31 protein-coding genes and 1 pseudogene (2 of these 32 only partly in view) are annotated in these 57,671 nt (G+C 69.8%); 16 read left to right on the plus strand and 16 right to left on the minus strand.

What is annotated here, in order from left to right; genetic code table 11:
• The 5 genes from OIB37_RS28245 to OIB37_RS28265 all read right to left on the minus strand — a co-directional run.
• Positions 1-353 carry the start of an EcsC family protein gene (locus OIB37_RS28245; protein WP_330460427.1) on the minus strand. 664 nt of this gene lie to the left of the window's left edge, so the window shows 353 of its 1,017 coding nt (coding positions 1-353); the start codon lies at positions 351-353; its stop codon lies beyond the left edge, outside the window.
• Positions 354-490: 137 nt separating this feature from the next.
• Complete coding sequence (locus tag OIB37_RS28250) at positions 491-4,573, minus strand: Eco57I restriction-modification methylase domain-containing protein (protein ID WP_330460428.1); 4,083 nt, start codon at positions 4,571-4,573, stop codon at positions 491-493.
• Complete coding sequence (locus OIB37_RS28255; protein ID WP_330460429.1) at positions 4,573-7,569, minus strand: DEAD/DEAH box helicase; 2,997 nt, start codon at positions 7,567-7,569, stop codon at positions 4,573-4,575. The genes OIB37_RS28250 and OIB37_RS28255 overlap by 1 nt, the downstream gene beginning before the upstream one ends.
• Positions 7,570-7,616: 47 nt before the next feature.
• Positions 7,617-14,030: a protein kinase domain-containing protein gene (locus OIB37_RS28260; RefSeq protein ID WP_330460430.1), complete on the minus strand. Its 6,414-nt coding sequence runs from the start codon at positions 14,028-14,030 to the stop codon at positions 7,617-7,619.
• 486 nt (positions 14,031-14,516) lie between these two features.
• The gene (locus OIB37_RS28265; protein WP_330460431.1) at positions 14,517-16,151 is read right to left on the minus strand and encodes a hypothetical protein; all 1,635 of its coding nucleotides are present in this window, start codon (positions 16,149-16,151) and stop codon (positions 14,517-14,519) included.
• A gap of 646 nt (positions 16,152-16,797) precedes the next feature.
• Here OIB37_RS28265 and OIB37_RS28270 point away from each other — a divergent pair.
• Both OIB37_RS28270 and OIB37_RS28275 read left to right on the plus strand, forming a co-directional pair.
• Positions 16,798-17,013 (plus strand): annotated as a pseudogene (locus tag OIB37_RS28270) (SDR family oxidoreductase); the annotation flags it as partial.
• A 16-nt stretch (positions 17,014-17,029) separates the two neighbouring features.
• Positions 17,030-17,347 (plus strand): hypothetical protein, encoded by a 318-nt coding sequence (locus OIB37_RS28275; protein ID WP_330460432.1) that lies wholly within the window; start codon positions 17,030-17,032, stop codon positions 17,345-17,347.
• Positions 17,348-17,986: 639 nt separating this feature from the next.
• Here the strand turns inward: OIB37_RS28275 and OIB37_RS28280 are convergent.
• Positions 17,987-19,516 carry a helix-turn-helix domain-containing protein gene (locus OIB37_RS28280; protein ID WP_330460433.1) on the minus strand — a complete coding sequence of 510 codons (1,530 nt, stop codon included), beginning with the start codon at positions 19,514-19,516 and terminating at the stop codon, positions 17,987-17,989.
• Positions 19,517-20,198: 682 nt separating this feature from the next.
• Here OIB37_RS28280 and acnA point away from each other — a divergent pair.
• Both acnA and OIB37_RS28290 read left to right on the plus strand, forming a co-directional pair.
• Complete coding sequence (acnA, locus tag OIB37_RS28285; protein WP_330460434.1) at positions 20,199-22,919, plus strand: aconitate hydratase AcnA; 2,721 nt, start codon at positions 20,199-20,201, stop codon at positions 22,917-22,919.
• Positions 22,920-23,519: 600 nt separating this feature from the next.
• Positions 23,520-26,786 (plus strand): GH92 family glycosyl hydrolase, encoded by a 3,267-nt coding sequence (locus OIB37_RS28290; RefSeq protein ID WP_330460435.1) that lies wholly within the window; start codon positions 23,520-23,522, stop codon positions 26,784-26,786.
• 107 nt (positions 26,787-26,893) lie between these two features.
• Here OIB37_RS28290 and OIB37_RS28295 read toward each other — a convergent pair whose 3' ends face one another.
• Positions 26,894-30,697: a GH92 family glycosyl hydrolase gene (locus tag OIB37_RS28295; protein ID WP_330460436.1), complete on the minus strand. Its 3,804-nt coding sequence runs from the start codon at positions 30,695-30,697 to the stop codon at positions 26,894-26,896.
• A 348-nt stretch (positions 30,698-31,045) separates the two neighbouring features.
• Between OIB37_RS28295 and ngcE the strand changes: the two genes are divergently transcribed.
• The 9 genes from ngcE to OIB37_RS28340 all read left to right on the plus strand — a co-directional run bounded on the left by ngcE (position 31,046) and on the right by OIB37_RS28340 (position 43,671).
• A complete protein-coding gene (ngcE, locus tag OIB37_RS28300; protein WP_330460437.1) occupies positions 31,046-32,491 on the plus strand; it encodes an N-acetylglucosamine/diacetylchitobiose ABC transporter substrate-binding protein in 1,446 nt (481 codons plus the stop codon).
• Positions 32,492-32,519: 28 nt separating this feature from the next.
• Entirely contained in the window at positions 32,520-33,446 is a 927-nt protein-coding gene (locus tag OIB37_RS28305) for a carbohydrate ABC transporter permease (RefSeq protein WP_330461993.1), read from the plus strand.
• A gap of 5 nt (positions 33,447-33,451) precedes the next feature.
• Positions 33,452-34,375, plus strand: coding sequence for a carbohydrate ABC transporter permease (locus OIB37_RS28310; protein ID WP_330460438.1), 924 nt, complete (start codon positions 33,452-33,454; stop codon positions 34,373-34,375).
• A 717-nt stretch (positions 34,376-35,092) separates the two neighbouring features.
• Positions 35,093-36,304: an ROK family transcriptional regulator gene (locus tag OIB37_RS28315; RefSeq protein WP_330460439.1), complete on the plus strand. Its 1,212-nt coding sequence runs from the start codon at positions 35,093-35,095 to the stop codon at positions 36,302-36,304.
• 133 nt (positions 36,305-36,437) lie between these two features.
• Positions 36,438-37,541, plus strand: coding sequence for a sugar ABC transporter substrate-binding protein (locus OIB37_RS28320; RefSeq protein ID WP_330461994.1), 1,104 nt, complete (start codon positions 36,438-36,440; stop codon positions 37,539-37,541).
• A gap of 185 nt (positions 37,542-37,726) precedes the next feature.
• Positions 37,727-38,518, plus strand: coding sequence for an ATP-binding cassette domain-containing protein (locus OIB37_RS28325; RefSeq protein WP_330460440.1), 792 nt, complete (start codon positions 37,727-37,729; stop codon positions 38,516-38,518).
• Positions 38,515-39,825 carry a sugar ABC transporter permease gene (locus OIB37_RS28330; RefSeq protein ID WP_330460441.1) on the plus strand — a complete coding sequence of 437 codons (1,311 nt, stop codon included), beginning with the start codon at positions 38,515-38,517 and terminating at the stop codon, positions 39,823-39,825. Before OIB37_RS28325 ends, OIB37_RS28330 begins: the two co-directional genes overlap by 4 nt.
• A 217-nt stretch (positions 39,826-40,042) precedes the next feature.
• Positions 40,043-41,983, plus strand: a complete 1,941-nt coding sequence (gene dxs / locus OIB37_RS28335; RefSeq protein ID WP_330460442.1) for a 1-deoxy-D-xylulose-5-phosphate synthase — start codon at positions 40,043-40,045, stop codon at positions 41,981-41,983.
• A gap of 152 nt (positions 41,984-42,135) precedes the next feature.
• Positions 42,136-43,671 carry an amino acid permease gene (locus OIB37_RS28340; RefSeq protein WP_330460443.1) on the plus strand — a complete coding sequence of 512 codons (1,536 nt, stop codon included), beginning with the start codon at positions 42,136-42,138 and terminating at the stop codon, positions 43,669-43,671.
• A 15-nt stretch (positions 43,672-43,686) separates the two neighbouring features.
• Here the strand turns inward: OIB37_RS28340 and OIB37_RS28345 are convergent, their stop codons facing one another.
• The 6 genes from OIB37_RS28345 to OIB37_RS28370 all read right to left on the minus strand — a co-directional run bounded on the left by OIB37_RS28345 (position 43,687) and on the right by OIB37_RS28370 (position 51,764).
• Positions 43,687-44,079 (minus strand): NTP pyrophosphohydrolase, encoded by a 393-nt coding sequence (locus OIB37_RS28345; protein WP_330460444.1) that lies wholly within the window; start codon positions 44,077-44,079, stop codon positions 43,687-43,689.
• Between the two features lie 113 nt (positions 44,080-44,192).
• Positions 44,193-46,322 carry a 3-hydroxyacyl-CoA dehydrogenase NAD-binding domain-containing protein gene (locus OIB37_RS28350; protein ID WP_330460445.1) on the minus strand — a complete coding sequence of 710 codons (2,130 nt, stop codon included), beginning with the start codon at positions 46,320-46,322 and terminating at the stop codon, positions 44,193-44,195.
• Complete coding sequence (locus tag OIB37_RS28355) at positions 46,319-47,536, minus strand: thiolase family protein (protein ID WP_330460446.1); 1,218 nt, start codon at positions 47,534-47,536, stop codon at positions 46,319-46,321. Before OIB37_RS28355 ends, OIB37_RS28350 begins: the two co-directional genes overlap by 4 nt.
• 1,037 nt (positions 47,537-48,573) lie before the next feature.
• On the minus strand, positions 48,574-49,854 hold the full coding sequence (locus tag OIB37_RS28360; RefSeq protein WP_330460447.1) for a ribonuclease D: 1,281 nt from the start codon (positions 49,852-49,854) through the stop codon (positions 48,574-48,576).
• 151 nt (positions 49,855-50,005) lie between these two features.
• Positions 50,006-50,665, minus strand: a complete 660-nt coding sequence (locus tag OIB37_RS28365; RefSeq protein ID WP_055540149.1) for a helix-turn-helix transcriptional regulator — start codon at positions 50,663-50,665, stop codon at positions 50,006-50,008.
• Between the two features lie 442 nt (positions 50,666-51,107).
• Positions 51,108-51,764: a DUF3000 domain-containing protein gene (locus tag OIB37_RS28370; protein ID WP_330460448.1), complete on the minus strand. Its 657-nt coding sequence runs from the start codon at positions 51,762-51,764 to the stop codon at positions 51,108-51,110.
• Positions 51,765-51,862: 98 nt separating this feature from the next.
• On the opposite strand from OIB37_RS28370, the gene hemE reads away from it, so the two are divergent.
• Positions 51,863-52,930, plus strand: coding sequence for a uroporphyrinogen decarboxylase (hemE, locus tag OIB37_RS28375; protein ID WP_330460449.1), 1,068 nt, complete (start codon positions 51,863-51,865; stop codon positions 52,928-52,930).
• A 10-nt stretch (positions 52,931-52,940) separates the two neighbouring features.
• Here hemE and OIB37_RS28380 read toward each other — a convergent pair whose 3' ends face one another.
• The gene (locus tag OIB37_RS28380) at positions 52,941-53,765 is read right to left on the minus strand and encodes a rhomboid family intramembrane serine protease (RefSeq protein ID WP_330460450.1); all 825 of its coding nucleotides are present in this window, start codon (positions 53,763-53,765) and stop codon (positions 52,941-52,943) included.
• Between the two features lie 100 nt (positions 53,766-53,865).
• Here OIB37_RS28380 and OIB37_RS28385 point away from each other — a divergent pair, with 100 nt between their 5' ends.
• Positions 53,866-54,162, plus strand: coding sequence for a hypothetical protein (locus tag OIB37_RS28385; RefSeq protein WP_330461995.1), 297 nt, complete (start codon positions 53,866-53,868; stop codon positions 54,160-54,162).
• Between the two features lie 92 nt (positions 54,163-54,254).
• Here the strand turns inward: OIB37_RS28385 and OIB37_RS28390 are convergent, their stop codons facing one another.
• On the minus strand, positions 54,255-55,655 hold the full coding sequence (locus OIB37_RS28390; RefSeq protein ID WP_330460451.1) for an FAD-dependent oxidoreductase: 1,401 nt from the start codon (positions 55,653-55,655) through the stop codon (positions 54,255-54,257).
• 37 nt (positions 55,656-55,692) lie between these two features.
• Complete coding sequence (locus OIB37_RS28395) at positions 55,693-56,778, minus strand: DUF4349 domain-containing protein (protein ID WP_330460452.1); 1,086 nt, start codon at positions 56,776-56,778, stop codon at positions 55,693-55,695.
• Positions 56,779-56,936: 158 nt separating this feature from the next.
• Here OIB37_RS28395 and hemG point away from each other — a divergent pair, with 158 nt between their 5' ends.
• A protein-coding gene (gene hemG / locus OIB37_RS28400; protein WP_330460453.1) for a protoporphyrinogen oxidase crosses the window boundary here: on the plus strand, positions 56,937-57,671 show its start. It continues 759 nt past the right edge of the window; 735 of the gene's 1,494 nt are visible here — the first part of the coding sequence; its start codon is at positions 56,937-56,939; its stop codon lies off the right edge, out of view.

Below are 57,671 nucleotides of genomic sequence, written 5' to 3' on the forward strand. Positions count from 1 at the left end.
TTGCGGGCGAGTTCCTCCACCTTCTTCGGGTCGTTGAGTTCCAGCGCGGCTTCGTTGGTCATCTCCAGCAGCGAGACCGCGGCTCCGATCGCCGGGCGCAGGGCACTCTCGGCGATCACGTCGCCTGTACGGCGGATCGGTTCCTTGATGCCGTCCGGTACGGCATCCCTGACCCGGCTCACGGCGCTTCCCGCGGCCTTGCCGGTGCGACTGAGCGCGGTGTTCGCCCAGTTCGGCAGACCGCGGCGGTTGCTACGGCGTTCCCAGTGCTCGTTGAGCGTCTTCCACACCTGCTCCTCGTACTCGCTCATCGAGCTTGCGCCGTCGAAGGGTGAGGCTATGTACGTGCTCACGGAGGTTCTCCATCTCGACTGTGATCGCTGGGCCCACGTCCTACGTGTCGATACGTGGGTGAAATCGCAGGGGGATACCCGAAGGCGACGTGACACTTCCTGGGGTGGCCGCAGTTGCAACCACCCCAGGGAGCGGATCAGCCGTGGCGGGGGCCTTGACCGGGCGGCGGCGTGAGGGTCGAGCGGTAGGTGCCGGACTCGCCCTCGGTCAGCGGGGTCTCCAGGCTCAGGCCGGCGGCGGCCATGCGGTCGTACTCGGCGAGGATCAGGTTCTTGGTGCGGTACTCGCCGTGTGCCTTCATGTCGTTGTCGCGGGTGACGTTGAAGGTGTCGAGGATGTAGGCGGTGTCGTCGCGGTCGATGCCGTAGAGGTGGAAGAAGAGGGCGTCCAGCTCGGCTCGGATTACGGCACGACGGGCGGGGTCCCAGCGGAAGGGGGTGCCTGTGTCGCCGAGGTCGCGGGCGAAGGGGGTCATGTCATATGAGGTGTATGTGAGTTCGAGGAGGCGGGGGGTGATGAAGGGGGCGTGGGGGGCGAGCGTATCGGGGGTGGGGACCGGCAGCTGGCGTACCACGAAGAAGCTCATCGATGTGCCGCCGATGGACTGCCGGGCTGAGTAGTCGAAGACGAAGGAGGCCCAAAGTGCGGACAGCAGCGCTGCATACGGAGAGAGGGCGAGAAGGAACTTGTGTCCGAAGCCGTGGGCAGGGGCGACGGAGCAGATCACCGTGCGCTCGTCGCTTGCGCGGCAGACGTCGCGCCAGCCCATCACCCACTCCCGGTCCCACCCCTTCGCCGCCAGGCGGCTGCGGACGCCCGGGGCCTTGATCTCCTGGCCGGACTTGTCGAACTCGCCTGTGGGGGTGTCCTGTTCAGGGACCCAGTAGCGGGGTAGCGGGACGGCCGTTGGGTCCTGGTGCTGTTCCATGGTGAAGCGGGGGAGGGTGCCGACGGCGAGCTGCTTCTCGGTTGCGTTCTCGTACGTCGAGAAGCGGTGGTCGTAGTGGTGAAGCATCTTCGCCTCGTACAGCGGGAGCATGTGCGCTCCAGCCTTGACAAAGGTGTTGCCTTCCAGGCGCCAGCCATCGGCGATGAGGTCTTCACGGGTGCGGAACTTGTCCGAATCCGTGTTCATCATGATCATGAGCTGGAACTTCACGCCCCACGGGTTGCCGTCCGTAGCGCCTTCCTTGAGTAGCACCGGGACGCGTCGGTAGATGCCCAGTGTGATCTCCATGTCGCGGCGGGAGCGGAAGACAGGGCAGGTGCCGGTGTTCGGGTTGAGGATCTGGATGTCGCGGCCGGTCAAGGTATAGGCGCGGTTGGTGATGTGCTCGACCTGGCGGACCCGGAAGGCGATAGAGATCGGGGCTTCGGTGGAGCCGGAGCCAGCCATGCAGAACAGGGCGAAGTTCACGCTGTGATGGACGCCGGGGAAGACCTTCTCCTCGTTCTCGAAGCCATACACCGCGACCAGATGGCCCTGGGTGACCAGGTCCTTGAAGAAGTATTGGTTGAAGGAGTCCGTGGCGATGCCCGAGGGCACAATCTGACCGCTACGCCCTCGAGTGGCCATGGCGGTGCGAGCATGTTCCGCGAAGAGTGAGTACGTATTGAGTCGCCCAAAGGCTGTCAGCGGGAACCGCTCAGAGGTGTGCGCGAAATGCTTGAACCCGTCGTTCTTGCGCTGTTCCTCCTTGAAACTTGCGTACAGCTCGGGGTCCTCTGTAGCCAGCAGGTTGATCTTCTTGTTGCGGACCGTCATGTTCGCTGCTTCAGCGATGTCCACTCGTTTTGCTGCAAAGAACTCGCGTGCGTCTACCTGAACTTGATCCCACGGAGGGTTGCCCACAACTGCGTCGAAGCCACCTGTCCAGCCCGTCCCCCGCTGAACCCCGACGCCCGACTCCGGAACGGAGAAGACCTCCGGAAACTCCAAGTGCCAGTGGAAGAAGCTGTATTGATCCCGAAGTCGCAGAATCTCCGCATGCGTGGCATCCGGAACAGCCGACTGGTCACGTCCACGCAGCGCCCGGAACACCTGGTCGGTCGGCGCCTCCGGTGCCCCCTCGTGCTTCGGCCAGACGAACGCCGCGCACCAGGCGTCGGCCGCGTGCAGGTCCTGGACGTAGGTGCTGGACCCGATGTGCTCGCGGTAGGCGCGTTCCTGGGCGTGGACGTCCCGCAGGGAGTCGGCGCGTGCGGTGGTGATGCGGGCCAGTTCGGTGGCGTAGGCGTCGTTGCCGGGCAGCGTGTCCGTATCGAACAGCAGCTCGTCCTGGCCGCCGCGCTGGGCCTTGTTCCGCTTGACGAGGGCCGAGGCGTACTTCTTGTCGTCGCCCTCGATCGGCTTGAACGCGTCGTCCGGAACGCCGTCGGCCAGCAGCTTCGGGGTCGCGCCGATCAGGCCGTTGCCGCGCTTGACATGGGCGTCGAGGAAGCCGAGGGGCTTGCCCGGTTCCATGGCCTCCAGCCATAGGGAGACCTTGGCCAGCTCCACGGCCATCGGGTTGAGGTCGACGCCGTAGATGCAGCGGGCGACGACCTCGTGCAGGGCGTGACGCACGGCGTCGACCGTCGGCTCCGGGTTGCGCTCACGCACCGACGCCACGCGCTTGGCGATGCGGCGGGCCGAGGCGACGAGGAAGTGGCCGGAGCCACAGGCGGGGTCGCACACCGTCAGGGACAGCAGCTCGTCGACGATGTCCTCGGCCGGGTCGGGGTGGCCGGCCTCGGTGGCGCGCTGTTCGCCACGCTTGACGGCATCGTCTATCACCGGGTCGAGAGTCGTGTCCAGCAGGCACTCGATGAGCGAGGACGGGGTGTAGTAACTGCCCGTCGTCTTGCGGGTGTTGCCCGCGACCTCGATCAGCTCGAAGCTGCGGTCGGTCGCGGAGTGCTTCGGCTCCAGCTCCAGCAGCGACTCGTAGACCGAGCCCAGTTCCTCGGCGTCGAGGTGGCGGTAGTCGACGGGGCGCCAGCGGCGGGCGCCCGGGTCGCGGACCTGGGCGAGGTGGCGTACGGCGGCGAGCAGGGACTCGTTGGACAGCTTCAGGCCATCCAGCGGGGTGTCCGTGTCCGTGTGGGAGAACAGGCCGCCGAGGCCGGGCAGGCCGAGCTCGGGGCGACCGCCCTCCGTGCCGAGGGCGGCGAGGACGAGACGCAGTGCCTCGTACTGGTCGCCGTGCGCCGTGCCCTGCCGGCGGCGGGCGCGCTCGCGCAGCCGGGTCGACGAGAAGTACCATTCGTACGCGGTCCGTTGCTGCTCACCGACCTGCGGGTCGAGCAGGGCTTCACGGTCCTCGGCGACGAACACGAACAGCAGGCGGTAGACGAGGCGCAGCAGGGCGTCCCGGAGCGCCTTCGGGTCGGTGTTCTCGCGCAGCCGGGCGTTGTCCGGGTGGCGCAGGAAGCCGGTGCCGAGGACGGTAAGGGCGTTCTGCACGCCTAGGCGGAGCTGGTCCAAGGCGCGCGCCCCCGAAGTGACCGCCTCCGCACGCCACCTCTCCAGCCAGCACCCCGAAGCCGCCGCCCCCTCCGCCACCGTGAACCGTGACGCGTGGAGCAGGCAGTACAGCAGGACGAACTCGCTGAACAGTTCGCCGTCGAAGATGGCTTCCAGGTCGAACTCGACGTACGCGGCCGTAGCGAAGGACGAGGAGTCGCGGAGCAGGCGCAGGGTGCGGCCGTTGGTGAGGACAGCCCACAGGTGGGCCTCGGTGCGGTTGAGGCAGTCCTGGAGCATGGACTGCGCGGGGACCTGGCCGGGGGCCGGGCGCTTGTCGAGTTCCTGGTTCCAGGGGATCTGATGGATCAGGGCCGGGCCGTGGCGGTGGGAGACGAGGAACCGCTTCTCCGGGTCCGAGTCGGCCGGGATGCCCGCCGTGCCGACCTCTGTCAGCGCGCCGAAGTCCAGCTTGCGGAAGAGCTGGGCGAGCCAGTCGTTGCCGGCGCGGCCGGTGGGGTCGGCGGCGGGGGCTCCGGTCGCCGGGTCTGCGGGCAGGGCGGTACGCAGGTCGCGCCAGAGCGGCTTGAGGTACTCCCAGGCGCGTTCGGCCTCGTCGCGTACGGGGACGGAGGCGGGAAGGCCGTAGTCGGCGGGCTTGGTGCCCGGCAGGTTCCGCGCCTCGGCGATGCGCAGCAGCATGTCGGCGGGGAGCAGTCCGCCGACCGTGGTGACGGCGGTGAAGGCCAGGGCGGTGCGGGTGGCGGCGGACATCAGGCTTCGGCTCCGGACGCGGCGGGGGCGGCAGTGGCGGCGGAGGTCGCGGGGGAGACGGCGGGAGCCGCCTGCTGCGGCAGGTAGACGTACACGCCGAGGACGTCGGCAGGCTCCTGCGGGACGACCTTCAGACCGCGGACGATCTCCTCGTTGGCCTTGCGGACGCGGCGGTGCGAGGCGTCGAGTTCGGCGGCCAGGCGGGTGCCGTGCTCGGTGAGGTGCCCGGTGAGGTCCGGCAGGCCGTCCAGGACACGGGAGATGGCGTTGTGGGCGGCCTGCTCGTGGGTGTTGGCGCTCGCCTGGGCCGCGAGGAGGGCCGCGGCCGCGTCGTCGTCCAGCCAGCGGGCGCGTGCCGGCATGCCCTCGAAGGCGAGCAGGCGGGCGTCCTCGGCGACGAGCTGCCGCTCGCCGGTGCGGGAGGGCAGGGTGAGGTGGAAGCGGTAGCGGACCAGGAGGAGCGTGGTGCGGGTGGTGACCGCGTCCGTGGTGACCACACCGCAGCGGCGGGCCGGGCGGGGGCCGGGGGTGTTCGCGTCCAGCGCCGAGTCCAGGACGTACGAGGCGACGGCGCCGATCACCGGGTCGGTGCGGACCAGGGCGGCTTCGCCGCGGGCGATCGCCGGAGTGGCGCGGAACGGGATCTCGCGGTCCTCCTCGACGAGCCGGTTGCCGAGTGTGGTGGCCAGCGCGTCACGCAGGCCGGCCGGGGTGCCGCCGACCTGGGCGGTGAAGTCACCGCCGTCGCGCCCAGTGAATGTCGCAGTGCGGACCATCGCGTCCAGGTCGCGCAGCGCCTCCAGGGCGAAACCGCGGACCTCCTCGGCGCCGCCGAGCGCGGCCCGTACGGCGGCGACCTCGCGGGCCACCTCCTCCGGGTGGATGGCGCGCTGGGCGTACTTGGAGCGGGAGGTCTTCTCCCGCTCGGCGGCCGAGTTCCACTCGCGCTCGATACGGTCGAAGGACTCCTGGTGTCCGTCGAATTCGAACAGGCTGTCCTGGCTGCCCTGCCGGCCGTGCAGCAGCAGCCACTCCACGACGGCGTCGGTGACACCGGAGGTGGTCTCGTCGGGGACGGAGACGGAGATGCCCAGGTCCTTCTTGATCTGCCGGTGCTTCTTGAACAGCACCTCCAGGACCTTGCCGTCGATGCCGTTGTCCTCACCGAACATGGTGATGACCCGCACCTGGTCGCGCTTCTGCCCGTAGCGGTCGACGCGGCCCTCGCGCTGGTCGTGGCGGGTCGGGTTCCACGCCAGGTCGTAATGGACGACGGCGTCGAAGTGGTGCTGGAGGTTGACGCCTTCGGAGAGGCAGTCGGTGGCGATCAGGACGCGGCGGACGGCCGGGTCGTCGGCCTCTTCGGCCGCCTCGGCGGCAAGTTGCTCGATACGTTCCAGACGCTGCTGCGGGGAGAGCGTGCCGGTGACGGCGGCGATCTTCGTCTTCTTGCCGAGCTTGCCTTCCAACTGCTCGGCCAGGTACTCGGCCGTGGGGATGTAGCGGCAGAAGACGATCGGGTGGTAGCCCTCGGCGATCAGGCTCTTCAGGTGCCGGGTCAGCGCCTTCAGCTTTGCGTCGTCGGCCGGACCGGCCAACTGCCCTGCCCGCTCGGCGAGTTCGAGCAGCCTCGCTCCGGCGGCCTCCGTCTCGGCGGCGCCCGGAGCGACGTCGATGCCCTCCAGCCGACTGTCCTCCGCGGAGTCGGATGCCACCGTGCGGCCGAGGGCGTCCGCCTCCTGCGCGGTGCGGGCGGCGGCGGACTCGGAACGCGTCTTCAGGGTCTGCGCGGCGGCGGCGGGCGAGGAGACCATCGAGCGCAGCAGCGCGATCACCGACCACCAGGCGACACGGGCCTCCCGCTTGCCCTGCTCGCCGGCCGCCTCGACGCGGTCCCTGGCATAGGCGATCGCGTCGTCCAGCAGAGCCCGGTAGGCGGGAGCCAGCTTGTACGGCTCGTCCTTCGTCTTGCGGTCGGACGGGAAGGCAGTCCGCTCGGCCAGGGAATCGTCGGCGAGGCCGTCCTCCTTGGTGAGGTACTCGCGGACGTCGGCGCGCTTACGGGCCACGAAGTGATCGGCGAGCTTCGCGCGGCCCGCCGGCGAGTCCAGGTCCAGGGTCGCCAACTCGAGCCGTACCAGGCCGAGAAGATTCCGGAACGCGGACTCCTTGCCGGAGTGCGGGGTCGCGGTCAGCAGCAGCAGGTGGCGGTCCGGGTCGGCGGAGACCTTCCGCAGCAGTTCGTAGCGGAGCTGGTTCGAGGCGGAGGACGTGGAACCCTGGGAGGGGTCGTCGGCGGCGACACAGGAGTGCGCCTCGTCGACGATCACCAGGTCGGGGCAGTGCCGTACGAAGTCCTCGCGGTGGCGGGTGGACTTGATGAAGTCCGTCGAGATGATCGTGAACGGGTGCTTGTCGAACAGGGACTGGCCCAGCTCCAGGCCGCGCTCCAGGCGCGACACGGTGGAGGCCAGGACCAGTTCGGCGTCGATGCCGAACTTCTCCCGCAGTTCGCCCTGCCACTGTTCGGCCAGCGCCGGCGAGCACAGCACGGCCAGCCGCCGCGCCTCGCCCTGCGCGAGCAGCTCCTTGGCGATCAGGCCCGCCTCCACCGTCTTGCCGATGCCGACGTCGTCCGAGATCAGCAGCCGCACAGTGCGCTGACGCAGCGCCATCAGCAGCGGCACCAGCTGGTAGGCGCGGGGCTCCACGGCGATCGAGGCCAGCGAGCGGAACGGGCCCGCGCCCGAGCGGAACCCGATGCGCAGCGCGGTACGCAGCAGGCCGGCCGCGCGCTGGTCGCCGAGGTCGGCCGCGTTCGGCGCCGCGAACTCGGCGGGACGCACCTCCTCGAACGCCGGGAAGACGGCCGCGACGTCGTCCTCGCTCCCGCCCAGCGGCCGCAGGACCAGCATGTCCGGGGCGCTCTCGGGCAGCACCACCCATTCGCGACCGCGGGCGGCCACCAGCGAACCGGCCGTGTACGTCAGGCTCATGAAGTGTCTCGGTTCCTTGAGGTCGGGAAGGAAGGGCGGGCGGGCCTTCAACGGGTATGGAAGTAGGCGGCGTTGTGGTCTGCGATGGCGTCCCAGTCCGCGTCCGTGGGGAAGCGCAGGACGTCCCAGCCGGCGTCTTCCAGGCGGTACCCCGCCTCGACGTCACGGGTGGAGTCGGCCGGCTTGCCGGGAAGGTCGACGAACACGGCGAGGTTGGCGCCGTCCAGGCGGAAGACCAGGTCGGGACAGGCACCGGCTTCCGGGACGAGGACGGCGACCTCGTCGGGGAGCCGGTAGCCCTTCGCCCTCAGCCAGCCGAGCAGGTCACCGCTCGCCACCAGGGCCGCCAGATCCGCCTCCAGCGGCGACGGCAGGATCACCGGGGTAACGCCGGGCGCGGGCGCCTCATGGGCGTCCTGCGCAGCGCTTCCGCTTCCGGCCGCCGGCGCGAGGCGGTGGAAGAGCTCGCTGCGGGACTCGCCGCGGTCCTCCCGCTCGGTACGGGCGTCGGCCAGCCGCATCAGCAGCGGGTGGGCGGCGTGCCGGCTCAGCTTGCGGTGGTGCCCCTGGTTCCCGTACGTCAGCAGGCAGGCGTAGCAGCCGCGGGCGCACTTCTCGCAGGCGCACTTCTCGTGGGCGCAATTCTCGTCGTAAGTCGGTCCGCCCAGGTCCTTGCCCGTCTTGGGATCGAAGTGGCAGATCTCCAGGGCCGTGCGGGCGGCCTTGGCCAGGGCGCCCTTGTCATGCTGGATCCGGCGCAGCACACCGGCGCCGCCCTCGGCGGCCTCCGTGAACAGAATGCGGCGGCGCGGGCCGTCGTCCGGCGGCAGCAGTTCCGCCGTCAGCTCGGAGTCCTCCAGCTCGAACGCCGCCTCGATGCCCCGCTCCAGCGCGTACAGGAACGACAGGGCCACCGGCTCGGGCTGCGGCTCGTCAAGGGTCACCACCAGGATGTTGCGGCGGTCCTGCACATACGGCAGGACCCGCTTCTTGCGGCGCTTCTCGTTCCCGTCCTCGTCGACCACCGGCATGCCGGTGCCCTCGATGGCGTCCGCGGCGGCCCGGTCGTTGAGCCAGCGGCCGTCGCCGAGGTCCAGCCAGTAGCCGTCCTGCTCGCCCTGCTTGTCACGGACCCGGCCGAGGTTGGTGATGCGTACGGTCGCCGAGTCGCCGTAGTCCAGGTCCATCACGGGGGCACCCTCGGCGTCCGTGACGTGCGAGGTGAGACGTCCCTTGCGGGCACCGTGGTCCTGGAAGGCGTACGACGTCTCCAGCCGGAACCCGGCCCTGCGGCGCTCCTCCTCGTCGGAGGAGATCCGCTCACGCGGCGTGGTGTACACGGTGTGCAGGTGGAGCAGGCCGGTCCGCTTGCTGCTCAGAGGCTCCCCGCACATCTTGCAGATGTCGGTGCCCACCTTGACGTCGTAGTGGTAGCCGCAGCCGTCGCAGCGCCGGGCCTCCGCGGTCGCCAGGTCGCCCGAGGCGTCCGGCGGCAGCTGGACCCGGGTCACCTGGTAGCGGGCGCCCTCGTGATAGATGAGCGCACCCGGGCCGAACTCGCGGATCGCGAGGAAGCGGGGCCGCTGCAGGTAGTCGCCGTCGGCGTTGCGGCGATTGCCGGAGCGCGGGATGTACGCCGCGAGGGGGAGTCGGGGGAAGCTGTAGCCGGGCAGGAACCCCTCGGAGGCCAGGTAGCGGTACGGGTTGAAGTCGCTCATCACCGACTTGCTGTCGGCGGAGCGGTTCAGCAGCAGGTTCGTCTGCGTCTCGGCCTCACGGCGTCTGGTGCGCGCCCGGCTCTGCTCGCCCGGGGTGAGGGTGTGGTCGACGACGCGCTTGTTCTGCTCGTACTGGTCGATCACGGATGCGCGGAACAGGTCCCGCCAGCGGTCGAAGGCGGCGTCGAACTTGCGGGGCGCCTTCTCGATCCGGTCCTCGATCCACTCGTCGAACCACCACGTGGTCGACTCGAAGTCCGTGATCAGCGGGGCGAGGACGGCACGGGCCGTGGCGATCGCGCGCCGCCGGGCGGCCTCGTCCAGGGACAGGTCACGGATGTCGGGCAGCAGAGGCAGCGACATCTGCGGGTCGGGCCGGTCGCCGCCTTCGGGGTCGTAGGCGACGTCGACGATGTGCGGGATCGCGGTGCCCAGCTTCATGCCCGTCTCCGCCAGCCAGATGCCCTGCACATGAGAGCGGACCAGGTCCTCGTTGGCGAGGTCCAGACGCGGCGGGGCCACCTGCCCGGACACCATGTCCTGGGAGCGGCGGAAGTAGTACTGGTCGTGGCTGTTGCCCGTCGCGCAGTACGTGGTCACCAGCGCGGGCTGACCGGAACGCCCCGCCCGGCCGGAGCGCTGCGCGTAGTTCGCCGGCGTCGGTGGCACGTTGCGCATCAGCACGGCGTTCAGCGAGGAGATGTCCACGCCCAGTTCCATTGTCGGCGAGCAGTAGAGCAGGGGGAGCTCCGCCGAACGGAAGTCCCGCTCGCGCTCCAGCCGGTCTTCGGGAGTGACCTGGGCGGTGTGCTCACGCGCGAACAGACCGGCCAGCTCGGCCGCCGCGTTGCGGTACAGGTCGCGGAAGAAGGGGTTGACCCGCGGTCCCTCACCGCTGTTGTACGTACGCGCCAGCGGGTCGACGGTGCCCCGTTCGCCGGTCCCGGCCCGCCAGATCAGGGCGGAGGCCGCCACCCGGTAGCCGGTGCGCTTCTCCGCCGCACGGCGGCGGAAGGCCGGACCGGAACGCTCGGGGGTCGCCTCCACCTCACGCACCAGGTCCGCGCCCTTGAGTACCTTCAGCAGGTCCTCGATGACGCACTGGACGTCATTCAAGGACATGTCCGGGGCGCGCAGTTCGGGCATGTTCCGCAGGAGGTACTTGCCGAACTTGCCGCGGGCCGAGAGGAACAGCGCGGAGCGCTCCATGCCCGGCTTCGAACCGTACGGATAGGCGGTTCCGACGGTCGGCCGGTCGCTCTCGCTCAGCACCCATGGCCCGGTCAGCCGCTCCTCGCTCGCCCGCTGCAGGGTGTCGAAGTCGTCACGGAAGTACTGCACGTCGATGGCGAGGGCGCGCCGCATGAAGTCCAGCAGCGTACGGGCGATCTCCTCACGCAGCGCAGGGTCGGCGTCGCGCAGCACGGCGTGCGCGGACTCCCAGCGGTCGGTCCGGGCGGCGACCCACTCCAGGTCCTCGTAGTCGATGCGCAGCAGACCCGTCTGCTCCAGGTTCGGCATCGTGATGCGCCAGCCGCGCTCCAGGTCGCGGTAGAGGCGGTAGCCGACGACGTCGCGGAACGCCTTCGTGGCCCGGCGCTCCATCGACGGAGGCAGGTCCGTGCCGCCCGCGTACTCGCGCGGCGCCAGCCCCATCACCTCGGTGACGGCCTCGGCGAGGTCGTCGTGGCGCAGCCCGTCCTCACCCGTGCGCAGTGCCGCCTGGTAGAGGGCGCCGCGCAACTGGGTCACCTGCGCGAAGTCGTTGAAGTGGCCCGCCTGCAGCGAGGCGTCCTGCCGGTTGTCGACGAAGGTGAGGAGCTTGCGCGCCTCCTTGCCGAGGCTGTCCTTGGGAACGGCCCGCAGGGACTTCACGATCGACGCCGAGATCAGGGAGGTCGCCGACGAACGCCCCTCCTGGTCCAGGGTCGCCAGCTTGGCGAAGTCCCGGCCACGGGTCTGCTCGTAGGAGACCTGGCAGTGCACACAGAACAGGAACGGCGCCGGGACGAACGCCGCCACCAGCCCCTCGCCGGACTCCTCCCCGTACGCGTCCACGACGACGCGTTTGGGCAGCCGGACCCGGTAGGACTTCTTGACGACCATCACGCCCTGCGCGTCGGGCTCCAGCCACGACTCGGGCAGCCGCCGGTCGTCGACCGCCTTCTGCGGATCGGCCGGCCACTCGTAGTCCTCGCCGGGCATGCCCAGGTACAGGTACCCCTCACCGGCGCGGCCCCCGGAGGCGGAGGTGTCCCGGCGCGGCTCGTACCGGAAGGTGCCCTGCTCCTCGGTGCGCCAGACGGTCAGGTACTCCTGCCCGCACTCGCGGCAGAACGCCAGCGGGAACAGCGGCTTGCCGTCGCTGTCCGGCTGCTCCAGCTGATAGGTACGCGTCAGCGGCCGGGTGAGCGGGTCCTCCAGCGTCGTGAAGACGGTGTCGCCCTTGGAGAGGAACTGGTGCAGCCGGAACGCGAACAGCGGACGCTCGGTCACCGGATGCTTGGCCTGCGCCCCCGCCTCCAGGGTCGTACGGATCGCCTCACGCACGCTCTCCTCGGCCACCCCGCACTGCGCGGAGAGCTCGGCCGCGGCCGCCTCGACCGTACCCGGAGCACAGCGGCGCAACCGGCCAGTGCCCGGCTCACGCTCCAGGCCGAACCGGGACTCCACCCAGCGGGCCAGCGGGTCCCTGGTCAGCGCCTCGTACGAGCGGGGCGCCGCCGGCACCCGCAGCCGCTCGGCGGCCACGGTCTCAGGGGCCTCGTCGGTGGCCCGGACCAGCGTCTCGCCGATGACCCGCTTCGGCAGCACGGCCGTACCGAACAACCGCCCCGCGACCTTGGCCACTTCGCGCTGCTGGTCCTCCCAGGTGCCCTCCGTCGACATGGTCGCCGACGTGCCGATGCACTGCAGGGTCGCCGAGGCACGGCAGGCCTCACGGACCCGGCGGATCAGGAACGCCACGTCGGCGCCCTGCCGGCCGCGGTAGGTGTGCAGTTCGTCGAAGACGAGGAACTGCAGACCCTCGGCCATGCGGATCAGGCTGGACCGGTCGTCCGGCCGGGTCAGCATCAGCTCCAGCATCACGTAGTTGGTCAGGAGGATGTCCGGAGGGTTCTTGCGCAGTTCCCTGCGCTGCTCCTCCGACTCCTGGCCGGTGTAACGGGCGAAGGTGACCGGCTCGTTGCCCGCTCCGAAGCCATGGCGCAGGTACTTCTCCAACTCCATGAGCTGTGAGTTGGCCAGCGCGTTCATCGGGTAGACGACGATCGCCCGCACCCGGCGCTCCGCGCCCGGCGCCGCCTGACGCTCCTTCAGTACCTGGTTCACGATGGGGACGATGTACGACAGCGACTTGCCGGAACCGGTGCCTGTGGTGAGCACGTACGAGTCGCCCGCCTGCGCGGCCTCGATCGCCTCCCGCTGGTGCAGATGGAAGGTCAGCGGCCGGCCGTCGGGACGGACGGAACTCTCCTTCTTCCCGGCCTGGAAGATCTCCGCGCACCTGGGGTGCAGCATCCCGTCCCGTACGAGATCGGTGACCTGACCGCCATCGGCGAAGAAGGGGTTCAGCGACAGCCACGGGTCGGGCCACTGCGACTTGGCCGCCAGATCGTCCTCGACGAAGCCGGCGATCCTGGCGTCCCGGATCACTGTCGCGCTTTTGGTGAAGCTCTCGTACTCGTCGATCAGGTCGGAGTGGATACCGAAGACGTCCATCGCCTCCGGCAGCCGCGGCTCCCTGCGCGGCACAGGTGCGGGCGCCGCCGCAGCACGCTCGGGCAACAGGGCGCGCAGCCGTGCCACCGGGTCCATCACCTGCCAGTGCGGAGCGAGCAGAGTGGCTGTGTCGTCGGGCGCGAGCGCGAGCGGGACCAGCACCTCACGGACGAGGGCGGCGTTCTCCGGCCTCAGCTCGGCGTCCTTCTCCAGCAGACGCTCCACGAGCCGGACCAGCTTCGGGGGCAGGTCAGGTCGTACGAGGGTCAGCTGCGGCGGCTGCTCGTGCTGGTGCTGCTCGGAGAGCTCGTAGGGGGTCTTCGCGGAGAACGGCGGGCGCCCGATCAGGAGCTCGTACAGAACGCAGCCGAGCGCGTAGAGGTCGGCCGCAGCGGACACGCGCTCGGCGCGGAACTGCTCGGGTGCCATGTAACGGGCCGTGCCGACACTGACACCCGTACTGGTCAGACGCGTCTGGTCGGGATCGTCGACGATCGAGCCCATGCCGAAGTCGAGGATCTTGACCGTGCCGTCGCGGGTGAGCATCACGTTGGCCGGCTTCAGGTCCCGGTGGACGACCCCGGCGGTGTGTGCGGCGGCGAGACCGGTGGCGATCTGAGCGCCGACGGCGGCGGCCCAGGAGACCGGGAGCTGGGGCTCCTCGTCGATGAGGTCCGCGAGCGGATTCCCGTCCAGCAGTTCCATGGCGAGGTAGGGCAGACCGCTGCCGTCCGATGCCTGGTCCACGCCGCCGTCGATCAGCAGGGTGAGGTTCGGGTGGCCCTTGGAGAGCATGCGCATGATCCGCACCTCGCGGCGGAACCGGGCGATCTCCTTGCCCGATTCGGAGGCGTCCACCGCGATGCCGGTACGGCCGCGCAGCACGGTCTTGACGGCGACCTCGCGATGCGCGGAGTCTGGGGCGGCCTGAAGGTCCTCGGCCCGGTGGACCTCGCCCATGTTCCCGCGCCCCAGAATCCCCGTGATCCTGAACCGTTCGTCGACCGTCTCCAGGCCCACTGGCCGTCCCCCGTTTCGCCTGTCACATCCAGGATTGGTGTATCCCGCAGGAGTGTACACCAAAGGCTGCAAGTAACAATGAAGTCATCGCGTTGACATCGTCAACAGCTATCTGTGAGCTTGTGTGCGATTAATGCGCCGCCCGAGTGAGCGGCAGACGCGAGCCTGTCACGCGCCGGAAAGTGCACGCACGGCTTGAACACCATCGGATGAAAGGCCTCTCTCGTCGCGCAGGACGGCAAACCGATCGGCCCGGTTCAGGTGCCGGGGACGGCGGCCGGCCCCGGGGCGCGGTGATGCTGGGCCGTACGGCAGCATGACTGTCCGCACGGGGCACGGTGAGGATTTCGGCGACGGGGGCCGCCACGGCGCGCTGGGAGCCGTGGTCGACCAGCCGGATGAGGACTTCGTCCGGCCCTCGCGGCGGACCTTGAGGGCCTGAGAGGTGCGTGTGGTTCGTGGCGGCGGTCCGAGCCCGGACTGCCGTCAGGTCAGGGTGTTGCGCAGATGCGGGCCGAGGTAGCCGACGTAGACCTTTGCCGATCGGGGGCCGTCCTCGTGGAAGTGCAGACGCGGGGCGACGGTGTTGCCGCCGCCGATCTTCAAATGTGCCTGCATGAAGGCTCTTCCCGTCGGATCGACGCTCTTCGGAACGGGCAGCATGCGCTCTTGGCGTAGTTTCGCGTTGCGGGCCACCGTGTCCGACTCGCGCATCGCCACCTTGGCCGCGGGGAACGGATTAGCGCTGGACGCCTCCGAGTTGCACCAGGCCCGGAAGTCGCTTGCCGCCGTCCCCTCCGCCGATGCCTGGGCGAAATGGTTCAGGGCGAGCAGGCCGTCCCAGGCGACGTGGAGCCAGTTGTCGACCGACTGACTGTCCAGGCCGGCGGTGATCTTGCGGTTCCCGGTGAATTCGAGGTGGGGCAGTTCGCCCAGACACTCCAGAAGGTCGGCGAAGGAGTCCGGGTAGACGATCTTCTGGACCGGCTCTGTCAGGTGCGCGGCGGCGTGTGCTCCGGCGGCCTTGAGTTCTTCCCGCAAGAAGCGGATCAGGCGCTGCGACTCCTGTGCCTTCTCGTACAGCTCCTGGTTCTCGCCCCGGAGTTCGTCGCCGCCGTGCTCGGCCTTGTCCAGTTCCGCGTAGAGGTCGTTGACTTCCTGGACACGCCGGGACTCCGCCTGCTCAGCCTCGTCGAGCAGCGTGCGCAAAGTGACGTTCTCCTCGCGCAGCCGGCCGGCACCGGAGGAGGGGAGAGGGCGGGAGCGCTGGAGCGGCAGGCGGTTCAGAGCGGCGGGCAAGGGCTGGCGCAGTGCGAGCCGCTGGGGAAGGGTCGCGAGGATGCGTGCGGCATGTTGCCTGTCGTTCTCGATGGTGCGCCGGGACATCACCGGGTGGCGCTGACCGTCCGCCTTCCAGGCGGGATCAAGGCCCGGCAGGTAGGTGCGCACACCGCCGCCGAACACCGGGTGGAACTCCATAGCCGCATTGAACGCGGCCTGAGCCTCCGGGGCGAGAACGTAGAGGATCGCGAGTCCGGTCAGGTATTGGAACAGCGGCTCGACAGTGGACTCGGCCCAGGCATCGGCGTCGGTGCCGTAAGGAACGGTGGCCACGACCACAGGCATCCTGCGCTGCGGATCGCACAGCTCTTCCAGCACCTCGTTGACGTCGGCAGCCTCGATGAAGAAGGGTTTCGCCCTGACCTCGGCGAGGCCGTCACGGGCTTCGAGGGAGTCGAGCAGGAGTTGCACGATGTTCGGCTTCTTCGTCCACTTCGGCAACGCGCCGACGCCCGTGGGGAGGTGCTCCACTTCGACCTGGACCCAGGTGAGCCCCTGGTCCGGCTGCGGCTCCGAGCGGACGACGAGGGTGGACTGCCACGGGCCGGCGGGGTCACCGGTTTCTCGCATCCGCCATCGGCTGTAGGCCCCGCGCTGACCGGAGGCGAAGTCCCGGTCGAGGGTGACTCCGGGCGCGATCTCCGTACGCCCTTCTTCGAATGCCGAGGTGTCGTACCGTTTGCTCCGCAACCACGCAACCAGCTGCTGCTCCACCACCGCGCAAGCGGCGACGTAGTCCTGTTCCGTCGATATGACCATGCGGTAGCCGCGTGGCTCCATGGCATCCCCCTTCGTGCGCGAGCGAGCGGTTCCGGGTTCGCCGCCCGAGGTCCTGCCGGCGCATCGACTCACAGCAAACCGCTGTTGCATGGCCAGTTGGTGGCGATGCCGTTCGAAGCGGCCGCTCCTCACGGAGTCGATGCCGGTGCAGGTGAATCCGCCGGATTCTTGCTGGGCACATGGGGGCGCCATGTTTTGCCCCCTTGATCCCTTGGTGTGTCAAGACTCAACTTAAGTAGACCTGTTGGTGGTGTCTACACATTGGCGACAGGCAGCTTGCTTCTTGATGGGGCGCCATCGCTGCTGGGGGATGTGGGGCAGGCCGGTCGCGTTCGGGCATCGACGTTCTTCGAATGGCCAATGGGCACGCGGGGCGCGCGGGCGGTGCGTGGTGTGGAGTCCTCCTGGCGGTAGCCCGAGGAGTCGACGCTCGCGGCCGCGACGGAAGGGCTGAAGGGCTGAATCGACCAAGTTCGGCGCCGCACGACGTCCGTGCGACCGGGCTGGACCGCGAGAAGCTGCTGGCCGCGTTCACGGCGAAGGCGGTCGGTCCGATGCTTGTGGCCAAGCACTTCGCGTCGATCCTGCGGCCGACCGGGTCGATGGTGCTGTTCTCCGGCGTGGTCGGCTGGCGACCTGGGCCGGGATCGCTCGTCAAGGGCGTCACGAACGGGCGGTCGAGTACGCCGCGCGCCACCTGGCGGCGGATCTGGCGTCGGTATGGGTCAATGCCGTCTCGCCCGGTGTCGTGGACTCGGGCGCATGGGATCGCCTGGGTGACAAGAAGGCCGCCCTGCTGAGCAAGAGCGCGCATCGGACCTTCGCCGGACGCCACGGCGAGGCCGATGACGTCGTCGACGCGGTGATGTGGCTCCTGGGTGCGGGCTTCGTCTCCGGCGAGACGATCCACATCGAGGGCGGCGGACGCCACAAGTCCGCTGTGGATCATCGGGCACACCGCGGCGCCGCGCTGGTTCGTCGGCGCGAGCGTGGCGGTCAACACCGCCCTCGTGGTCTGCCTGCAGGTGCGGGTCAGCCGAGGCATCGACAACAACGCGTCGGCCGGCCGGACAGCGCGCCGCGCGGGGGCGGCGTTCCTCGTCGCCAGTGCTCTCATCGGGTCGGCGGGCGGCGCGCCCGGATGGCTTGCGGTGGCTGTCGTCGTGCTCGGCGTGGTCGTCCTCACCGTGGGCTAATTTTGGCGCACCGCCGCTTCGTTCGAGCTGTCCTTCGGCCTTGCCCCGGAGCACGCACAGGGCCAGTACTCGGGTCTGTTCGCCATCGGCCAAGGCCTGTCCGGCGCCATCGGCCCGCCGCTGCTCGGCCTGGTCTGCCTCGGCTTGGGCACGCGGGGCTGGCTCGTCATGGGATTTGTGTTCCTCGCCGTCGGCCAGGTCGTTCTGCTCGTCGTGAAATGGTCCGACCGCGTCACGCGTGCACAATCCGGCCCAGGCGGGCGGATGTTCTCTCTGTAGGCATCGTGACGAGCAGCGGCGTCCATCGGCAGCGGTCGTCGCGTAGCACCGTGATGGTTACCGGTGTGGCTTGCCGGGTCTTCGACGTGGGTGCCGATGGTCGACCAGACGCGGTCGGCGTGACACGGCCGACGTCGGACATGCGAGGCCACTTCGGCAACAACCCTCCGTGATGGCTGACGGATACTCAGACAGCTCTGACGTATCGTCAGTCATTCAAGATCATCTTGCACGTGCGTTGCACAAGGTGCTGAAAAGCAACAGTGATCAATGAAGAGTCGTGAAGGCGAGTTTCCGCAGGTCAGCTGGCATGTTGAAGTGTCGTGCCCCTTGCCTCCAAGGGGCACGACACCACGCCGATCAGATGTCCCGGAAGATCTCGATCTGCGCCCCGATCGAGTTCAGGCGCTCGGCGAGGTCCTCGTAGCCGCGGTTGATGACGTAGACGTTGCGCAGCACGGACGTGCCCTCGGCCGCCATCATCGCCAGCAGGACGACGACCGCGGGGCGCAGGGCCGGCGGGCACATCATCTCGGCCGCGCGCCAGCGGGTCGGGCCCTCGACCAGGACCCGGTGCGGGTCGAGCAACTGGAGCCTGCCGCCCAGGCGGTTGAGGTCCGTGAGGTAGATCGCGCGGTTGTCGTAGACCCAGTCGTGGATCAGGGTCTGGCCCTGTGCGACGGCCGCGATGGCCGCGAAGAAGGGGACGTTGTCGATGTTGAGGCCGGGGAACGGCATCGGGTGGATCTTGTCGATCGGCGCCTCCAGCTTGGAGGGGCGGACCGTCAGGTCGACCAAGCGGGTGCGGCCGTTGTCGGCGAAGTACTCGCGACTGCGGTCGTGGTCGAGGCCCATCTCCTCCAGGACCGCCAGCTCGATCTCCAGGAACTCGATGGGGACGCGGCGGACCGTCAGTTCCGACTCGGTCACCACGGCGGCGGCGACCAGGCTCATCGCCTCGACCGGGTCCTCGGAGGGGGAGTAGTCGACGTCGACGTCGATGTTCGGCACACCGTGCACGGTCAGCGTGGTGGTGCCGATGCCCTCGACCCGTACGCCCAGGGTCTCCAGGAAGAAGCACAGGTCCTGGACCATGTAGTTGGAGGAGGCGTTGCGGATGACGGTGACGCCGTCGTGGCGGGCGGCCGCGAGCAGCGCGTTCTCGGTCACCGTGTCGCCGCGCTCGGTCAGGACGATCGGGCGGTCGGGACGGACCGTGCGGTCGACCTGTGCGTGGTACTGGCCCTCGGTGGCCGCGATGTCGAGGCCGAAGCGGCGCAGTGCGATCATGTGCGGCTCGATGGTCCGCGTGCCGAGGTCGCAGCCGCCCGCGTAGGGAAGCATGAAGCGGTCCATGCGGTGCAGCAGCGGGCCGAGGAACATGATGATCGAGCGGGTGCGGACGGCCGCCTCCGCGTCGATCGCGGCCATCTCCAGCTCGGCCGGCGGGACCAGCTCCAGGTCCACGCCGTCGTTGATCCAGCGGGTGCGCACGCCGATGGAGCTGAGCACCTCCAGCAGGCGGTACACCTCCTCGATCCGCGCCACCCGGCGCAGCACCGTGCGCCCCTTGTTCAGCAGCGACGCGCACAGCAGGGCCACGCACGCGTTCTTGCTGGTCTTGACGTCGATCGCGCCGGACAGCCGACGGCCGCCGACGACCCGGAGATGCATCGGGCCCGCGTAGCCCAGCGACACGATCTCGCTGTCCAGGGCTTCGCCGATTCGGGCGATCATCTCAAGGCTGATGTTCTGGTTCCCGCGTTCGATCCGGTTGACGGCGCTCTGGCTGGTGCCCAACGCCTCCGCGAGCTGCGTCTGTGTCCAGCCCCGGTGCTGCCGGGCGTCACGGATGAGCTTGCCGATGCGTACGAGGTAGTCGTCTGACATGAGGTTGAGGCTATCTCAGATATGAGATGGCGCCTCCCGGGGGGTCCATTCGGGTGACGGCACGTCAGTGACCTGCGGTTTTGCGGGGTGTTGCTACATCTTGCCGGATTCGTCCTTCAATGGTTCACTCTTCCGCTTTGGCTCAACATTCACCGGTATGAGTGGCAACTCTTTCGTGCGTCCGGGTGAAGGTGGAGAAGGGGTGCGGCTCGAGAGTGGCCGCCGGAAGGGGTGTCGTTGCCCGTCATGCCTGCCATGCCCGTCATGCCTGCCATGCCGGCTGCGGTGCCGCTGTCCGCGCCAGGTGTCCCGCGCGGGCCTGCGTGGCGGGTAGTGGTGTTGCACGTGGACGTGGACCCCGCCTGGTGCCCCGCGTGGGCGTGCGTGGCGGGCGCGCATGGGTGGGCGCATGTGTGGGCGCATGCGCGGGCGTTCCGTACGTGAGGGCGGGCCTGCGGCGCGCCCTATGGCCCCCGCGGTCCCGCGGCCCCGTGACCCGTCCGGGCATGACCATCCAGCCCCCATGTACTAGAGTTATCTCGACATCGAGATATCTGCCCAGGCGTACCGCAGCTGCCCACCCTAGTAAGGGTTAACTAACTTAGCCTTACCTTAGCGGATCGGTCGGACCGGCGTGACGGCAGGATGCGGTGGTACGCGCACATCAATGAAGGAGACTGTCGTGTCGGCGAACAGCTTCGACGCCCGCAGCACGCTGCAGGTGGGCGACGAGTCCTACGAGATCTTCCGGCTGGACAAGGTGGAGGGCTCGGCCCGGCTGCCCTACAGCCTCAAGGTCCTGCTGGAGAACCTGCTCCGCACGGAGGACGGCGCGAACATCACCGCCGAACACATCCGCGCCCTGGGCGGCTGGGACTCCCAGGCCCAGCCGAGCCAGGAGATCCAGTTCACGCCGGCCCGCGTGATCATGCAGGACTTCACCGGCGTTCCCTGTGTCGTCGACCTCGCCACCATGCGTGAGGCCGTCAAGGAGCTCGGCGGCGACCCGGCCAAGGTCAACCCGCTCTCCCCGGCCGAGCTGGTCATCGACCACTCCGTGATCGCCGACAAGTTCGGCACGAAGGAAGCCTTCGGCCAGAACGTCGAGCTGGAGTACGGCCGCAACAAGGAGCGCTACCAGTTCCTGCGCTGGGGCCAGACCGCCTTCGACGACTTCAAGGTCGTCCCCCCGGGCACCGGCATCGTCCACCAGGTGAACATCGAGCACCTGGCCCGCACGGTCATGGTCCGTAACGGTCAGGCGTACCCCGACACCCTGGTCGGCACCGACTCGCACACCACCATGGTCAACGGCCTCGGTGTGCTGGGCTGGGGCGTCGGCGGCATCGAGGCCGAGGCCGCGATGCTCGGCCAGCCGGTCTCCATGCTCATCCCGCGCGTCGTCGGCTTCAAGCTGACCGGCGAGCTGCCCGCCGGCACCACCGCCACCGACCTCGTGCTCACGATCACCGAGATGCTGCGCAAGCACGGCGTCGTCGGCAAGTTCGTCGAGTTCTACGGCGAGGGTGTGGCGGCCACGAGCCTCGCCAACCGCGCCACCATCGGCAACATGTCGCCGGAGTTCGGCTCCACCGCCGCGATCTTCCCGATCGACGACGAGACGCTGAAGTACCTGCGTCTGACGGGCCGCGACGCGCAGCAGGTCGCGCTCGTCGAGGCGTACGCCAAGGAGCAGGGCCTCTGGCTCGACCCGGCCGCCGAGCCCGACTTCTCCGAGAAGCTGGAGCTCGACCTCTCCACGGTCGTCCCCTCGATCGCCGGCCCGAAGCGCCCGCAGGACCGCATCGTCCTCGCGAACGCCGCCGAGCAGTTCAAGACGGACGTGCTCAACTACGTCACGACCAGCTCCGACGAGGCGGGCGAGGAGTCCTTCCCGGCCTCCGACTCCCCGGCCGTCAACCCCAACGGTGGTCCGTCCAACCCGGTCCAGGTGACCGCCCCCGACGGCTCGACCTACACCCTCGACCACGGTGCGGTGACGGTCGCGGCCATCACCTCCTGCACCAACACGTCGAACCCGTACGTCATGGTCGCCGCCGCGCTCGTCGCGAAGAAGGCCGTGGAGAAGGGCCTGACCCGCAAGCCGTGGGTCAAGACCACCCTCGCCCCGGGCTCCAAGGTCGTCACCGACTACTTCGACAAGGCGGGCCTGACCCCGTACCTCGACAAGGTCGGCTTCAACCTCGTCGGCTACGGCTGCACCACCTGCATCGGCAACTCCGGCCCGCTGCCGGAGGAGGTCTCCAAGGCGGTCAACGACCACGACCTCGCCGTCACCTCGGTCCTCTCCGGCAACCGGAACTTCGAGGGCCGCATCAACCCCGACGTCAAGATGAACTACCTGGCCTCCCCGCCGCTGGTCGTCGCCTACGCGCTCGCGGGTTCCATGAAGGTGGACATCACCAAGGACGCCCTCGGCGTCGACCAGGACGGCAAGCCGGTCTACCTGGCCGACATCTGGCCCTCCGAGGCCGAGGTCAACGACGTCGTGGCGAACGCCATCGGCGAGGACATGTTCAACAAGTCCTACCAGGACGTCTTCGCGGGCGACGCCCAGTGGCAGGCGCTGCCGATCCCGACCGGCAACACCTTCGAGTGGGACGCGGAGTCGACCTACGTCCGCAAGCCCCCTTACTTCGAGGGCATGACGATGGAGACCACCCCGGTCTCGGACATCGCCGGCGCCCGCGTCCTCGCCAAGCTGGGCGACTCGGTCACCACCGACCACATCTCCCCGGCCGGCGCCATCAAGGCCGACACCCCGGCCGGCAAGTACCTCACCGAGCACGGTGTGGAGCGTCGTGACTTCAACAGCTACGGCTCCCGCCGTGGCAACCACGAGGTCATGATCCGCGGCACGTTCGCCAACATCCGCCTGCGCAACCAGATCGCGCCGGGCACCGAGGGCGGCTACACCCGCGACTTCACCGTCGAGGGCGCGCCGGTCTCCTTCATCTACGACGCCTCGCGCAACTACATCGAGCAGGGCATCCCGCTGGTCGTCCTGGCCGGCAAGGAGTACGGCTCCGGCTCGTCCCGCGACTGGGCCGCCAAGGGCACCGCGCTCCTCGGCGTCAAGGCCGTCATCGCCGAGTCGTACGAGCGCATCCACCGCTCGAACCTCATCGGCATGGGCGTCCTGCCGCTGCAGTTCCCGGAGGGTGCCACCGCCGAGTCCCTCGGCCTGACCGGCGAGGAGACCTTCTCCTTCACCGGCGTCGAGGAGCTGAACAACGGCACCACGCCGCGCACGGTCAAGGTCACCACCGACACCGGTGTCGAGTTCGACGCGGTCGTCCGCATCGACACCCCGGGTGAGGCCGACTACTACCGCAACGGCGGCATCATGCAGTACGTGCTGCGCAACCTGATCCGCAACTAAGCGGTCGGGCCGGCGTCACGGCACAGCGGTCGAGGGCCGCACTCCCGGTCACGGGGGTGCGGCCCTTCGCCGCTCTGGGCGGACCCGGCGAGCAGTGCGCACCGGGTCCGCGAGCCGGGCGAGTGAGGGGGGTGGGGTCCCCGCCCGGGTGGTGCTGGTCTTGCGGTTGTCGCGAAGCCCGTGCGCATCGCGGGCCGTGAGGCCGTGAGGGCCGTGCGGGCCTTGCGAGTGACGCGGGTGTCGCGGATCTGGCAGGTCTCGCAAGCGTTGCAGGTCGCGCAGGTCGCGTACGTGTCGGCGATGTCGCAGGTCGCGCGGGTGTTGCGTGGCTTGTGCGGCGAGGTTCCGCGCGGGTCTCGCCGGGGTGGAGCACGACAACGTTGTCTGATGGTTTTCACATGACTTTACCGCCTCAATCGACAACGATGTCAACCCACTTGAGGTAGCCCGACGGGGTGAAACAGGGTGAACCCGGGGGAACTGTGCCGATGCCTGCGCGGGCGTACGCGGTCTTCCGTGGTACGGGTGGCGCACGTTACTGTCCCTGCGGCTTGTGCGACCGGTGGTGCGCGACCCGTCCGTAAGGAGAAGGGCCGCGCCATGCGTTTTCGCCCCCTGTCCCTGCTGCTGGCCGCCGTGCTCGCGGCCGGTGGCGCCACCCCCGCCCTCGCGGCGAGCGCCGCTCCCCCCGACCTGGTCAAGGACCCGACGTCGTACGTCGATCCGCTGATCGGCACCAGCAACGGCGGCGACACCTTCCCCGGTGCCGTCGTGCCGTTCGGCATGCTCTCCTGGAGCCCGGAGAACACCAGAGGTGACGCGACCAGAACCGCCGCGCCCGGCGGCTACCAGTACGACGCCACCCGGATCCGCGGTTTCAGCCTGACCCACATGTCCGGCACCGGCTGCGCGGGCGGCAGCGGTGACATCCCCGTCTTCCCGTACGCGGGCGAGGTCACCTCCTCACCGGCGAGCGACACCAAGGACGCCGTCTACGCCTCGGACTTCAAGCACGCCGACGAGAGCGCCGAGCCAGGCCACTACAAGGTGGGCCTCGCCTCCGGTGTGACCGCGGACCTGACCGCGACCAGTCGCACGGGCTCGGCCCGCTTCACCTACCCGGCCGACAAGCCCGCCTCGCTGCTCGTCCGCACCGCCAACTCCGAGGTGGGGTCGCAGGACTCGACGGTGTCCATCGACCCGGGCACCCGTACGGTCTCGGGCTCGGTCACCTCGGGGAACTTCTGCGGCTACCTCGACCCGGAGGGCCAACGCTCCTACTACACCCTGTACTTCACCGCCCGTTTCGACCGCGCCTTCACAGCGTCCGGCACCTGGCAGGACGAAAAGCTGAACCCGGGCTCCACGAACGCCTCCGGTGGTACCGGCGGCTTCTCGCACGGCGGCCGGCCCGTCGCGGGCAAGGGAGCCGGCGGGTACGTCCGGTTCGCGCCCGGCACCGGAGCGGTGAACGTCAAGGTCGGTATCTCCTACGTCAGTCAGCGGGCCGCCGAGGCCAACCTCAGGGCCGAGAACCCGCCCGGCCGCTCCTTCGGCGCCGTCCGGGAAGCGGCCCACCGCGCCTGGCGCGACCGGCTCGCCGCCATCCGGGTCGGCGGCGGCACCGACGGCGACCGCACCACCTTCTACACCGCGCTCTACCACTCCCTGCTGCACCCCAACGTCATCAGCGACGCCGACGGCCGCTACCGGGGCAGCGACGGCACGGTCCACCGGGTGGGGCACGGTCACCGCGCCCAGTACGGCACCTTCTCCGGCTGGGACGTCTACCGCGACCAGGTGCAGCTGCTGACCCTCCTCGACCCGCGAACCGGCTCGGACATCGCGCAGTCGCTGTACGAACTCGCCCGGCAGAACGGCGGGACCTGGGACCGCTGGCTGCACGGCGCGAGCGGCACCCACGTGATGAACGGCGACCCCTCGCCCACCGCGCTGGCCGGCATCCGCGCCTTCGGCGGCACCGGATTCGACCTCGAGGGCGCCCTGGACTCCCTGGTCGAGGCGGCGACCGTCCCGACCCCGGCGGACCTGTCCGCGTCCGGGAAGCCGGTGCTGTCGGTCGGTCAGAGACCCTCGCTCGACAGGTACCTCAAGCTGCACTACATGCCCAGCGTCTCCAACGCCTGGGGCGGTGCCGCCGAGACCCTGGAGATGTCCACCGCCGACTTCTCCCTCTCCCAACTCGCCCGCGCGGCAGGGCGGAAGGACACCGCCGCCGACTTCGCCCGCCGCGCCCAGTGGTGGCAGAACAACTTCAACATCGCGGCAGATCCGAGCGGCGGCTACAGCGCCAACCGCAAGGCGGACGGCAGTTGGGTCACCGGATTCACCCCGGACACCGGCAACGGCTTCGTGGAGGGAAGCGCCGCCCAGTACACCTGGATGGTCCAGCACAACCCAGCCGGGCTCTTCGCCGCGATGGGCGGCACGGACAAGGCCCTCGCGCGGCTCGACTCCTTCTTCCACACCGCCGACGGCGCCTGGGCCTTCACCGGCAACGGCGGCACCAAGTCCGAACTCGACAACGAGCCCTCGCTCAACGTCCCCTACCTGTACGACTACGCGGGTGCCCCGTACAAGGCGCAGGAGACGGTCCGCGCGGCCATGCGGCAGCTGTGGTCGACCAGGCCGGACGGCATCCCCGGCAACGACGACCTCGGCGCGATGTCTGCCTGGTACGTCTTCTCCGCCATGGGCATGTACCCCCAGGTCCCCTCCCGTGCTGAACTCGTGCTGGCTTCACCGCTGTTCGAGCGTGTCGAGATCAAGCGCCCGCACGGCAACGACATCTCCATCCGGGCCGCGGGAGCGGCTGCCGACGCGCCTTACGTGCACTCCCTGAAGGTCAACGGCCGCTCCAGCGACCGGCCTTGGCTGCCCGCCTCGTTCGTGCGGGACGGCGGCCGCCTGGACTACACCCTCGCCGCCACCCCGGACCGCACCTGGGGCGCCGGCTCCCCGCCGCCGTCCTTCCGGGAGGGCGAGCAGCCGTACCAGATCGGTGTCGGCCCCACCGCCGCCACCCTGGCACCCGGCGAGAGCGCGAAGATCGGCATCCGCGCGCTTGCGCTGAGCGGCGGCACCGGACCCGAGGTGCGCTTCAAGGTCCAGACCCCGCCCGGGGTCACGGCCACGCCCGCCGAGGGCACGGTCACCGACGGCGACCGGCAGATCACCCTCGCCGCGGCCGAGGACGCCACCCAGGGATTCGCCACGGCGGACGTCACGGTGACCTCGGGCGACACCTCCTACGAACAGCCCGTCTCACTGACCGTGGCCGCCCCGGGTACCCTGCTCGCCGCCTACAACAGCACCGGGATCTCGGACGACCAGGGCGACCACGACGAGGCCGACTACGACGGCGGCGGCTGGAGTTACTCCCGCCAGGCCCTCGCCGACGCGGGCCTCACCCCCGGCAGGCAGGCCACGACCGGCGGCCTCACCTTCAACTGGCCCGACTCGCCCGCCGGGCGTGCGGACAACGCCTCGGCCACCGGCCAGACCGTCGAACTCGGCACACCGGCAGCCAAGTTGTCGTTCATCGGCAGCGCGGTCAACGGCAACCAGCAGACCAAGGCCACCGTCACCTACACCGACGGCACGACCGGCACCGTCGACCTCTCCTTCACCGACTGGACCGTCGGAGGAGGCGGCGGGACCGTCCAGTACGGCAACGAGGTCGTCGCCAAGGCGGCCTACCGCAATGTCGCGGGCGCCGACAAGGACCCGGTGGCGACCTACGTCTTCGCGACCGCGCCGTTCGCCGCGCCGGACGGCAAGAAGGTGAAGAGCGTCCGCCTCCCGCAGAACGCGGACCTGCACGTGTTCACGATCGCCACGAGCTGAGCCACCGCACGCCGATCGCACCCCGACCGTATGACGGCGGACCGACGGCGGCATGAAGAAGGGGCGGACCCACATGGGCCCGCCCCTTCCCCGTGCCCCTGGGGGCGTCAGGCCAGCAGTTCCACCTCCGCCAGCGTCGACTCGCCGTCCAGCACCAGCCGGTACTTCGCGTACGAGCCCGGCGTGGCGATGGTGAACGCGCGGGTCTGCCGGTCCCACGCGAACGACTCACCGCCGCGGTGGTCCAGCGTCTTCCACGTGGTGCCGTCCGCCGAGCCCTGGAGGGTCCAGCCGGCCGGTGCCCTGGCGTGGTCCGCCGAGGAGGTCAGCGTGTACTGGACGGGCTTCACGGCGCCGGTGACCGGAAGGTCCACCGCGGTGACCGTGGCCTCCGTCGCCGAGGTGTTGTCGAACAGGGCGCCGTCGCCCTTGAGGACGTCCGCGCGCGGTGCCGGCACCTTGTCGTCCTGGGTGACGGAGACCGGGGCGGCATGCTTGCCCGTGCCCCACGCCGACGGCTTGGAGCCCATGGAGAACTCCAGCACCCCGCCCTTGGACAGCAGCGAGTGGGGGAGCGAAGTCGAGCTCCAGGAGCGGCCGTTGACCTTCACACTCTGCACGTACACGTTCTTCGTGCTGTTGCGCGGCGCCTTGATCACCAGGTCGTGGCCGTTCTCCAGGTGCACGGTCGCCTTCTTGAACAGCGGCGAGCCGATGGAGTATTCGCCGCTGCCCATGACCAGCGGGTAGAAGCCGAGCGAGGAGAAGAGGTACCAGGCCGACTGCTCGCCGTTGTCCTCGTCGCCGTGGTAGCCCTGCCCGATCTCGCTGCCGGTGTAGAGGCGGGAGAGCGCCTCACGGACGGTCGACTGCGCCTTCCAGGGCTCGCCTGCCGCGTCGTACATGTAGATCACGTGGTGCGCCACCTGGTTGGAGTGGCCGTACATGCCCAACCGGACGTCCCGCGCCTCGGTCATCTCGTGGATGACACCGCCGTAGGAGCCGACGTGGTCCGGGGAGGCGGTCTCCGGCGTGGCGAAGTACTCGTCGAGCTTGTCCGCGAGGCCGGCGCGGCCGCCGTAGAGGTTGGCCAGGCCCCGGCTGTCCTGCGGGGCGGTGAAGGCGTAGCCCCAGCCGTTGGTCTCCGTGTAGTCGTAACCCCACACGCGCGGGTCGTACTTGGCGGAGTCCACGCGCCAGTTCCCCTTGGCGTCACGGCCCTGGAAGAAGCCCGCCTTGGTGTCGAAGAGGTTCACGTAGTCCCGGGCCCGGTTGAGGAAGTACCGGGACTCCTCCTTGTACCGCTCGACGCCGGTCATCTTGTAGAGGGCCTCGCCCATCTTCGCGATGCCGTAGTCGTTGACGTAGCCCTCCATCGCCCACGACAGGCCCTCGCCGGTGGCGGTGCTGGTGTAGCCGAGGAAGGGCGAGGTGCTCATGCCCTTGCGGCCCACACCCGACGACGGGGGCACCACGGTCGCGTTCTTCAGGGCCGCGTCGTACGCCGCCTTCGCGTCGAACTTCACGCCCTTGACGTACGCGTCGGCGAACGCCACGTCGGAGGAGGTGCCGGTCATCAGGTCGGCGTAGCCGGGGGAGGACCAGCGGGAGGTCCAGCCGCCGTCCTTGTACTGCTGGACGAACCCGTCCACCATCTCGCCGGCCTGCGAGGGCGTCAGGAAGGAGTACGCCGGCCAGGTGGTCCGGTAGGTGTCCCAGAAGCCGTTGTTGACGTACACCTTGCCGTCGACGATCTTCGCGCCGGTGTGGGTCGGGGTGTCCGGGCCCGGCATGGCGGAGAAGGGCGACGCGTACCGGTCCTTGCCGTCGACCTTCTCGAAGCCGGAGTTCGGGTAGAGGTACAGCCGGTACATGCTGGAGTACAGCGAGGTCAGCTGGTCCTGGGTGGCGCCCTCCACCTCGACCTTGCCGAACAGCTTGTCCCAGGTGTGCTGGGCGCGCGCCCGGACGGTGTCGAAGGAGGTGCCGTCCGGGACCTCCTGCGCCAGGTTGGCCTTCGCCTGGTCGATGCCGATCAGCGAGGTGGCCAGGCGCAGGGTGACGGTGTGGTCGGCGCCCGCGGCGAAGCGCAGGTAGCCCTTCACCCCGCTCGACGAGCCGTCCGTCACCGGCTTGTCGAACACGCCGTACACGAACAGCCGGGTCGCGCCCGTCGACAGCCCCGACTTCACGTCGGAGTAGCCGCTGACGATCCCGTGCTCCTTGTCCAGGGTCAGGCCGGCCTGTTCGGTGACGTTGTCGAACAACACGCTCGCGTCCGCACCCGGGTAGGTGAAACGCATCACCGCCGCGTGGTCGGTGGGCGTCATCTCCGCCTTCAGACCGTTCTCGAACCGCACCCCGTAGTAGTACGGCCGCGCGGTCTCGTTCTCGTGCCGGAAGGCCAGCTGCCGCGCCTCGCGGCCGGTCGCCGGGGTGCCCCCCGCCGCCGACGGCATCAGCTGGAAGGTCTGCCGGTCACCCATCCAGGGGCTGGGTTCGTGGCTCGCGCTGAACGCCTGGATCGTGGGCAGGTTGTCGTCGTTGTTCGCACGTGCGTACTCGTAGAGCCAGCTGAGCGAAGACGCGTTGGTCACCGGCGTCCAGAAGTTGAAGCCGTGCGGAAGCGCGGTGGCGGGGAAGTTGTTGCCGCGCGAGAAGCTTCCGCTGGAGTTGGTGCCGCGGGTGGTCAGCGCGTAGTCGGACAGGTGGGCCCTGGGCTTCTCCGGGGCCACCGTCCCGAGCGCCACGTCGTCGATCCAGCCGCGGAACTTCGCCGGGCCGTCCGGGGAGTCGTACGCCAGCAGGATCCGGTCGACGGTCTTGCCGGCCGCCACCGAGCCGATCGACGAGGCCACGTTGTTCCACTGGTTGACGTACAGCACCTTCGCCGCGCCCTGGCCGCGCGGGGTCAGCGCGAAGCCGTGGCTGTCCGTCGCGCCCAGGTCGCTCAGATAGGTGCCGTCCGTGAAGGCGAGGTCGACGGAGACGTTCGTGGCGTCGTAGTCACGGTCGCCGTCGGCCATCGAGGGGAAGAGCCGGTACGACAGGCGCGTGTCGCGGCCGACCTTCACGTTCACGTCGAAGACCTTGTTGTACGAGTACGCCCGCCCGGCCGCCGTGTGCCGGCCGGCGTAACGCAGCGCCCGCTTGCCGGTGAACCCGGCGCCCGCCTTGGCCGTCGGCGAGCCGCTCGGGCCCTTGTCGACCAGCGACAGCATGTCCTGCGGCACCGGCCCGTTCCCGCCGCCGGTGGAGAACTGCACGTCGGCGATCTGCAGGACGTCCGAGGCGCCGTTGTTCTTCGTCACGTCCAGCCGGAAGTGCTGGTACTCGGCCGGCTCGGCGAGGTCGTACGACCTGGTCTGGAACCGCTCCGGGAAGGACTCGCCCGAGCGGGTGTCGAGCGTCTTCCAGTCCTTGCCGTCCGTCGACCCCTGGAGCGTCCAGTCCTTCGGGTCGCGCTCGTCGAAGTCGTTGGCCGAGGTGAGCGCGTAGGTCACCAGCCTGACCGGTTTGTCGAGGTCGAACTCGACCCAGCCGGCCGGCTGGAAGGTCAGCCACTTGGTGCCGGGCTCGCCGTCGACGAGGTTCTCCTTCACCTCGCCCGCGCCCGTGTTCTCGCCGTTCGCCCGGACCTCGGTCACATGGTCGGTGACGTTGCCCGGGATGCCGGTGCTGTAGCCGCCGTCCACGCCCGAGGCGCGCCTGGTGCCGTCCGGTCCCGTGTCGACGCTGTTCAGCCAGTCGGGTGCCGGATCACCCGTCTCGAACGAGGATGCGAACTCCCCGCCTGCGGCCGGTGCCTTGGCCGGCAGGGCGACCGCGGCACCCTGTGCCCCGGCGGCCATGACAAAAGCGGCCGTGATGACGACCGCCGGAGCCCATCTGTGCCGAGTTCTCCGCTGCATCTGCGGATTCCCCTCCTGCCCCCTCTGGACAACGTTGTCAACTTCGATGCGCAGGAACCAGTAGGTGGCCAAGTGGCCGATGATGTCAAGGGTGTTGGGTGTGGCATTCAGGGGCCTATGTCGGAAGATTTTTCCGGGGGTGCGAATCGGCCGCAGATATTTCCGTGAGGTCTCAACTCGGAAAAGACCCATGGCCAACCTTGCATTCGATCTTGCCCGGCCGGGCTCAAGTGGACTATACCTGTCGGCGTTTCCTGCATGACCCAGCACGACCCAGCACGACCCGACCGCGGTGCCGGGGAGGATCCGGTTCACCGCCTGAGTCCTGGAGAAGGCGAGGACTTGAGCATGGGATCCACTGAGCAGCACGGTGGCGACGGTGTCGGCCGACGCGATCTGATCAAGCGGTCCGCCGCGCTCGGCCTGGTGGCGGCGCCCGGCATGGGCCTGCTGTCCGCCTGCGCGAGCAGCGGCGGTGACGGACAGGACAAGGCCAAGGCGGGCAAGAAGACCGCGAAGAACCCGCTCGCGGTCAACGAGACCGCCAAGATGGAGTTCGTCCTCTTCGACGGCGGCTTCGGCAAGGAGTACGCCGAGGACGCGGTGAAGGTCTACGAGAAGGACTTCCCCAAGTCCTCGGTGAAGTTCTCGGCCACCCAGAAGATCCAGTCCACCCTCCAGCCCCGCTTCAACCAGGGCACCCCGCCGGACCTCATCGACAACTCCGGCGCCGAGCAGATGGACATGGGCGTCCTCGTCGGCAAGAAGCAGTTGGCGGACCTCACCCCGCTGCTGGACGCGCCGTCGTACGACGACCCGGCCAAGAAGGTCCGCGACACGCTGCGCCCCGGCATCGTGGAGATGGGCCAGTTCGACGGCGACCCGGTCTGGATCCTGTACTACGCCTACACCGTCTACGGCGTCTGGTACTCGCAGAAGGCGCTGGACTCGCTGGACGCCCAGTACCCCGAGACCTGGGACGAGATGCTCGCGGTCTGCGCGAAGGCCAAGAAGAAGGGCATCGCGGGCTGGACGTACGCGGGCAAGTACCCGTACTACGTCCCCTTCTCGCTGTACCCGATGATCGGCAAGGTCGGCGGCCGCGAGGTGCTGGACGCCATCGACAACCTGGAGCCGAACGCCTGGAAGCACCCGGCCGTCAAGGCGTGTTTCGAGGCCTACTACGAGCTGTACAAGAAGGGCTACATCCTCAAGGGGACCCCGGGCCTGGACCACATCCAGTCGCAGACGGCCTGGGCCAAGGGCAAGGCGCTGTTCATCCCGAACGGCTCCTGGGTGGAGAACGAGTCGGCGAACGTCATCCCGGCCGACTTCGACCTCGCCGTCTCCGCGCCCACCGGCATCGACAGCTCGGACAAGATGCCGTTCGGCACCATCTGGGCCTCCGGCGGTGAGCCGTTCATCGTCCCGGCCAAGGCGGCGAACACCGAGGGCGGCATGGAGCAGCTGCGCATCATGCTCTCCGAGGCGTCCTCGAAGAACTTCACCGCGAAGGTGAAGTCGCTGACGGCGTACAACGGCGGCACCACCGGCATCACCCTCACCCCGGGTCTGAAGTCGGGTGTGGCGGCGCTGGACAAGGCCGGGTCCAACGTGGTGAACCCGCGGATCCAGGACTGGTACGTGCAGCTGCAGAAGGAGAAGATCGGCGTGGCCGGTCTCGGCGAGATGATGGCCGGCCGCCTCACCCCGGCCGAGGCCATCAAGAAGATCCAGGGCTTCGCCGACGAGGCGGCCAAGGACTCCTCGATCAAGCACTACAAGCACCAGTAACCAGCACCCTTACAGCACCGGAGTGGCGATGCAGCACGGCAAGTACCGGTTCATTGTGGGGTTCCTGGCAGTGCCCCTGGGACTGTACGCCCTCTTCGTGGTGTGGCCGTTCATCCAGTCCATCTACTACTCGTTCACGGACTGGACCGGCCTGAGCCCCGAATTCAAGATGGTCGGCTTCGACAACTACGAGAGGATGTTGCACGACGACATCTTCTGGAAGTCGTTGCAGCACAGCCTGCTCTTCGCTCTGGTGCTGCCACTGGTGACACTGAGTCTGGCGCTGTTCTTCGCCTTCATGATCAATGTGGGCGGGCGGCGCAGAAGGGGCGGCCCCGTGATCTCGGGGGTCCGGGGCTCCTCCTTCTACAAAATCGTCTATTTCTTCCCACAGGTACTGTCGATCGCGATCGTCTCGCTGCTTTTCGCCTTCGCGTACAACCCCGACAGCGGTGCGATCAACTCACTGCTGCGCGGCATCGGTCTCGACAGCGTCCAGCCGCTCTGGCTGGGCGACCCGAGCCTCGCGCTGTGGTGCGTGATGGCGGTGCTCGTCTGGTCCACGGTCGGCTTCTTCGTGGTCCTGTTCTCGGCGGGCATGGCCTCGATCCCGGCCGAGCTGTACGAGGCGGCCCTGCTCGACGGCGCGAGCCGGGTCACCACCTTCTTCCGTGTCACCCTGCCGCTGCTCTGGGACACCGTGCAGTCCGGCTGGGTGTACATGGGCATCCTGGCGCTCGGCGCCGAGTCGTTCGCGGTCGTCCAGATCATGACGACGGGTCCGGGCGGGCCCGACTACTCGACCACGGTGATGGTCCTGTACGTGTACCAGAAGGCGTTCCGGGACGGTCAGGCCGCCTACGCCACCACCATCGGCGTCGCCCTGCTCGTCGTCACGCTCGCTTTCGCGGCGATCGTGATGCGGCTGGGCCGTCGCGAGCGCCTGGAGTTCTGACAGCCATGAAGACGACCGAACCCCCCGCCCCGCGGCCGGCCGAGTCCGGCCCGGCCATCGCCAAGATCGACGTGGCGCCGGTGAAGCCCGGCTCCGGGAAGAAGGACGGCTTCGTCCTCAACGTCTTCTCGCACGGCATGCTGATCGTGTGGGCGATCATGGTGGTCATGCCGCTGCTGTGGGCGGTGATGACGTCCTTCAAGGACGACAGCTCCATCTTCGGCTCGCCCTGGTCCCTGCCGGACAAGCTGCACTTCGACAACTGGTCGCGGGCCTGGACCCAGGCCAACATGAGCGACTACTTCCTCAACACCATCCTGGTGGTGGGCGGTTCGCTGATCGGCACGCTGGTGCTGGGCTCGATGGCGGCCTACGTCCTGGCCCGCTTCGACTTCCCCGGCAACCGCTTCATCTACTACCTGTTCGTCGGCGGCATGAGCTTCCCGATCATGCTGGCGCTGGTCCCGCTGTTCTACGTCGTGAACAACATGGGCCTGCTGAACACGATCCACGGCCTGATCCTGGTCTACATCGCGTACTCGCTGCCGTTCACCGTCTTCTTCCTGACGGCCTTCTTCCGCACGCTGCCCACATCGGTGGCGGAAGCGGCCTTCGTCGACGGCGCCTCGCACACCCGTACGTTCTTCCAGATCATGCTGCCCATGGCCAAGCCCGGCCTGATCAGCGTCGGCATCTTCAACTTCCTGGGCCAGTGGAACCAGTACATGCTCCCCACGGTCCTCAACACCGACCCCGACAAGAAGGTCCTCACCCAGGGCCTGGTCCAGCTCGCCGTCAGCCAGGGGTACAAGGGCGACTGGTCCGGCCTCTTCGCCGGCCTGGTCATGGCGATGCTGCCGGTCCTCGCGGCGTACGTCGTCTTCCAGCGCCAGGTGGTGGCGGGGCTGACGGCGGGGGCGCTGAAGTAGCGGAAACGGCTGCGGCGGCCGGCCTCGGCCGCCGCAGCCGTCGTACGGTCCCCGGTCGCGGCCCCTGACGGTGAGGGGCCGCGACCGGGGCGTTCGGTGCCTGGAGGCCTGGAGGCCTGGAGACGTGGGGTGCCGGGTGCCGGGTGCCGCGGTGCCGGGGGTCCGAGGCAGGGCGTCGTATCGGGTGCAGTCGCCGACCGCGCCGTTGCCCGCCGCCCCACCCGAGCCCCGTCGCGCCGCGGCCTCGGTCCCGGCTCCGGACCCCCCCCGCGACGCCCCGCCCAGGTCTCCTGGGCCGCGTCCGGAGGCGTGTCCCGTCGCGTCTGCCGTCCCGGCTCCCGGGCCCCCCTTCGCACTCGTGATTCGCACCTGGGTGATCTCCGGCCTGGTCACAACCCGGTCACGGACCGGGCCCGGATTCCGCGCCTGAACGATCACCCCGAGGCCGCGCCCGTGCTCTTCCGCACCCCGGAACCCCCGCTCCCACGGCCCCTGTAGGGGGGTTTCCGCCCAGCTCGGGGGTGGGCTGGGCGGGTCCGGGAGGGGGCTGCGGCGGGGTCGGGGACGTGACAGCGATTTCCGTCAAGGACTTGACTGCGGTAACCCGTTCAGCACAGCTTGGAGTTCATAACTTGTAAGTGGCCCGGTTCCGCGGATGTGACCTGGGCCACGGGCGGCGATGGGGCCGCCCGGCCGATGGCGGGAGTGGATGGGTCGATGGAGACTCCGGGGTCGCAGTCGTCGCTGCACCGAGCCAACCTGGAACGAGTCGTGCGGGCCGTGCGGCTGGCCGGGTCGCTCACGCAGGCGGAGATCGCACGGACGACCGGCCTGTCCGCCGCGACCGTCTCGAACATCGTGCGGGAGCTGAAGGACGGCGGGACCGTCGAGGTCACGCCCACGTCGGCCGGTGGCCGGCGGGCCCGCAGCGTCTCCCTGAGCGGGGACGCCGGGATCGTGATCGGCATCGACTTCGGGCACGCCCACCTGCGCGTCGCGATCGGGAACCTCGCGCACCAGGTGCTGGCCGAGGAGTCCGAGCCACTGGACGTCGACGCCTCCGCCGCACAGGGCTTCGACCGGGCCGAGGAGCTGGTCGCCCGCCTGATCGCGGCCACCGGGGTGGACCGGACCAAGGTGGCCGGGGTCGGGCTCGGTGTGCCGGGCCCGATCGACGTGGAATCGGGCACGCTGGGGTCCACCGCGATCCTGCCCGGCTGGAGCGGCGCCAAGCCCGCCGAGGAGCTGTACGACCGGCTCGGCGTCCCCGTGCACGTGGACAACGACGCCAATCTCGGGGCCCTCGGCGAGCTGGTCTGGGGCAGCGGCAGGGGGGTGCGCGACCTCGCCTACATCAAGGTCGCCAGCGGCGTCGGCGCCGGCCTGGTGATCAACGGGATGATCTATCGCGGCCCGGGCGGCACCGCCGGGGAGATCGGGCACATCACGCTCGACGAGGCAGGGCCGGTCTGCCGCTGCGGCAACCGCGGCTGCCTGGAGACCTTCACGGCCGCCCGGTACGTGCTCCCGCTGCTCCAGCCCAGTCACGGCAAGGACCTGACCATGGAGGGCGTCGTACGGCTGGCCAGGGACGGCGACCCGGGCTGTCGTCGGGTGATCGCCGACGTCGGCCGTCACATCGGCAGCGGTGTGGCCAATCTCTGCAATCTGCTGAACCCCAGCCGGGTGGTCCTGGGCGGTGACCTCGCCGAAGCCGGTGAGCTGGTGCTGGGGCCCATCAGGGAGTCCGTGAGCCGCTACGCGATCCCCAGTGCCGCGCGCCAACTCTCCGTGCTTCCAGGGGCACTTGGCGGGCGCGCCGAGGTGCTCGGGGCGCTCGCCCTCGCACTGAGTGAGATGGGTGATTCGACCCTTTTGGACGGCTCCGCCGCCGCGGCCCTTCCGGCGGCCACGCCTGCCTTCACTTAGATAACGGATGGCACCGTTGCCATCTCGTTAAGTATTTACTTCTTGACGTCGTACTCGCGGCCGAGTTGACTTCCAGCCACCTCGGCCGCAACGACGCGGCCTCGTCAGGGAGGTTTCTAGAGTGAACACGCGTATGCGTCGTGCCGCCGTTGCCGTTGCCGCTGGTGCGATGGCCGTCTCGCTGGCCGCCTGTGGCAGTGCCAAGGAGTCCAAGGACAGCAGCAGCTCCTCCTCGTCGTCCGCCAAGAAGGGTGACGACATCAAGATCGGTCTCCTTCTCCCGGAGAACAAGACCGCGCGCTACGAGAAGTTCGACCGCCCGCTGATCGAGAAGAAGATCAAGGAGCTGACGAACGGCAAGGCGCAGGTCGAGTACAACAACGCCCGCCAGGACGCGAACCTGCAGGCTCAGCAGGTCGACACGATGATCACCAACAAGGTGGACGTCCTCATCGTGGACGCGGTGGACGCCAAGGCGATCCAGAACTCCGTGCAGAAGGCCAAGGACGCCGGCATCAAGGTCGTCGCCTACGACCGCCTCGCCGAGGGCCCGATCAGCGCCTACACCTCGTTCGACAACACGCAGGTCGGCAAGACGCAGGGTGAGGCCCTGCTGAAGGCGCTGGGCGACAAGGCCAAGAAGTCCACCAAGATCGTCATGGTCAACGGCTCGGTCACCGACCCGAACGCCAAGCAGTTCAAGGACGGCGCGCACTCCGTCCTGGACGGCAAGGTGACCATCGCCAAGGAGTACGACACCAAGGAGTGGTCGCCGGACAACGCCAACTCCGAGATGGAGGCGGCGATCTCCTCGGTCGGCAAGGGCAAGATCGCGGGCGTCTACTCCGCCAACGACGGCATGGCCGGCGGTATCATCACCGCCCTCAAGTCCGCGGGCGTCAAGGTCCCGGTCACCGGGCAGGACGCCGAGCTGGCCGGTGTGCAGCGCATCGTCTCCGGTGAGCAGAACATGAGCGTGTACAAGTCCTACCCGCAGGAGGCCGACGTCGCGGCCGAGCTGGCGGTCGCTCTGGCCAAGGGCACCAGCCTGGACACCATCGCCAAGGACAAGGTCTCCTCGGGCAGCGCCACGGACGTTCCGTCGATCATCGTGCCGGTCGTCTCGCTGACGAAGGACAACATCAAGGACACCGTCATCAAGGACGGCATCTACACCGTCGCCGACATCTGCACGAGCGACTACAAGGCCGCCTGCGCGAAGCTCGGCCTCAGCTAAGCAGCCCCAAGTCACCTCCCCGGTACGGGCGTCCACTCCCGGATGCCCCCGTGGGACGGGACCGGCTGTCCAAGGCTCCTCCGGCGCCCCGCGCATAAACAGCCCCGCAAGCTCGGCGCGGGGCGCCGGACGGAACTCCCCACATTCTTCTGCACAACCTCCCGCCGGGTCAGGCGGCGAAGGAGATGGTTCACGTGTCCGCTACGCCCGTGCTGGCGTTGCGCGGGGTCTCCAAGCGATTCGGTGCCGTCCAGGCGCTCACCGACGTAGAGCTTGAGGTCCACGCCGGTGAGGTGGTCGCCCTGGTGGGCGACAACGGCGCCGGAAAGTCCACGCTGGTCAAGACGATCGCCGGCGTGCACCCCATCGATGAGGGCGTCATCGAATGGGACGGCAAGGCCGTCTCGATCAGCCGGCCGCACGACTCCCAGGCCCTGGGGATCGCGACGGTCTACCAGGACCTCGCGCTGTGCGACAACATCGACGTCGTCGGCAACCTGTTCCTCGGCCGTGAGCTGAGGAAGTGGGGTGTCCTGGACGAGGTCGAGATGGAGCGCCGCGCCCGCGAGCTGCTCACCACGCTCTCGATCCGTATCCCCAGCGTGCGTATCCCGATCGCCTCGCTGTCCGGCGGTCAGCGCCAGACCGTGGCCATCGCCCGGTCCATGCTCGGCGAGCCCAAGCTGGTGATCCTGGACGAGCCCACCGCCGCCCTCGGCGTCGAGCAGACCGCCCAGGTCCTCGACCTCGTCGAGCGACTGCGCGAGCGCGGCCACGCCGTCATCCTCATCAGCCACAACATGGCGGACGTGAAGGCGGTGGCCGACAAGGTCGCCGTTCTGCGCCTCGGCCGCAACAACGGCGTCTTCGAGGTCAAGACGACCTCGCAGGAGGAGATCATCTCCGCCATCACGGGCGCCTCCGACAACGCTGTGACCCGCCGTGCGGCGCGCACGAACGGGGAGGTTTCCCAGTGACCATCGACAAGACCTCAGCGAACCTCGAAGAGACCCCCGAGGGTCCCGAGGAGTCCGTGGTGAACCCGGAGGCCCCGGCGGCCGCCGTCCCCGCGGTCGACCCGCGCCTGCTCGTGCGCGAGCAGGGCCTGCTGGGCTACTGGAACGACTTCAAGCGCAAGATGAAGGCCGGCGAGCTGGGATCCCTCCCGGTCGTCGTGGGCCTTGCGCTCATCTGCGTGATCTTCCAGTGCCTGAACTCCGAGTTCCTCTCCGCGCAGAACATCAGTGACATCACCGTCACGATGGTCGGTACGGGCATGATCTCGGTCGGCATCGTCTTCGTGCTGCTGCTCGGCGAGATCGACCTGTCGGTCGGCTCGGTCAGCGGCGCGGCCAGTGCCCTCGCCGCCGTGATGGCGGTCAACCAGGGTATGCCCGAGTGGCTGGCCGTCCTCGTCGCCATCGCCATCGGCGCGGCCATCGGTGCGCTGCACGGCTTCTTCTTCGCGGTGCTCGGCGCTCCCGCCTTCGCCGTGACGCTGGCCGGCCTGCTGTTCTGGCTCGGCTTCATGCTGAAGGTGCTGGGTGACGACGGCACGATCAACCTGAGCTACGACGGTCTGATCAGCAACCTGACCACGTACTTCTTCTCGGACGTGGCCGCCGCGTACGGCCTCGCCGGCGTCGTGGTCGTGCTGTTCTTCGTCTCCTCCTTCCTCGGCAACCGGCGCCGCGAGGCCGCGGGCGTCCCGTCCCGGCCGCTCAGCGACACGATCCTGCGCACCGTGCTGCTCGCCGTGGTCTCCTTCGCCGCGGCCTACATGTACAACCAGTACAAGGGCCTGCCGCTGGCCACGGTGATCTTCCTCGTGTTCCTGGTCGCCACCGACTTCGTGCTCCGCCGTACCGCCTACGGTCGCAAGATCTTCGCGCTCGGTGGCAGCGTGGAGGCCTCCCGCCGTGCGGGCATCAACGTCACGGCGGTGCGCATCTCGGTGTTCGCGATCTCCGGTGGCTTCGCCGCCATCGGCGGTCTGTTCCTGGCCTCGAAGATCGCCTCCGCCAACCAGAGCGCCGGCGCCGGCGACCTGCTGATGAACGCGATCGCCGCGGCCGTCATCGGTGGCACCTCGCTCTTCGGTGGCCGCGGCCGCACCTGGAACGCCCTGCTGGGTGTGCTGGTGATCGTGTCCATCCAGTACGGTCTCCAGCTGGAGTCCATCGCGGAGCCGGTGAAGTACATGATCACCGCCGCGGTGCTGCTGACCACGGTGGTCATCGACTCCATCACCCGTAAGACGCAGAAGACCGCGGGTCGCGCGTAACGGATCCGCCACGAAGATGCGGGGGGCGAGTGCGCGGGAACCGGTCCGTCGTGGCTGGTCGCGCGGCTCCCCGCACCCCTGGCAGGTCGAAGTGCCCGGTGCCTACAAGGTGCCGGGCACCTTCGTGTGCCGGACCCGGGCACCGGCGATCAAGCCGGAATAATAGACTCATCAACCCCGGCAAAAGCTCGATCAGCTCTACTGCAAGGAGGCACGGGTGCCGCTGCTGACCCGCATCAGGGGACCGCGCGATCTGGACCGGCTCAGCCTGGAGGAGCTGGACCAGCTGGCAGAGGAGATCCGGACCTTCCTCGTCGACGCCGTCTCCAAGACCGGCGGCCACCTCGGCCCCAACCTCGGTGTGGTGGAGCTGACCATCGCTCTGCACCGGGTCTTCGACTCACCGAAGGACAAGGTGCTCTGGGACACCGGTCACCAGTCCTACGTACACAAGCTGCTCACCGGCCGGCAGGACTTCTCCCGGCTGAAGATGAAGGGCGGCCTTTCCGGCTATCCGGCACAGGGCGAGTCCGAGCACGACGTCATCGAGAACAGCCACGCCTCCACGGTGCTCGGCTGGGCCGACGGCATCGCCAAGGCCAACGAGCTCAAGAAGCGGGACAGCCGTGTCGTCGCCGTCATCGGTGACGGCGCCCTGACCGGCGGCATGGCCTGGGAGGCGCTGAACAACATCGCCGACGCCAAGGACCGCCCGCTGGTCATCGTCGTCAACGACAACGAGCGGTCGTACGCGCCCACGATCGGCGGTCTCGCCAACCACCTGGCCACCCTGCGCACCACCGACGGCTACGAGCGCTTCCTCGCCCGCGGCAAGGACTTCCTGGAGCGCACCCCGGTCGTCGGCAGGCCGCTCTACGAGACCCTGCACGGCGCCAAGAAGGGCCTGAAGGACTTCATCGCCCCGCAGGGCATGTTCGAGGACCTCGGCCTGAAGTACGTCGGCCCGATCGACGGCCACGACATCGAGGCGCTGGAGTCGGCGCTGGCCCGCGCCAAGCGCTTCGGCGGCCCGGTCATCGTGCACTGCCTGACCGAGAAGGGGCGCGGCTACCAGCCCGCCCTCCAGGACGAGGCCGACCGCTTCCACGGCATCGGCCCCATCCACCCCGACACCGGCCTGCCGGTCAAGGCGGCGGGCGCCGACTGGACCTCCGTGTTCGGTGACGAGATGGTCAGGCTCGGCGAGGAGCGCGACGACATCGTCGCCATCACGGCGGCCATGCTCCAGCCGGTGGGCCTGGACAAGTTCGCCAAGCGCTTCCCCGACCGCGTCTACGACGTCGGCATCGCGGAGCAGCACGGCGCCGTCTCCGCCGCCGGCCTGGCGCACGGCGGGGTGCACCCCGTCTTCGCGGTGTACGCCACCTTCCTCAACCGCGCCTTCGACCAGGTCCTGATGGACGTGGCGCTGCACAAGTGCGGCGTGACCTTCGTCCTGGACCGGGCCGGCGTCACCGGCACCGACGGCGCCTCCCACAACGGCATGTGGGACATGTCGATCCTCCAGGTCGTCCCCGGGCTGCGGCTGGCTGCCCCGCGCGACGCCGAGCAGGTCCGCGCCCAGCTGCGCGAGGCCGTCGCCGTCGAGGACGCGCCGACCGTGGTGCGCTTCTCCAAGGGCGCCGTCGGCCCCGCCGTACCGGCTCTCCGCCAGGTCGGCGGCATGGACGTGCTGCGCGAGCCGGGCACCGACACGCCCGACGTGCTGCTGGTCTCCGTGGGCGCCCTCGCCCCGATGTGCCTGGAGATCGCCGGGCTGCTCGACAAGCAGGGCATCTCGACCACCGTCGTCGACCCGCGCTGGGTCAAGCCCGTCGACGAGGCCATGGCCCCGCTCGCCGAGCGGCACCGGGTGGTCGTCACCGTCGAGGACAACAGCCGCGTCGGCGGCGTCGGCTCCGCGATCGCGCAGGCACTGCGCGACGCGGGCGTGGACGTGCCGCTGCGTGACTTCGGCATCCCGCCGCGCTTCCTCGACCACGCCTCCCGCGCCGAGGTCATGACCGAGATCGGCCTGACCGCGCCGGACATCGCCCGCCAGGTCACCGGTCTGGTCGCCAAGCTCGACGGCAGGCTGGACGCCAAGTTCGGCGGCACGTCCGCCGTCGTGGACCCGGTGGAGCCGGCGCGCGACTAACGCGACCGGAGAAGGCCTCGAAAGGGCCGGTTCCGCCTCACTTCCAGGTGGCGGAACCGGCCCTTTTGCGTGAACCTGCGTATGTCGGGGCATACGCATCCCCAGCCCTCTCGATCATGTCGAGGACGACGAGCGCGTGGGAGGTAGGCCCAGTGACCAGCACCCTCTTCCGTACGAAGAAGGTCGAGCAGTCCATCCTCGACACCGAGGAACCGGAACACGCGCTCAAGAAGTCCCTGTCAGCCCTCGACCTGACCGTCTTCGGCGTCGGCGTCATCATCGGCACGGGCATCTTCGTCTACACGGGTTCGGTCGCCAAGACCACCTCCGGTCCCGCGATCGCCCTGTCGTTCGTCGCGGCGGGCATCGTCTGCGCCCTGGCCGCCCTCTGTTACGCCGAGTTCGCCTCCACCGTCCCGGTGGCCGGGTCGGCGTACACGTTCTCGTACGCCTCGATCGGCGAACTGCCCGCCTGGATCATCGGCTGGGACCTGGTGCTGGAATTCGCCCTGGGTACGGCGGTGGTGGCCGTCGGCTGGTCCGGCTACTTCCGGTCGTTCCTGTCGAACAACATCGGATGGAACATCCCCGAGGTGCTCGGCGGGCGGGACGGCGCCTCGGGATTCGGCTTCGACATCTTCGCCTCCCTGCTGGTCCTGGTGCTCACGGCCGTGCTCGTGGTCGGCATGAAGCTGTCCGCACGGGTCACCCAGGTGGTCGTGGCGATCAAGCTGGTCGTCGTGCTCATCGTGATCATCGCCGGGGCGTTCATCGTCAACACCGCCAACTACCACCCCTTCATCCCCCCGTCCGAACCGGCGGCCTCCACCAGCGCCATCAAGGCGCCGCTGATCCAGCTGATGTTCGGGTGGGCGCCGTCGAACTTCGGCGTGATGGGCATCTTCACCGGCGCCTCGATCGTCTTCTTCGCCTTCATCGGCTTCGACGTGGTGGCCACGGCCGCCGAGGAGACCCGCAACCCGCAGCGCGACATGCCGCGCGGCATCATCGGCTCGCTGCTCATCTGCACGCTGCTGTACGTGGCGGTGTCGATCGTCGTCACCGGCATGGAGAAGTACACGAACCTGTCCGTGCAGGCGCCGCTCGCCCAGGCCTTCAAGGCCACGGGCCACCCCGCCTACGCGGGCATCATCAGCTTCGGCGCCACCATCGGCCTGATCACGGTGTGCATGATCCTGCTGCTCGGCCAGACCCGCGTGTTCTTCGCGATGAGCCGCGACGGCCTGCTGCCGCGCTTCTTCTCGCACACCCACCCGCGCTACCGGACGCCGTACCGGCCGACCATCCTGCTCGGCGTGATCATCGCGGTCATCGCGGGCTTCACCAGCCTCGAGACGCTCGGTGAGCTGGTGAACATCGGCACCCTGTTCGCCTTCATCATCGTCGCGATCAGCGTGGTCATCCTCCGCAGGACCCGCCCCGACCTGCACCGTGCCTTCCGCACCCCGTGGGTCCCGGTCGTCCCGATCCTGTCGGTGTGCGCCTCGCTGTGGCTGATGCTCAACCTGCCCACCGAGACCTGGATCCGGTTCGCCATCTGGATGGCCATCGGCTTCGTCGTCTACTTCGCCTACGGCCGCTCGCACAGCCGCCTCGGCCGCCAGGAGGAGACGACCCGGGACGACGTCCTGGGCGGGCACGAGCACCACGACAGGAAGAAGCCGTAGGCGCGGCGCCGCCGCTCAGCCGAGTACCGTACGCGGGCCCGTCACCTCGGCGCCCAGGTCGGACACCCTGCGCCGCAGCTCGCGGTCGGCGGTGACGACCAGGCGGGGCCGGTCGGCGGTGCCGGAGACCAGCTCCACGATCCAGTCGTCCCCGCTGCCGGGCGCGGACTCCACCCGCACCCCCGGCACCGACTCCACGCCCCGTGCCGCGCCCTCCACGACCAGCACGATCTCCGAAGGATCCGCGTGGCCGGGAACCCCGCCGGTGGCCAGCCGGTCCCGCAGCCGCTCGGCGGCCCCCTTGCGGTCCTTCCACCAACCGTCGGGCTTCGATCCGACGACGTTCGCGCAGTCGACGATCACGAGCAGGGGATCGTCCGTGTCCGGGGAACCATGTGCATCGTCCATACCCCAAGAGTGGCACTTAACCGATGGGGCGGCGCGGAGCCCCGGGGGAGAACGGAAAAACCGGGTGCCGTACCCCCGGTGGAGGTACGGCACCCGGTCTGTTCCGCTCGGCGTTACGCCGGGACGCTCGCCACGCCCGGAGCCAGGAACTTCTTGCCGTTCACGCGCTCCGAGACACCCTCGCGGTCCAGGTACGGCGTGATGCCGCCCAGGTGGAAGGGCCAGCCGGCGCCCGTGATCAGGCACAGGTCGATGTCCTGGGCCTCGGCGACGACGCCCTCGTCGAGCATCAGGCCGATCTCCTGGGCCACCGCGTCCAGGACCCGCTCGCGGACCTGCTCCTCGGTCAGGACGCTGTCGCCCTGCTTCAGCAGCGCCGCGACCTCGGGGTCGAGCTCCGGCTTGCCGCTGTCGTAGACGTAGAAGCCGCGCTTGCCGGCCTCGACGACCGCCTTGAGGTTCGGGGAGACCGTGAAGCGCTCCGGGAACGCGCGGTGCAGCGTCTCGGAGACGTGCAGGCCGATCGCCGGGCCGACCAGCTCCAGCAGCACCAGCGGGGACATCGGCAGGCCGAGCGGCTCGACGGCCTTCTCCGCGACCTCGACCGAGGTGCCCTCGTCGATGACGTTCTGGATCTCGCCCATGAAGCGGGTCAGGATGCGGTTCACGACGAACGCCGGGGCGTCCTTGACCAGAACCGCGGTCTTCTTCAGCTTCTTGGCCACGGCGAACGCGGTCGCGAGCGACGCGTCGTCCGTCTGCTCACCGCGGACGATCTCCAGCAGCGGCAGGATCGCGACCGGGTTGAAGAAGTGGAAGCCGACGACCCGCTCGGGGTGCTTCAGCTTCGACGCCATCTCCGACACGGACAGCGAGGAGGTGTTGGTGGCGAGGACCGCGTGCGCCGGGGCGACCGCCTCGACCTCCGCGAACACCTGCTGCTTGACACCGATCTCCTCGAAGACGGCCTCGATGATGAAATCGGCGTCCGCGAAGCCCTCGGCCTTGTCCAGGACACCGGTCACCAGCGCCTTGAGGCGGTTGGCCTTGTCCTGGTTGATCCGGCGCTTGCCGAGCAGCTTGTCGATCTCGGCGTGGACGTAGCCCACACCCTTGTCGACGCGCTCCTGGTCGATGTCGGTCAGCACGACCGGCACCTCCAGGCGGCGCAGGAACAGCAGCGCGAGCTGGGAGGCCATCAGACCGGCGCCGACGACACCTACCTTGGTGACCGGACGCGCCAGCGACTTGTCGGGCGCACCGGCCGGACGCTTGCCGCGCTTCTGCACCAGGTTGAACGCGTAGATGCCGGCGCGCAGTTCACCGCCCATGATCAGGTCGGCGAGGGCCTGGTCCTCGGCGTCGTAGCCCTGCTGCAGGTCGCCGTTCTTGGCGGCCGCGATGATGTCGAGGGCGCGGTAGGCGGCCGGGGCAGCGCCGTGCACCTTGGAGTCCGCGATGAAACGGCCCTTGGCGACGGCCTGGTCCCAGGCCTCGCCGCGGTCGATCACCGGACGCTCGACCTCGACGTCACCCTTGAGGACCTGGGCGGTCCAGATCAGCGACTGCTCCAGGAAGTCGGCACCCTCGAACAGCGCGTCGGCGATGCCGAGTTCGAAGACCTGCTTGCCCTTGAGCTGCTTGTTCTGGTTCAGGCTGTTCTCGATGACGACCGAGACGGCCTTGTCCGCGCCGATCAGGTTCGGCAGCAGCACGCAGCCGCCCCAGCCGGGAACCAGGCCGAGGAAGACCTCGGGCAGCGAGAACGCCGGGATCGCCTTGGAGACGGTCCGGTAGGAGCAGTGCAGGCCGACCTCGACGCCGCCGCCCATCGCCGCGCCGTTGTAGTAGGCGAAGGTGGGAACGGCCAGCTTCGACAGGCGCTTGAAGACCTCGTGGCCGCCCTTGCCGATGGCGAGCGCGTCCTCGTGCTTCGTCAGCAGCTCGACGCCCTTGAGGTCGGCGCCGACCGCGAAGATGAACGGCTTGCCGGTGAGGCCGACGCCGACGATCGCGCCGTCTGCGGCCTCCTTCTCGACCTGGTCGATCGCGGCGTTCAGGTTCGCCAGCGAGGCCGGGCCGAAGGTGGTCGGCTTGGTGTGGTCGAAGCCGTTGTCCAGCGTGATGAGCGCGAAGCGCCCGGCGCCGTACGGCAGTTCGAAGTGGCGGACGTGCGCGGACGTCACGACCTCGTCCGGGAACAGCTCGGCCGCACCCTTCAACAGCTCAGCGGTGGTGCTCACTTGTCCCCCTCGAAGTGCGGGTTTTCCCAGATGACCGTCGCGCCCATGCCGAAGCCGACGCACATGGTGGTCAGGCCGTAGCGGACGTGCGGCTGCTCCTCGAACTGGCGGGCCAGCTGCGTCATCAGACGGACGCCGGAGGAGGCGAGCGGGTGACCGTAGGCGATGGCGCCGCCGTACTGGTTGACGCGCGCGTCGTCGTCCGCGATGCCGTAGTGCTCCAGGAAGGCCAGCACCTGGACGGCGAAGGCCTCGTTGATCTCGAAGAGGTCGATGTCCTCGATCGACAGCCCCGCCTGGGCGAGGGCCTTCTCGGTCGCCGGGATCGGGCCGTAGCCCATGACCTCCGGCTCGACGCCCGCGAAGGCGTACGACACCAGGCGCATCTTGACCGGCAGGCCGTTCTCGCGGGCGAAGTCCTCGCTCGCGATGATGGAGGCGGTCGCGCCGTCGTTCAGACCGGCCGCGTTGCCCGCGGTGACCCGGCCGTGCACGCGGAACGGGGTCTTCAGACCCGCGAGGCTCTCCATGGTCGTGCCCGGGCGCATCGGCTCGTCGGCCGTGACCATGCCCCAGCCGGTCTCGCCGGCGTCCGCGTTGGTGCGGCGCACCGAGATCGGCACCAGGTCCTGCTGGATCTTGCCGTCGGCGTACGCCTTGGCGGCCTTCTCCTGCGAGCGCACCGCGTACTCGTCGGCGCGCTGCTTGGTGATCGTCGGGTAGCGGTCGTGCAGGTTCTCGGCGGTCATGCCCATGAACAGGGCGGACTCGTCGACCAGCTTCTCGCTCACGAAGCGCGGGTTCGGGTCGACGCCCTCGCCCATGGGGTGGCGGCCCATGTGCTCGACGCCACCGGCGATGACGGCGTCGTAGGCGCCGAAGGCGATCGAACCGGCGGTGCTCGTCACGGCGGTCAGCGCGCCGGCGCACATGCGGTCGATCGAGTAGCCGGGCACCGACTGCGGGAGGCCCGCGAGGATGCCGGCGGTACGACCGAGGGTGAGGCCCTGGTCACCGATCTGCGTGGTCGCGGCGATGGCGACCTCGTCGATCTTCTTCGGGTCCAGGCCGGGGTTGCGGCGCAGCAGCTCCCGGATCGCCTTCACGACGAGGTCGTCGGCCCGGGTCTCGTGGTAGATGCCCTTCGGGCCCGCCTTGCCGAACGGGGTGCGGACGCCGTCGACGAAGACGACGTCCCTGACGGTACGAGGCACGATGGCTCTCCTCCAGGGTGCGGGGTGGCACTGCCGCGACGCGCACATGCGCTGAGCGCGCGCTCAGGACCCATGCTACTTATGAGTAACGTAGCTGCACACCCCCACCCCAGGGAGCGGCGAACGTCACATGCGCCGGCCGCCGGGAGCTTGGCGTGAACTCGACGCCCGGAGCGGCGGTGTCGGGCCATCTATGAGGGGTGTCGTCGACGATTGTGGCGCCGTGGTGGGTGGTTCGTGCCGGGTGCCGGGTGCCGGGCGGTTCGTGCCGGGTGCCGGTCGGGGGTGGCTGGTCGCGCAGTTCCCCGCGCCCCTTGGGTGCGCGTTCCGCGCGGTGTTTGCGGCGCTCGTGCCTTTTGGGCGGCTGCACGTTGGCCTTCGGGGGTGGCGGGGGCCGTGTCGTGGGGCCGGGCGGCTGGGTGCGAGTTGCGTACGCCGTGGTGGGTGGCGGGCGGTGTGTGCCGGGTGCCGGTCGGGGGTGGCTGGTCGCGCGGTTCCCCGCGCCCCTTGGGTGCGCGTTCCGCGCGGTGGTTTGTGGCGCTCGTGCTTTGAGTGGCCGCACCTTCGTCTTCGTGGCGGGGTCCGTGCCGTGGGGCGATCGGCTTTGTGACGGACGGCTGGGCGTGCGCGGTGGGCGCGTGCGGGGCGCCCATGACGGCGCGTGCGGTGGGCGACGGCACTCGTCATGGGCGCCCCGGCGCCGGCAGGGGCGACCTGCGTGCGCCGTGGGCGACCGCTACCCCCATGGGCGGCCGGCGCCTGCCATGGGCGACCGGAATTTGCCATGGGTGACCGCCTCTTGGGCGGTCAGCGCCTGCCGTGGGCGACCGCCTTCTCCGTGGTCGATCGCCCTGCAGCATGGGTCCCGTCATCCCCGAAGGCGGCCGGCGCCTGCCGTGGGTGACCGTGCTTGCTGTGAAGTGTCTGCGGTCACCGTGGGGCCGCGGGCGGCGTGAACCGGCCGCGTGCGTCGCCAGTGTCCGCGTCCTTCACGGACGTTCCGCGCCGTCCGTGGTCGGTGTCGGGGTCCTACGGAGCTACGCGCCCTCGGTCGACAGGGCGGTGATCAGGACGGGTGTCACCTGTTCCACCTGCCAGGGGCGTGCCCCGAAGCCCGCGAGGGTCGCGGCCACGGCGTCGGCCGTCGGCGGCTCCCAGCAGACGCGCCGCACCGTGTCGGGGGACATCAGGTTCTCCTGCGGCATGTTCAGCTGCTCGGCCAGCGCCGACACCCCCGCCCGTGCCGCGGACAGCCGGGCCGCGGCGGCGGGGTCCTTGTCGGCCCAGGCGCGCGGCGGCGGAGGTCCGGTGACCGGCTGCCCGGGCTGCGGCAGCGCGCTCTCGGGAAGCGCCTTGGCCCGGTCGACGGCCGTCTGCCACTGCTCCAGCTGCCGTCGGCCCGTCCGGTGCCCGAACCCGCTCAGCGCGGCCAGCGTGTGCACGTTGGACGGCAGGGCGAGGGCGGCCTCCACGATCGCCGCGTCGCTCAGCACCTTGCCCGGGGACACGTCACGCCGCTGGGCGATCAGGTCCCGGGTCTGCCACAGCTCCCGTACGACGGCCAGCTGCCGGCGCCGCCGTACCTTGTGCATGCCCGACGTGCGGCGCCAGGGATCCTTCCTCGGCTCGGCCGGCGGCGCGGACGCGATCGCGTCGAACTCCTGCAGGGCCCACTCCAGCTTGCCCTGGCGGTCCAGCTCCTTCTCCAGGGCATCGCGCAGGTCGACGAGGAGTTCCACGTCCAGCGCGGCATAGCGCAGCCACGGCTCGGGCAGTGGCCGGGTCGACCAGTCGACGGCGGAGTGGCCCTTCTCCAGGACGAACCCGAGGACGCTCTCGACCATCGCGCCGAGGCCGACCCGGGGGAACCCGGCGAGCCGTCCCGCCAGCTCGGTGTCGAACAGACGGCTGGGCACCATGCCTATCTCGCGCAGGCACGGCAGGTCCTGCGTGGCCGCGTGAAGCACCCACTCGACGCCGGACAGCGCCTCGCCGAGACCGGACAGGTCGGGGCAGGCGACGGGGTCGATGAGGGCGGAGCCGGCGCCCTCGCGGCGCAGCTGCAGCAGGTAGGCGCGCTGGCCGTACCGGTATCCGGAGGCGCGCTCGGCGTCGACGGCGACGGGGCCGGAGCCGGCGGCGAAGGCGGCGATCATCTCGGCGAGGGCGGCCTCGTCGGCGATCACCGGCGGAATGCCCTCGCGGGGTTCGAGCAGGGGGGTGGGCGCCTCCGTCACAGAAGATCCGGCGTCGTCCGGAGGGGTACCTCCAGTGGTGCGCGGGGAACTGTCTGCTGCGGTCTCTTGGGCGTCCGTCACCTGTCAAGGGTATCCGTGTCAGCACGGCGCCCGTCGCCGGAACGTTCCGTCGACGGGCGCTGTGGGGTCGTAAACCAGTCAGGTCGGTGAAACTTCCGGTTCACACGGGTGAGCCGGCGGTACCGCGGAGGGGCTCAGTCGACGCATCGGCTCAGTGGATGATCCCGGTGCGCAGGGCCACCGCCACCATGCCGGCGCGGTCGCCCGTGCCGAGCTTGCGGGCGATGCGGGCCAGGTGGCTCTTGACGGTCAGGGCGGACAGGCCCATGGAGACGCCGATCGCCTTGTTCGACTGTCCCTCGGCGACCAGTCGCAGTACCTCCACCTCGCGTCCGGACAGCTCGCGGTAGCCGCCCGGGTGGCTCGGGGCACCCGGGGGGCGGCGGTGCATGCGGGCGGCGGAACCGAGGGGGGCTGCACCAGGTCGGGTGGGGAGCCCGATGTTGGTGCGGGTGCCGGTGACGACGTAGCCCTTGACCCCACCGGCCAGGGCGTTGCGGACGGCGCCGATGTCGTCGGCGGCGGACAGCGCCAGGCCGTTGGGCCAGCCGGCGGCGCGGGTCTCGGACAGGAGGGTCAGGCCGGAGCCGTCGGGCAGGTGGACGTCGGCGACGCAGATGTCGCGGGGGTTGCCGATGCGGGGACGAGCCTCCGCGATGGACGAGGCCTCGATGACGTCGCGCACACCGAGCGCCCACAGATGGCGGGTGACGGTGGAGCGGACGCGCGGGTCGGCCACGACCACCATGGCGGTCGGCTTGTTCGGGCGGTAGGCGACCAGGCTTGCGGGCTGCTCGAGGAGAACGGACACCAGGCCTCCTGGGTGGGGGACGGGGCCGGCTTGTGGGGATGAAGCCGGGACGAACCGTGCTTTCAAGGTCACAGTCGTCTTCGGCAGCAAACCCGTCCGCCTTTAGAGAATGATCACGATCTAGTGAGTAACAATCCGTGCAATTCGGACACGCGATCGATCATCCGAAGATCGACTCGGTCCGGGCCGATGCGATTCGAGTACGGAAAGTGGCCGTATCGACAAAGAGAGGGTCAATAAAACGATCGTGAGGACTGACCCGTCGGGACCGTCGGGTACACGTCACCGAGACGGTGGACCCACGTATCGGCGAGATCGCGGCCCCCGCACCTCACCTGTCGAGGTCGAGGTGGTGGAGTTGGACCGGACCCGGATGCACGCGCTTCACCGGCCGAGAGCGCAGACCTCGCGCCTCAACGGCCGGGACCGAAGACGCCCCGTCTCACCGGGACTGCGGCCCCCTGCGCTGCGGCAGTGTCACCACCGAGGCGTCGCCCGGGCCGGCCGGGGGCAGGCCGGCGACCTGGGCCAGCAGATCGCACCACGAGGCCAGGTGCGCGGCCGTGTCCGGCACTCCGCCGAGCCCCTCGCGAGGCGTCCAGGACGCCCGGATCTCGATCTGTGAGGCGGGCGGCCGCTCGGACAGCCCGCCGAAGTAGTGCGACCCCGCGCGCGTGACCGTGCCGCTCGGCTCGCCGTAGGTGAGCCCGCGCGACTGCAGCGCGCCGGTCAGCCACGACCAGCACACCTCCGGCAGCAGCGGATCGGCCGCCATCTCCGCCTCCAGCTCCGCCCGTACCAGCGTCACCAGGCGGAACGTCCCGCGCCAGGCCTCGTGTCCGGCCGGATCGTGCAGCAGCACCAGCCGCCCGTCGGCCAGGTCCTGCTCGCCGTCGACCACCACGGCCTCCAGCGCGTACGCGAACGGGGCCAGCCGTTGCGGGGCGGGCGTCGGCTCCACATCGACCTGCGGCCGCAGCCGCGCGGCGCGCAGCGCGTCCACCGCGGCCCGGAACGCCGGCGGCACCGCATGAGCGGTGTCCTCCGCGTCGTCCATTCCGTCAGCGCCGTCCGACAGTCGTTCCTGAGCCGCAGCCATGCGGGGAAGAGTAAGGGGAAGCGGGCCGTCGCGCGGGGCAAGACACCCCCTGAGGGCGGCGGCACTTCTGTGGTCCGGGCCGTGCGAGACTTGCCGACGTGAGTGCCAACGGAAGCCCCACGGGCCAGCAGCCGACCGCGACGTACGACAGCGCCTTCCTCAAGGCGTGCAGGCGCGAACCCGTGCCGCACACCCCGGTGTGGTTCATGCGTCAGGCCGGCCGCTCGCTGCCCGAGTACCGCAAGGTGCGCGAGGGTATTCCGATGCTCGAGTCCTGCATGCTGCCCGAGCTGGTCACCGAGATCACGCTCCAGCCCGTGCGCCGCCACGACGTGGACGCCGCGATCTACTTCAGCGACATCGTCGTACCGCTCAAGGCCATCGGCATCGACCTCGACATCAAGCCCGGCGTCGGCCCGGTCGTCGAGCGGCCGATCCGGACCCGCGCCGACCTGGCCCGGCTGCGCGACCTCACCCCCGAGGACGTCCCCTATGTCACCGAGGCGATCGGCCTGCTCACCCGTGAGCTGGGCGGCACCCCGCTGATCGGCTTCGCCGGGGCGCCCTTCACCCTGGCTAGCTACCTGGTCGAGGGCGGCCCCTCGCGCACGTACGAGAACGCCAAGGCGATGATGTACGGCGACCCCGAGCTGTGGGCCGACCTGCTGGACCGCCTCGCCGACATCACGGCCGGCTTCCTGAAGGTGCAGATCGAGGCCGGCGCCTCCGCGGTCCAGCTGTTCGACTCCTGGGTCGGCGCGCTGGCCCCGGCCGACTACCGCCGCTCCGTCATGCCCGCCTCGGCGAAGGTGTTCGAGGCCGTCGCCGGTTACGGCGTCCCGCGCATCCACTTCGGTGTGGGCACCGGCGAGCTGCTGAACCTCATGGGCGAGGCCGGCGCGGACGTCGTCGGCGTCGACTGGCGCATCCCGCTGGACGAGGCCGTCCACCGGGTCGGCCCCGGCAAGGCGCTCCAGGGCAACCTCGACCCGACGGTCCTGTTCACCGACAAGAAGACCATCGAGACCAAGGCCCAGGCGGTCCTCGACGCCGCCGCCGGCCTTGAGGGGCACGTCTTCAACCTCGGCCACGGCGTCATGCCGAACACCGACCCGGACGCGCTGACCCACCTCGTGGACTACGTCCACACGCACAGCGCCCGCTGAGCACGCCCGTTCACCACACCTGACGGGGCCGGGCCTGCCTGCCGAACAGCAGGCGGCGCGGCTCCGGCGGGGGCGGCGTGCCGGGTTTGAGCGGCCAGGCGAGCAGCATGCCCGCCAGGAACCCGACCACGTGCGCGGCGTAGGCCACCGTGCCGGTACCCGAGACACCGTGCCCGGACGAGTACACCGCCTGCAGCCCGAACCAGAAGCCCAGCACCAGCCATGCGGGCAGCCGCAGCGGCAGGAAGACCAGGAACGGGACCAGCACCCAGACCCTGGCCCTCGGGTACAGCACCAGATAGGCGCCCAGGACCCCGGCGATCGCCCCCGACGCGCCGATCAGCGGCTCGCCCGAGCCGTCGTTGAGCAACGCGAAACCGTAGCCGGCCGCGTAGCCGCAGACGACGTAGAAGAGGAAGAAGCGGATGTGCCCCATCCGGTCCTCGACGTTGTTGCCGAAGATCAGCAGGAAGAGCATGTTGCCCAGCAGGTGCAGCCAGCCGCCGTGCAGGAACATGGACGTGAACACCGACAGGGCCGGCGACTTGTGGTAGCCCGGCGGTCCCAGCACACAGCCCGGTCCGTGCGGGCCCACACCCACCTCGCCCGTCGGGACCACCTGGGGTATTCGGTGGTGGATCAGCTCTCTCGGGACCGCCGCGTAGTGGTCCATGAAGGCCTGCAGATGGCACAGCCGCGCCAGGTCGCCCGCCCCGCCCACGGAACCGGCCGTGCCGGGGGTGGTGAGGAAGACGAGGACGGCGGCGGCGATGAGGGCGTACGTCACGTACGGGGTGCGGCGTGCCGGATTCACGTCATGGACGGGGATGACCACATGAAAATACTGCCCGCGACACGGCGCGCGAATCCGTGAACGCCGCCGCGGGACTGTGCGTATCCCCTGTCAACCGACGTGAGGACAGGCGATGAACGCGATGAACGCTCCGCAGGTTCCGGTGATGCACGCTCTGCCCGACGGGGAGGCGGAGATCTCTCTGGTGGTGCGGCTTCCCTGGGAGGACGTCGCGCGGCTCGGCCAGGAGGCGGGACGGCTCGCCGCGCAGATGCAGCGGCCGGTGACGCTGGACGAGGCGGTGAGCCGCCGGCTGCGGTCGACCCGGCCGTCCGCGACCCACGCGAGGCCGGCGGGGGAGCAGCCTTCGCCCGTCTCCTCCGGCGTTTCCGCCAGTGCTTCCGTCGCCTCACTGCCACGGATCAGCGGGACGGCCTGAGCAACCGCCGTGCGCGGCCGAGGGCGTTGCCCCCCGCCCCGCCGAGGGCCGTTGCCCTCGCGCGTCCGCCGAAGGCGCTGTCCCGCGCGCGTTCAGGAGGGACCGTTGCGGACCGCCGCCGTCGCCTTTCTCGCCGCGACCAGGACCGGATCCCAGACCGGCGAGAACGGCGGGGCGTAGCCCAGATCCAGGGCGGTCATCTGCTCCACCGTCAGCTGCGCGGTCAGCGCCACCGCCGCGACGTCGACCCGCTTGCCCGCGCCTTCCCTGCCGACGATCTGGACGCCCAGCAGCCTGCCGGTGCGCCGTTCGGCGAGCATCTTGACGGTCATGGGGGAGGCGCCGGGGTAGTAGCCGGCGCGGCTGGTGGACTCGATGGTGACGGACTCGTACCGCAGTCCGACGCGGTCGGCGTCCTTCTCGCGCAGGCCGGTGCGGGCGATCTCCAGGTCGCAGACCTTGCTGACCGCCGTGCCGACGACGCCCGGGAAAGTGGCGTAACCCCCGCCGACGTTCGTGCCGATGACCTGGCCGTGCTTGTTGGCGTGCGTGCCGAGCGGCACGTACTGCTCCTGCCCCAAGACCAGGTTCAACACCTCGACGCAGTCGCCGCCGGCCCAGATGTCCTCGTGGCCGCGCACCCGCATCGCGAGGTCGGTGAGCAGCCCGCCGCGCACGCCCACCGGCAGCCCCGCGGCCCGTGCCAGGGCCGTCTCGGGGCGGACCCCGATCCCGAGGACGACGACGTCCGCCGGGTACGTGCCGCTCTCGGTGACCACGGCGCTCACCCGCCCGTCGTCCCCGGTCAGCACCTCGGTGACCTCGGCGTCGTTCACCATGGTGACGCCCAGGCCCTCCATCGCCCGGCGCACCAGGCGGCCCATGTCCGCGTCGAGGGTCGACATGGGCTCCTTGCCGCGGTTCACGACCGTCACCTCGAAGCCCCGCCTGATCAGCGCCTCCGCCATCTCCACGCCGATGTAGCCCGCGCCGACGACCACCGCGCGCCGGCCGGGTGTGCGCGCCAGCGTGTCGAGCAGCGCCTGCCCGTCGCCCAGGGTCTGCACCCCGTGCACCCCGGGGGCGTCGATGCCCGGCATGCGGGGGCGGACCGGCCGGGCCCCGGTGGCGATGACGAGCTTGTCGTACGACGTCCAGGACGCGGTACCGGAATCGACGTCACGCGCGCGTACCCGACGCCCGGCCACGTCGATCTCCGTGACCTCGGTGCGCAGCCGCAGGTCGATCCCGCGCGCGCGGTGCTCCTCGGGAGTGCGCGCGATCAGCTCGTCGCGCTCGGGGACGTCACCGCCCACCCAGTACGGGATCCCGCACGCCGAGAAGGAGGTGAAGTCGCCGCGCTCGAAGGCCACGATCTCCAGCTCGTCCGGCCCCCGCAGCCGGCGCGCCTGCGATGCCGCGGACATCCCCGCGGCATCGCCGCCGATCACGATCAGCCGCTGCCTGCCGCCCCGCCCACCACTCATGCTCATGCGAACACGCTACGGGGCGCGCCGATCTCACGTCCGGTCAGCTCCCTTCGCCGGGCTCCCGCGTGGCAGCCTCCGGTACCGGCCGCGCGTGCGGGAGCGGGCCCGGCACGTCCGTCGCGGGCACCGGGCGCGTGCGGCGCGGCAGCCGCGGGCGTACGACCCGCCGCCACAGCAGGAACAGCGCGGCGGCGAGCGCGGCGAACGGCAGGACCGCGCCCAGGGCGAGGGAGATCCAGCGCAGCATCGCGGCGAACCAGTGCCAGCCCCCCGACAAGGCGTCCAGGAAGCCCGGGGTGCCCTCCGCGGCGGCCCGCCGCACCGGCGTCCCGGACAGGGACAGGGTGATCGTCGCCAGGCTCGTACGGTCCTTCAGGGACGCCTGCTGGGCCAGCAGCGCCTCCAGGTCCGCCTCACGGCTGCTCAGCTCCCCTTCCAGGGCGACGACATCGCTCAGCCGGTCCGCCCGGTCCATCAGCTCGCGGATCCGCGCCACGCTCGCCCGCTGCGAGGCGACCCGGCTGTCCACGTCCACGACCTGGTCGGTGACGTCCTCCGCCTTCGCCGTGCGCTCGACCAGCTTCCCGGAGCCCTGCAGAGCGGCCAGGACCTCGTCGTACTTCGCGGCCGGCACGCGCAGCACGACCCGGGTGTACTCGTGGCCGCCGGAGTCCCGGCCGGTGTTCTCGCTGCCGACGTAGCCGCCCGCGGTCTCCGCGGTCGCACGCGCCGAGTCCAGGGCCTTCGGCACGTCCTTGACCTCGACGACGAGGGAAGCGGTGCGGATGACGGCGTTCGGCGCGAGCCGGGGCGTCCGGCGCCCGGACTTCGCGTCGCCCGCCGCACCGGCCTCACCGGCCGCATTGGCCTCGCCGGCTCCATCGGCTCCACTGCCCGGGGCGCCCGCCCGCTGTCCGGCAGCGGCGGGGCCGTCCGCGGCGGACTTCGCCGAGTCGCCGCCCGCGTCGCCGGCCCCGCCGCACCCGGCGAGGGCGAGGGAGACGGCGAGCAGGACAGCGGCCAGGCCCGGGACGCCCCGGACCGTTCCGGCCGGCCGGAACGTCCGAACCGCCCGCGCCGGACGGGCGGGAAGCGACGCGGGTTTCGGCGATCGTGATGTGCGCATGGGACGTACCCCCGGGGACGACGACTCCGACGCTCCTCCGACGCCAGGGGCACACGCCTACGTTCGGCGCCCGCGGTTCCGATGCGGTCACGGTCGGGACACGTCCCGGTGACCGGGTCCGAACGGGAGTGTCAGTGAGGTCTGAGAGAGTGGAGGGCATGAGCGCAACGGGTACGGGCACCAGGCATGTCGTCGTCGTCGGAGCCGGTGTCGCCGGGCTGGCCGCCGCGCACCGGCTGCTGGAGCGCGGGGCGCGGGTGACGGTGCTGGAGGCCTCCGGCCGGGTCGGCGGCAAGCTGCTGCCCGGCGAGATCGCGGGCGTCCGGGTGGACCTGGGAGCCGAGTCGATGCTCGCCCGCCGCCCCGAGGCGGTGGCCCTCGCGCGCGAGGTGGGCCTGGCGGACCGCCTCCAGCCGCCGGCCACCGCGTCCGCCTCGATCTGGACCCGCGGCGCCCTGCGCCCCATGCCCAAGGGGCATGTGATGGGCGTGCCAGGCACCGCCGCCGCACTGGCCGGCGTGCTGTCCGACGAGGGCCTGGCCCGTATCGAACGCGACGCCGAGCTGCCCCGCACCGAGATCGGCGAGGACGTTGCCGTCGGCCGTTACGTGGCGGAGCGGCTCGGCCGCGAGGTCGTCGACCGGCTGGTCGAACCCCTGCTCGGCGGGGTGTACGCGGGCGACGCGTACGGCATCTCGATGCGCTCGGCCGTCCCGCAGCTCTTCCAGGCCGCCCGCGCCCACGACTCCCTCATGGCGGCCGTCCGCGACATCCAGGCCAAGGCCGCCGCCCACCAGCAGACCGGCCCGGTGTTCATGGGCATCGAGGGCGGTGTCGGGCGGCTGCCGCTCGCGGTCGCCGAGTCGGTGCGGGCGCGCGGCGGCGAGATCCTG

Source organism: Streptomyces sp. NBC_00820, assembly GCF_036347055.1.
In the GTDB taxonomy this organism is placed as follows: domain Bacteria; phylum Actinomycetota; class Actinomycetes; order Streptomycetales; family Streptomycetaceae; genus Streptomyces.

Bases quoted from the DNA above. Each gene is read 5' to 3' on its own strand.
- OIB37_RS28290 (WP_330460435.1), top strand. From the start codon at position 23,520: ATGCGTTTTCGCCCCCTGTCCCTGCTGCTGGCCGCCGTGCTCGCGGCC.
- OIB37_RS28265 (WP_330460431.1), bottom strand. From the start codon at position 16,151: ATGGAGCCACGCGGCTACCGCATGGTCATATCGACGGAACAGGACTAC.
- OIB37_RS28315 (WP_330460439.1), top strand. From the start codon at position 35,093: ATGGAGACTCCGGGGTCGCAGTCGTCGCTGCACCGAGCCAACCTGGAA.
- OIB37_RS28345 (WP_330460444.1), bottom strand. From the start codon at position 44,079: ATGGACGATGCACATGGTTCCCCGGACACGGACGATCCCCTGCTCGTG.
- OIB37_RS28320 (WP_330461994.1), top strand. From the start codon at position 36,438: ATGCGTCGTGCCGCCGTTGCCGTTGCCGCTGGTGCGATGGCCGTCTCG.
- OIB37_RS28280 (WP_330460433.1), bottom strand. From the start codon at position 19,516: ATGTCAGACGACTACCTCGTACGCATCGGCAAGCTCATCCGTGACGCC.
- OIB37_RS28250 (WP_330460428.1), bottom strand. From the start codon at position 4,573: ATGTCCGCCGCCACCCGCACCGCCCTGGCCTTCACCGCCGTCACCACG.
- OIB37_RS28395 (WP_330460452.1), bottom strand. From the start codon at position 56,778: ATGCGCACATCACGATCGCCGAAACCCGCGTCGCTTCCCGCCCGTCCG.
- ngcE (WP_330460437.1), top strand. From the start codon at position 31,046: ATGGGATCCACTGAGCAGCACGGTGGCGACGGTGTCGGCCGACGCGAT.
- OIB37_RS28390 (WP_330460451.1), bottom strand. From the start codon at position 55,655: ATGAGCATGAGTGGTGGGCGGGGCGGCAGGCAGCGGCTGATCGTGATC.
- OIB37_RS28310 (WP_330460438.1), top strand. From the start codon at position 33,452: ATGAAGACGACCGAACCCCCCGCCCCGCGGCCGGCCGAGTCCGGCCCG.
- OIB37_RS28255 (WP_330460429.1), bottom strand. From the start codon at position 7,569: ATGAGCCTGACGTACACGGCCGGTTCGCTGGTGGCCGCCCGCGGTCGC.
- OIB37_RS28385 (WP_330461995.1), top strand. From the start codon at position 53,866: ATGAACGCTCCGCAGGTTCCGGTGATGCACGCTCTGCCCGACGGGGAG.
- OIB37_RS28370 (WP_330460448.1), bottom strand. From the start codon at position 51,764: ATGGCTGCGGCTCAGGAACGACTGTCGGACGGCGCTGACGGAATGGAC.
- OIB37_RS28325 (WP_330460440.1), top strand. From the start codon at position 37,727: ATGGTTCACGTGTCCGCTACGCCCGTGCTGGCGTTGCGCGGGGTCTCC.
- OIB37_RS28305 (WP_330461993.1), top strand. From the start codon at position 32,520: ATGCAGCACGGCAAGTACCGGTTCATTGTGGGGTTCCTGGCAGTGCCC.
- OIB37_RS28295 (WP_330460436.1), bottom strand. From the start codon at position 30,697: ATGCAGCGGAGAACTCGGCACAGATGGGCTCCGGCGGTCGTCATCACG.